56 protein-coding genes and 1 tRNA gene are annotated in these 57,671 nt (G+C 29.3%); 34 read left to right on the top strand and 23 right to left on the bottom strand.

Annotation, left to right across the window (positions count from 1 at the left end; genetic code table 11):
* Nucleotides 1-217 precede the first annotated feature (217 nt).
* The 3 genes from SY27_RS17100 (at nt 218) to SY27_RS18375 (ending at nt 3,756) form a co-directional block, all read left to right on the top strand.
* Nucleotides 218-793, top strand: a complete 576-nt coding sequence (locus SY27_RS17100) for a Crp/Fnr family transcriptional regulator (protein ID WP_045972651.1) — start codon at nt 218-220, stop codon at nt 791-793.
* A gap of 62 nt (nt 794-855) precedes the next feature.
* On the top strand, nt 856-1,869 hold the full coding sequence (locus SY27_RS17095) for an NAD-dependent epimerase/dehydratase family protein (RefSeq protein ID WP_045972649.1): 1,014 nt from the start codon (nt 856-858) through the stop codon (nt 1,867-1,869).
* 978 nt (nt 1,870-2,847) lie between these two features.
* The gene (locus tag SY27_RS18375; protein ID WP_052705413.1) at nt 2,848-3,756 is read left to right on the top strand and encodes a T9SS type A sorting domain-containing protein; all 909 of its coding nucleotides are present in this window, start codon (nt 2,848-2,850) and stop codon (nt 3,754-3,756) included.
* 434 nt (nt 3,757-4,190) lie between these two features.
* Here SY27_RS18375 and lptB read toward each other — a convergent pair whose 3' ends face one another.
* The 4 genes from lptB to SY27_RS17070 all read right to left on the bottom strand — a co-directional run bounded on the left by lptB (nt 4,191) and on the right by SY27_RS17070 (nt 7,287).
* Nucleotides 4,191-4,988: an LPS export ABC transporter ATP-binding protein gene (gene lptB / locus SY27_RS17085; RefSeq protein WP_045972647.1), complete on the bottom strand. Its 798-nt coding sequence runs from the start codon at nt 4,986-4,988 to the stop codon at nt 4,191-4,193.
* 152 nt (nt 4,989-5,140) lie between these two features.
* Nucleotides 5,141-5,491 (bottom strand): carboxymuconolactone decarboxylase family protein, encoded by a 351-nt coding sequence (locus SY27_RS17080; protein ID WP_045972645.1) that lies wholly within the window; start codon nt 5,489-5,491, stop codon nt 5,141-5,143.
* Between the two features lie 3 nt (nt 5,492-5,494).
* The gene (gene tatC, locus SY27_RS17075; RefSeq protein WP_045972643.1) at nt 5,495-6,322 is read right to left on the bottom strand and encodes a twin-arginine translocase subunit TatC; all 828 of its coding nucleotides are present in this window, start codon (nt 6,320-6,322) and stop codon (nt 5,495-5,497) included.
* Nucleotides 6,322-7,287 carry an SIS domain-containing protein gene (locus SY27_RS17070; protein ID WP_045972835.1) on the bottom strand — a complete coding sequence of 322 codons (966 nt, stop codon included), beginning with the start codon at nt 7,285-7,287 and terminating at the stop codon, nt 6,322-6,324. The genes tatC and SY27_RS17070 overlap by 1 nt, the downstream gene beginning before the upstream one ends.
* A gap of 86 nt (nt 7,288-7,373) precedes the next feature.
* Between SY27_RS17070 and recQ the strand changes: the two genes are divergently transcribed.
* Nucleotides 7,374-9,569, top strand: coding sequence for a DNA helicase RecQ (recQ, locus tag SY27_RS17065; RefSeq protein ID WP_045972641.1), 2,196 nt, complete (start codon nt 7,374-7,376; stop codon nt 9,567-9,569).
* A 58-nt stretch (nt 9,570-9,627) separates the two neighbouring features.
* On the opposite strand, the gene SY27_RS17060 is transcribed toward recQ, so the two are convergent.
* Nucleotides 9,628-9,990, bottom strand: a complete 363-nt coding sequence (locus SY27_RS17060; RefSeq protein WP_045972639.1) for a DUF983 domain-containing protein — start codon at nt 9,988-9,990, stop codon at nt 9,628-9,630.
* Nucleotides 9,991-10,080: 90 nt separating this feature from the next.
* Here SY27_RS17060 and SY27_RS17055 point away from each other — a divergent pair, with 90 nt between their 5' ends.
* On the top strand, nt 10,081-10,947 hold the full coding sequence (locus tag SY27_RS17055; protein ID WP_045972636.1) for an AraC family transcriptional regulator: 867 nt from the start codon (nt 10,081-10,083) through the stop codon (nt 10,945-10,947).
* On the opposite strand, the gene SY27_RS17050 is transcribed toward SY27_RS17055, so the two are convergent.
* Entirely contained in the window at nt 10,944-11,180 is a 237-nt protein-coding gene (locus SY27_RS17050) for a hypothetical protein (protein ID WP_045972833.1), read from the bottom strand. The two genes, SY27_RS17055 and SY27_RS17050, sit on opposite strands and share 4 nt — an antisense overlap.
* A gap of 84 nt (nt 11,181-11,264) precedes the next feature.
* Here SY27_RS17050 and SY27_RS17045 point away from each other — a divergent pair, with 84 nt between their 5' ends.
* Together SY27_RS17045 and SY27_RS17040 are read left to right on the top strand one after the other, a co-directional pair.
* Nucleotides 11,265-12,311 (top strand): DUF2891 domain-containing protein, encoded by a 1,047-nt coding sequence (locus tag SY27_RS17045; RefSeq protein ID WP_045972634.1) that lies wholly within the window; start codon nt 11,265-11,267, stop codon nt 12,309-12,311.
* Nucleotides 12,312-12,358: 47 nt separating this feature from the next.
* Nucleotides 12,359-13,915 (top strand): NAD(P)/FAD-dependent oxidoreductase, encoded by a 1,557-nt coding sequence (locus tag SY27_RS17040; protein ID WP_045972631.1) that lies wholly within the window; start codon nt 12,359-12,361, stop codon nt 13,913-13,915.
* Nucleotides 13,916-13,968: 53 nt separating this feature from the next.
* On the opposite strand, the gene SY27_RS17035 is transcribed toward SY27_RS17040, so the two are convergent.
* The gene (locus tag SY27_RS17035) at nt 13,969-14,415 is read right to left on the bottom strand and encodes a cold-shock protein (RefSeq protein ID WP_045972629.1); all 447 of its coding nucleotides are present in this window, start codon (nt 14,413-14,415) and stop codon (nt 13,969-13,971) included.
* 318 nt (nt 14,416-14,733) lie between these two features.
* Here SY27_RS17035 and idi point away from each other — a divergent pair, with 318 nt between their 5' ends.
* The 6 genes from idi to SY27_RS17005 all read left to right on the top strand — a co-directional run bounded on the left by idi (nt 14,734) and on the right by SY27_RS17005 (nt 17,627).
* Entirely contained in the window at nt 14,734-15,261 is a 528-nt protein-coding gene (gene idi, locus SY27_RS17030) for an isopentenyl-diphosphate Delta-isomerase (RefSeq protein ID WP_045972831.1), read from the top strand.
* A 24-nt stretch (nt 15,262-15,285) separates the two neighbouring features.
* Nucleotides 15,286-15,696 carry a 6-carboxytetrahydropterin synthase gene (locus tag SY27_RS17025; protein WP_045972627.1) on the top strand — a complete coding sequence of 137 codons (411 nt, stop codon included), beginning with the start codon at nt 15,286-15,288 and terminating at the stop codon, nt 15,694-15,696.
* Nucleotide 15,697: 1 nt separating this feature from the next.
* Nucleotides 15,698-16,150 carry a peroxiredoxin gene (locus SY27_RS17020; RefSeq protein WP_045972625.1) on the top strand — a complete coding sequence of 151 codons (453 nt, stop codon included), beginning with the start codon at nt 15,698-15,700 and terminating at the stop codon, nt 16,148-16,150.
* Between the two features lie 35 nt (nt 16,151-16,185).
* Nucleotides 16,186-17,151, top strand: a complete 966-nt coding sequence (locus tag SY27_RS17015; protein ID WP_045972623.1) for a type I phosphomannose isomerase catalytic subunit — start codon at nt 16,186-16,188, stop codon at nt 17,149-17,151.
* A 57-nt stretch (nt 17,152-17,208) separates the two neighbouring features.
* Nucleotides 17,209-17,478, top strand: coding sequence for a hypothetical protein (locus SY27_RS17010; RefSeq protein ID WP_045972621.1), 270 nt, complete (start codon nt 17,209-17,211; stop codon nt 17,476-17,478).
* Between the two features lie 75 nt (nt 17,479-17,553).
* Nucleotides 17,554-17,627: transfer RNA gene (locus tag SY27_RS17005), tRNA-Thr, on the top strand.
* A 284-nt stretch (nt 17,628-17,911) separates the two neighbouring features.
* On the opposite strand, the gene SY27_RS17000 is transcribed toward SY27_RS17005, so the two are convergent.
* The 8 genes from SY27_RS17000 to SY27_RS16965 all read right to left on the bottom strand — a co-directional run bounded on the left by SY27_RS17000 (nt 17,912) and on the right by SY27_RS16965 (nt 25,107).
* Nucleotides 17,912-18,628, bottom strand: coding sequence for a DUF4369 domain-containing protein (locus SY27_RS17000; protein ID WP_045972619.1), 717 nt, complete (start codon nt 18,626-18,628; stop codon nt 17,912-17,914).
* 23 nt (nt 18,629-18,651) lie between these two features.
* Nucleotides 18,652-19,953: a DUF819 domain-containing protein gene (locus tag SY27_RS16995; protein ID WP_045972617.1), complete on the bottom strand. Its 1,302-nt coding sequence runs from the start codon at nt 19,951-19,953 to the stop codon at nt 18,652-18,654.
* 87 nt (nt 19,954-20,040) lie between these two features.
* On the bottom strand, nt 20,041-21,897 hold the full coding sequence (locus tag SY27_RS16990; protein ID WP_045972615.1) for a peptidase M61: 1,857 nt from the start codon (nt 21,895-21,897) through the stop codon (nt 20,041-20,043).
* Nucleotides 21,898-21,993: 96 nt separating this feature from the next.
* Nucleotides 21,994-22,275, bottom strand: coding sequence for a DUF2805 domain-containing protein (locus tag SY27_RS16985; protein ID WP_045972613.1), 282 nt, complete (start codon nt 22,273-22,275; stop codon nt 21,994-21,996).
* A 140-nt stretch (nt 22,276-22,415) separates the two neighbouring features.
* Nucleotides 22,416-23,018 (bottom strand): alpha-ketoglutarate-dependent dioxygenase AlkB, encoded by a 603-nt coding sequence (locus SY27_RS16980; RefSeq protein WP_045972611.1) that lies wholly within the window; start codon nt 23,016-23,018, stop codon nt 22,416-22,418.
* A gap of 60 nt (nt 23,019-23,078) precedes the next feature.
* Nucleotides 23,079-23,780 (bottom strand): aquaporin Z, encoded by a 702-nt coding sequence (aqpZ, locus tag SY27_RS16975; protein ID WP_045972608.1) that lies wholly within the window; start codon nt 23,778-23,780, stop codon nt 23,079-23,081.
* Between the two features lie 25 nt (nt 23,781-23,805).
* Nucleotides 23,806-24,162 carry a DoxX family membrane protein gene (locus tag SY27_RS16970; protein ID WP_045972606.1) on the bottom strand — a complete coding sequence of 119 codons (357 nt, stop codon included), beginning with the start codon at nt 24,160-24,162 and terminating at the stop codon, nt 23,806-23,808.
* Between the two features lie 45 nt (nt 24,163-24,207).
* A complete protein-coding gene (locus SY27_RS16965) occupies nt 24,208-25,107 on the bottom strand; it encodes a DMT family transporter (protein WP_045972604.1) in 900 nt (299 codons plus the stop codon).
* A gap of 149 nt (nt 25,108-25,256) precedes the next feature.
* Here SY27_RS16965 and SY27_RS16960 point away from each other — a divergent pair, with 149 nt between their 5' ends.
* Nucleotides 25,257-25,853 carry a murein L,D-transpeptidase catalytic domain-containing protein gene (locus tag SY27_RS16960; RefSeq protein WP_045972602.1) on the top strand — a complete coding sequence of 199 codons (597 nt, stop codon included), beginning with the start codon at nt 25,257-25,259 and terminating at the stop codon, nt 25,851-25,853.
* 139 nt (nt 25,854-25,992) lie between these two features.
* A complete protein-coding gene (locus tag SY27_RS16955; RefSeq protein WP_045972600.1) occupies nt 25,993-28,215 on the top strand; it encodes an ATP-binding protein in 2,223 nt (740 codons plus the stop codon).
* A gap of 2 nt (nt 28,216-28,217) precedes the next feature.
* Here SY27_RS16955 and SY27_RS16950 read toward each other — a convergent pair whose 3' ends face one another.
* Genes SY27_RS16950 through SY27_RS16935 form a run of 4 tightly spaced genes read right to left on the bottom strand, consistent with a single transcriptional unit; the run spans nt 28,218 to nt 30,903 of the window.
* Nucleotides 28,218-28,610, bottom strand: a complete 393-nt coding sequence (locus SY27_RS16950; RefSeq protein ID WP_045972598.1) for a DUF2721 domain-containing protein — start codon at nt 28,608-28,610, stop codon at nt 28,218-28,220.
* A 42-nt stretch (nt 28,611-28,652) separates the two neighbouring features.
* Nucleotides 28,653-29,147, bottom strand: a complete 495-nt coding sequence (locus tag SY27_RS16945; protein WP_045972596.1) for a GNAT family N-acetyltransferase — start codon at nt 29,145-29,147, stop codon at nt 28,653-28,655.
* Nucleotides 29,148-30,080: a PD40 domain-containing protein gene (locus SY27_RS16940; RefSeq protein ID WP_045972594.1), complete on the bottom strand. Its 933-nt coding sequence runs from the start codon at nt 30,078-30,080 to the stop codon at nt 29,148-29,150.
* 10 nt (nt 30,081-30,090) lie between these two features.
* Nucleotides 30,091-30,903, bottom strand: a complete 813-nt coding sequence (locus SY27_RS16935; protein ID WP_045972592.1) for an alpha/beta hydrolase — start codon at nt 30,901-30,903, stop codon at nt 30,091-30,093.
* Nucleotides 30,904-30,986: 83 nt separating this feature from the next.
* Here SY27_RS16935 and SY27_RS16930 point away from each other — a divergent pair, with 83 nt between their 5' ends.
* Nucleotides 30,987-33,119, top strand: coding sequence for an outer membrane beta-barrel family protein (locus SY27_RS16930; protein ID WP_045972590.1), 2,133 nt, complete (start codon nt 30,987-30,989; stop codon nt 33,117-33,119).
* An 84-nt stretch (nt 33,120-33,203) separates the two neighbouring features.
* On the opposite strand, the gene SY27_RS18370 is transcribed toward SY27_RS16930, so the two are convergent.
* Nucleotides 33,204-34,058: a M12 family metallopeptidase gene (locus SY27_RS18370; RefSeq protein WP_161794171.1), complete on the bottom strand. Its 855-nt coding sequence runs from the start codon at nt 34,056-34,058 to the stop codon at nt 33,204-33,206.
* A gap of 262 nt (nt 34,059-34,320) precedes the next feature.
* Nucleotides 34,321-36,207 carry a molecular chaperone HtpG gene (htpG, locus tag SY27_RS16920; protein WP_045972588.1) on the bottom strand — a complete coding sequence of 629 codons (1,887 nt, stop codon included), beginning with the start codon at nt 36,205-36,207 and terminating at the stop codon, nt 34,321-34,323.
* Between the two features lie 180 nt (nt 36,208-36,387).
* Between htpG and SY27_RS16915 the strand changes: the two genes are divergently transcribed.
* The 3 genes from SY27_RS16915 to SY27_RS16905 all read left to right on the top strand — a co-directional run bounded on the left by SY27_RS16915 (nt 36,388) and on the right by SY27_RS16905 (nt 38,612).
* Nucleotides 36,388-36,867, top strand: coding sequence for a lipocalin family protein (locus SY27_RS16915; protein ID WP_045972586.1), 480 nt, complete (start codon nt 36,388-36,390; stop codon nt 36,865-36,867).
* An 11-nt stretch (nt 36,868-36,878) separates the two neighbouring features.
* Nucleotides 36,879-37,574, top strand: a complete 696-nt coding sequence (locus SY27_RS16910) for an OmpA family protein (RefSeq protein WP_045972584.1) — start codon at nt 36,879-36,881, stop codon at nt 37,572-37,574.
* Nucleotides 37,575-37,679: 105 nt separating this feature from the next.
* Nucleotides 37,680-38,612 (top strand): ABC transporter ATP-binding protein, encoded by a 933-nt coding sequence (locus SY27_RS16905; RefSeq protein ID WP_045972582.1) that lies wholly within the window; start codon nt 37,680-37,682, stop codon nt 38,610-38,612.
* A gap of 25 nt (nt 38,613-38,637) precedes the next feature.
* On the opposite strand, the gene SY27_RS16900 is transcribed toward SY27_RS16905, so the two are convergent.
* Nucleotides 38,638-41,049: a S9 family peptidase gene (locus SY27_RS16900; protein ID WP_045972581.1), complete on the bottom strand. Its 2,412-nt coding sequence runs from the start codon at nt 41,047-41,049 to the stop codon at nt 38,638-38,640.
* A gap of 185 nt (nt 41,050-41,234) precedes the next feature.
* On the opposite strand from SY27_RS16900, the gene SY27_RS16895 reads away from it, so the two are divergent.
* Together SY27_RS16895 and SY27_RS16890 are read left to right on the top strand one after the other, a co-directional pair.
* Nucleotides 41,235-42,242 (top strand): 3-oxoacyl-ACP synthase III family protein, encoded by a 1,008-nt coding sequence (locus SY27_RS16895; protein ID WP_045972579.1) that lies wholly within the window; start codon nt 41,235-41,237, stop codon nt 42,240-42,242.
* 93 nt (nt 42,243-42,335) lie between these two features.
* Nucleotides 42,336-42,770 carry a DUF4348 domain-containing protein gene (locus SY27_RS16890; RefSeq protein ID WP_161794170.1) on the top strand — a complete coding sequence of 145 codons (435 nt, stop codon included), beginning with the start codon at nt 42,336-42,338 and terminating at the stop codon, nt 42,768-42,770.
* Between the two features lie 41 nt (nt 42,771-42,811).
* Here the strand turns inward: SY27_RS16890 and SY27_RS16885 are convergent, their stop codons facing one another.
* Nucleotides 42,812-45,166 (bottom strand): outer membrane beta-barrel family protein, encoded by a 2,355-nt coding sequence (locus SY27_RS16885; RefSeq protein ID WP_045972575.1) that lies wholly within the window; start codon nt 45,164-45,166, stop codon nt 42,812-42,814.
* Nucleotides 45,167-45,350: 184 nt separating this feature from the next.
* Between SY27_RS16885 and argS the strand changes: the two genes are divergently transcribed.
* From argS to SY27_RS16825, 13 genes are all read left to right on the top strand, one after another.
* Nucleotides 45,351-47,135 (top strand): arginine--tRNA ligase, encoded by a 1,785-nt coding sequence (argS, locus tag SY27_RS16880; protein WP_045972573.1) that lies wholly within the window; start codon nt 45,351-45,353, stop codon nt 47,133-47,135.
* Between the two features lie 94 nt (nt 47,136-47,229).
* Nucleotides 47,230-48,627: a membrane protein gene (locus SY27_RS16875; RefSeq protein ID WP_045972571.1), complete on the top strand. Its 1,398-nt coding sequence runs from the start codon at nt 47,230-47,232 to the stop codon at nt 48,625-48,627.
* Complete coding sequence (locus SY27_RS16870; protein ID WP_045972569.1) at nt 48,617-50,047, top strand: GDSL-type esterase/lipase family protein; 1,431 nt, start codon at nt 48,617-48,619, stop codon at nt 50,045-50,047. Before SY27_RS16875 ends, SY27_RS16870 begins: the two co-directional genes overlap by 11 nt.
* 1 nt (nt 50,048) lies before the next feature.
* Nucleotides 50,049-51,563, top strand: a complete 1,515-nt coding sequence (locus SY27_RS16865; RefSeq protein ID WP_052705409.1) for an MBOAT family protein — start codon at nt 50,049-50,051, stop codon at nt 51,561-51,563.
* A gap of 719 nt (nt 51,564-52,282) precedes the next feature.
* Nucleotides 52,283-53,110, top strand: coding sequence for a hypothetical protein (locus SY27_RS16860; protein WP_052705408.1), 828 nt, complete (start codon nt 52,283-52,285; stop codon nt 53,108-53,110).
* Between the two features lie 195 nt (nt 53,111-53,305).
* A complete protein-coding gene (locus SY27_RS16855) occupies nt 53,306-53,848 on the top strand; it encodes a hypothetical protein (RefSeq protein ID WP_045972567.1) in 543 nt (180 codons plus the stop codon).
* A gap of 239 nt (nt 53,849-54,087) precedes the next feature.
* Nucleotides 54,088-54,228 (top strand): DUF6597 domain-containing transcriptional factor, encoded by a 141-nt coding sequence (locus SY27_RS19310; RefSeq protein WP_369793080.1) that lies wholly within the window; start codon nt 54,088-54,090, stop codon nt 54,226-54,228.
* Between the two features lie 388 nt (nt 54,229-54,616).
* Nucleotides 54,617-54,742 carry a hypothetical protein gene (locus SY27_RS19225; RefSeq protein WP_255350307.1) on the top strand — a complete coding sequence of 42 codons (126 nt, stop codon included), beginning with the start codon at nt 54,617-54,619 and terminating at the stop codon, nt 54,740-54,742.
* Between the two features lie 387 nt (nt 54,743-55,129).
* Nucleotides 55,130-55,585, top strand: coding sequence for a hypothetical protein (locus SY27_RS16845; RefSeq protein WP_235271024.1), 456 nt, complete (start codon nt 55,130-55,132; stop codon nt 55,583-55,585).
* A gap of 242 nt (nt 55,586-55,827) precedes the next feature.
* Complete coding sequence (locus SY27_RS16840; protein WP_045972563.1) at nt 55,828-56,151, top strand: helix-turn-helix transcriptional regulator; 324 nt, start codon at nt 55,828-55,830, stop codon at nt 56,149-56,151.
* Nucleotides 56,152-56,154: 3 nt separating this feature from the next.
* A complete protein-coding gene (locus tag SY27_RS16835) occupies nt 56,155-56,619 on the top strand; it encodes an SRPBCC domain-containing protein (RefSeq protein ID WP_045972561.1) in 465 nt (154 codons plus the stop codon).
* 7 nt (nt 56,620-56,626) lie between these two features.
* On the top strand, nt 56,627-57,016 hold the full coding sequence (locus SY27_RS16830) for a DoxX family protein (protein WP_045972559.1): 390 nt from the start codon (nt 56,627-56,629) through the stop codon (nt 57,014-57,016).
* A 2-nt stretch (nt 57,017-57,018) separates the two neighbouring features.
* On the top strand, nt 57,019-57,597 hold the full coding sequence (locus SY27_RS16825) for a YdeI family protein (RefSeq protein WP_045972557.1): 579 nt from the start codon (nt 57,019-57,021) through the stop codon (nt 57,595-57,597).
* Nucleotides 57,598-57,671: the final 74 nt, after the last annotated feature.

Below are 57,671 nucleotides of genomic sequence, written 5' to 3'. Positions count from 1 at the left end.
CGTTTTAGGAATTTTTTGTTTTTTAAGACATAAAATCTCTTTAAGAGATAAGTATATTTGATGATTTATAGCGAATTATAGTTATATTTGAAAATTAATAAATATGGTATTTGTTATACAACTATCTAAAAAAGGGTGGTTTTGTATGATTTTATGAGACATATAAACTAGTTAGTAGAACCCGATACTGACAGACAGATTTTTCAAACTTTTCAAAATGCACGGACAACTATTGAAACTCATATCTCAAAATGTAACACTTTCCGACAATGACTCGGACTGGTGCAGACAGTATTTTGAACCCGTGTTTTTACCAAAAAACAAAGTTATTGAGGAAGAAAAAAAAATCCCAAAATATCTCTACTTCATAGTTTTGGGTTTTGTGCGGTTGTTTCATTACAATGACAAAGGAGATGAAGTAACAACACACATAAATTGTCCGCCTGGATTTATTACTTCGTATTTCAACTTTATCAATCAAACAAAGGCAAACGAAAATTTAGAGTGCATTACGGATTGTGAATTGCTTAGAATTACCAAAGACAATTTGGATTTGCTAACACAGCAAAGCAAAGCGTTTAAAGATTTCAGCATTTTGGTTTTTCAACAATCGCTTGCATATAACGACAATCGTTCAAAAGAATTAGCATCACTAACGGCAGAACAACGTTATCGAAAACTCATTGACAACTATCCACACATTTTACACAACGTTCCGTTGCAATATATTGCTTCGTTTTTAGGAATGAACCCAAAAAGTTTGAGTAGAATACGAAAGGAAATTATTAAGTAACATTTGCGAAGTGTGTTTGAAAAATCAATTTCGAACTTTGTTCCATATTTAAACATCAAAACATGGCACAGAAAAATTTAGCATTGGTTACAGGTGCAAACGGACATCTTGGTAACAATTTAGTGAGATTGCTCATTGAAAAAGGCATTCCTGTTCGAGCTTCAGTTCGCAACATTAAAAACAAAGAACTCTTTTCGGGACTGAATTGCGAAGTAGTTCAAGCCGATATCACAGACAAACAATCTTTGATAAACGCTTTACGAGACGTTGATGTTTTCTATGCTGTTGGTGCAGCATTCAAACTTTGGGCAAAAGACCCGAAAAAGGAAATCTATGATGTAAATCTTGAAGGCACAAAACTGCAAATTGAAGCCGCAGCCGCAGCAGGCGTAAAACGAATTGTATATGTGAGTTCAATCGCAGCATTGGATTATTCCAAACTTCCCACAAAAGAAAATTACGGCTACAATTCCGACCGCAGAGATATGTATTATAATTCAAAAAATGACGGAGAAAAATTAGCATTTGAATTGGCAAAAAAACACAATATTGAATTGGTTGCCGTGTTGCCTTCAGCAATGATAGGTAGTGAAGCGTTTGCACCACTAAACGTTTCTTACAATATCATCTACTTGATTCTGAAAAAACAAATCCCTGTTGAAACCAACATCACACTAAATTGGATTGACGTGAAAGACGTTGCCGAAGGTTGCTATTTAGCGGCAACAAAAGGTATAAATGGCGAACGTTATATCTTAGCAAATGAAAAATGCACATCAATAAAAAATACGACAAAAATTGCACAGGAGTTATTTCCAGAATTGAAAATTAAGATGCCTATGGCAGTTCCAAAAGCAATTTTATTTACAATTGCGTGGTTTATGGAAATAGGAAGTAAAATAAGCGGCAAAGCACCATTGCTCACAACCAAAGATATTGCAATGTTTTCAGGACTTCAACAAGACTTTGACATTTCAAAAGCACGGATAGAATTAGGTTTCAAACCAAAGAGTTCTGAAAAAGCAGTTAAAGAAGCTATGAAATATTTGAGTGAGAATGAAAATCGTTTCAACTGAAGACAAAAAGGGTATGCTACTAACAACGCGTATATGCAATAGCGGTTTAAGTACAAACTTGAACCGTTTTTCATTTTATTAAAGTATATTGTAATCCGAAAAGTAGTCATATAAAATCCGCTTAAAAGATGGAAAATGTCAGATAATAGGCTTAATTACGAATAGAGTATGTTATTTATACGCTAAGAAATGGGATAAAAATCAGTTTGAAAAAATATCAAAAATCTCTAACCTAAAAAAAGGCCAAATAATTTCAATTTCTTGGCTCTGAAAAGTTTATAAAGGAGTTATTCCAATTAGATAAAATTAATTGGTATGAAATTAAAAATCGTTCATTCTACAAAATAGAAAACAAAATTTTACTGAATTTAAAAATGGAAATCAAATTCTAAAGACGCAAATTGATAATGTAATAGAAATAACTCACTTATACCAACAATACTATGGAATAAGTAATAAAGAATTTAACAAAAACAAAAGACAATGTTCTAAAATTAATTCAAACTGATAATATTTGGATTAAAAAACAGTCTAAATTACAGGATTTTGTATTTCAATGCATAAAGGAGCAGAAAAACCTATAATTTAGACTGTGTTTTTTTTATATTCAGAAAATTAATCAGCGTACCTAATACAGGTTCTACTGTTTTGCTTCTTACTCTGACCATTCGTTTTACATATTTAGGATTTTGAGTAATGATGTATCTTGTTATAATGCTCTTTTCACTATATTAAGTTAAATACTAATTCCTAAGATGATTTTTCGTTTTAGGGATTTTTTATTTTTTAAGACACAAAACCTTTTTAAAGGGGAAGTATATTTGATAATTTATTAACGAATTATAGTTATATTTGAAAATTAATAAATGTGGTATTTGTTATACAATTATCTAAAAAAGGCTGGTTTTGTATGATTTTATGAGACATATAAATAAGTTAGAAAACATTAAAGCCTAAATAACTTTTAATTTTTTATAAATGAAACAACTTTATTTTTTAATTGCTCTTTTGTCTTTTATACTTCCTATTCATTCTCAAACATTAATAGCGATTCAAGATTTTGAAATTACTCCAACAACACCTACTTGGACTTTTACAGGTACTCCAAATTATAATAGTGGTATTTCAGCCTCTTCGGCTGCACCAGAAAATAGTCCAATTGGGATTAATAATTCAAGAGCTTGGGAAACAACACAAATTTCTGCTGGTTTAACAGTAGAATTTAGTAACATAGCAATTCCTACGGTATATGATGAAATATTATTTGAATTTAAATTGGCTGCTATGAATTTAAATGGCTCTTCTGGTGGACCTGATAATCTAGATTATGTTTTGGTTGAATATAGTCTCGATAATGGAAGTACTTTTTATAATAGATTAAGAATTAGGGGTGCTTTAAATAATAATAGTTTTTGGGCTTATGATGCAACAGGAATTGCGATTGTTGATTATCAACCAACTGATGAAGTACTTTTTCAACCAACAAATTCTGGGTTGGCAACAGAAAATGGATACAGTACTGTTGGAATATTATTTCCAGGAACTATAAATCAATTAAAAATTAAAATAACAGCTAGGAGCAGTTCTAGTTCAGATACGTGGTTAATTGACAATGTAAGACTGTTAGGAGGCAGTGATTTATTAAATAATGATGAATTTACAATAAATCAAAATAAAATAAAATTATACCCTAATCCTAGTAGTGATTTTATTAAAATTTCAGGGTTAAACAAGAATGAAAATTTTAGTATTGATAATTTATTAGGCGAAAAAATTAAAGAAGGGGTTATTGGAACAGATGAAGCAATTGACATAAGTAATTTTTCAAATGGAGTGTATTTCTTGAAATTAGATAATGGAAATATAATTAAATTTCTAAAAGAATGAAAAGTAAAAAAATACTAAGATTGGTGTAGCTATTACACAACCTTCATTCTTTTAAAAATAATCTTATTAAATGACTTTTAAGAGAGGTTGTTTTTTTACTACAAAATGCATTATTATTCGGAGAATACTAATATAAATAGGTTGTTCAATAACGATTTTCCTCGCTCTTCAAATTTTCCTGACTTTGGTGTGTATTAAGGTTATGTTTTTATTAAACGCAAAGGCAGTAAATTTTAGAATGAGGATATATAAGTCTAAACATTGTTTGTTTAGTGTTTAAAAAGACTAGAGTTCTATTTTAACTTTAATTGTAACAAGTCATCGTGTAATGCGGAAATCGGGTGGAATTTTCTATTGAAAATTATTGCTCTCTGCTTTAAAAGGTGTATAAACAAAAAAGATTACCTCTCAGTAATCTTTTTTATAGTAATTTTTTATTCTTCATTTTTCAAAACTTCTCCTTTTCCATGTATAATTGTAGTTTTTGGAGCTTCAAAATCGATTTTCTTTTTTCTTAATTCGAAATTCTGACCTAGATAAACTCTCCTTACTACTTCATCTTCTGCTAATTCTTCTGGTTTTCCCGCTTTAAGAATTCCTCCTTCAAACATTAAATAGGTTTTATCAGTAATGGCCAATGTTTCTTGTACATTGTGATCGGTAATTAAAATACCAATATTTTTATTCTTTAATTGTGCTACAATTCGTTGAATATCTTCTACAGCAACTGGGTCAACACCAGCAAAAGGCTCATCAAGTAAAATGAATTTTGGATCAGTAGCTAATGCTCTTGCTATTTCAGTACGTCTTCTTTCACCTCCTGAAAGTAAATCACCTCTATTTGTACGAATGTGTTGTAATGCAAACTCATCAATTAAGGCTTCCATTTTTGCTTCTTGTTCTGCTTTTGAAAGAGAGGTTAATTGAAGAACACTTAAAATATTATCTTCAATACTTAATTTTCTAAAAACAGATGCTTCTTGAGCCAAATAACCAATTCCATGTTGTGCACGTTTGTACATTGGGAAATTAGTAATATTCATATCGTCAAGAAAAATATTTCCGCTGTTTGGTTTCACTAAACCTACAATCATGTAGAAAGAAGTTGTTTTTCCAGCTCCATTTGGTCCTAGTAAACCTACGATTTCACCTTGATTTACTTCAACAGAAATCCCTTTTACAACACTTCTTTTTTTGTAAGTTTTTATTAAATTTTCTGCTCTTAATTTCATGTTCAGATTGTTAGAATAAATAAATTCTAATATTATTAGACAAATAAACAAATAAACCATTAAACAAATAAATGAATTAACAATTATTTAGTTTAGGCTGAAAAGGATTTAATTCAAAAGAAGATATGAATCCCTTATATGTTTTTTAGCGATTAGTTATTTGTTTCTTCTAAAGCTTCCCAGAATTCATAGGCTCTTCTTAAATGTGGAATTACAATTGATCCACCTACAAGAGTAGCAATTCCCATAGCTTCCATCATTTCTTCTTTTGTAATGCCTTCCTTATATGATGTTTCTAAATGGTATTTAACACAATCATCACAACGTAGAACAGCAGAAGCAACTAAACCTAAAAGTTCCTTCGTTTTAACGTCTAATGCGCCTTCCATGTAAGCATTTGTGTCTACATTAAAGATTCTTTTAATCACTTTGTTATTATCAGCTAATAATTTTTCATTCATTTTAGCACGATAATCATTGAATTCTTTTACTAAATCAGACATGTTTTAATATTTTTTTAAATCGGTTGTTGTAATTTCTTTTTTCATAACAGCAGCACTTATTAAAATACTTATTTCATATAAAATCATTATTGGTATTGCAACAATAATTTGACTAATTACATCTGGAGGTGTAATAATTGCAGATAAAACAAGAACAATAACAAGAGTGTATTTTCTGTATTTTCTTAAAGAAGAAGGTGTAACTAATCCTAATTTTGTTAAGAAATAAATAATAATAGGTAATTCAAATAATAAACCACTAGCAACGGCTGACGTTTTCATCAAGCTAATGTATGATGTAATATCAATGGAATTATTAATTTCTGCACTTACAATGTAACTAGCAAAAAACTGAACAGATAATGGAGCAATAACATAATATCCAAACAATACGCCTATAAAAAATAGTAATGAAGAAACTATGATAAATGCTGAAGCGTATTTTTTTTCTGTTTCATATAAAGCAGGGCTAATAAATTTCCATATTTCCCACAATATAAAAGGAAACGAAAATATAAAACCAACGGTTATAGAAGTCCATAAATGTATTGAAAACTGGCCACCCATTTCTCTATTTTGAATCGGGAGATTAATTTCTGTAATACATAAACTTTTATCTAATCCAAAATCTTGTGATAAATCACAAAAGAAACGATAAGTAATAAAATCGGGACTTTTAGGTCCAAAAATGATTTCATCAAATATGAAATTACTAAAGAAAAAAGCAACAACAGCACAAACTAATATGGCAAGAGTACTTCTTATTAATAACCACCTTAGTTCTTCAAGATGGTCTAAAAATGACATTTCACTAATGTTTTTCTTACCCATTATACAATTCCTTCTTTTAAAATATCATGTAAATGTAATATACCTTTATAAATACCATCATCTGAGACAACTAATTGTGTAATAGCATTGTTTTCTAAAATATTTAAAGCCTCAGAGACTAAAATATTTGAATTGATATGTTTAGGATTTTTAGTCATAATGTCTTTAGCTACCAAATGAGTAAATGTATCATTGTTGTTTAACATTCTTCTAATATCACCATCAGTAATAATTCCAATTATAGCTTTATTTTCTAAAACAGCAGTTACTCCAAGACGTTTTTCAGAAATTTCCATAATTACTTTCTTGATACTTGCTTCTGGTGCAACTTGCGGAGTATGAGTAGTATCGAGCATATCCTTAACTTTAAGTAAAAGTTTTTTGCCTAAAGCGCCACCAGGATGATAAATTGCAAAATCTTCACTTTTAAAATGGCGTAATTCCATTAAGGCAACAGCTAATGCATCACCAAGTACTAATTGAGCCGTTGTACTATTTGTAGGAGCTAAATTATTAGGACAAGCTTCGTTTTCCACAAAAGCATGTAATATATAATGCGATTCTTTTCCTAAAAATGAATTAGTATCTGCGGTCATTCCTATTAAAGTATTTCCAAAGCGTTTTAAAAGTGGAACTAAAACTTTTATTTCTGGACTATTGCCACTTTTTGAAATGCAAATAATAACATCTTCGGGTAATACCATACCTAAATCGCCATGAACAGCTTCCGCAGCATGAAGAAACACAGAAGGAGTTCCTGTTGAATTTAGTGTTGCAACAATTTTTTGAGCTATAATAGCACTCTTACCAATGCCAGTTACAACCAATCTTCCTTTTGAATTAAAAATAATTTTTGTGGCTTCAGCAAAATCATCAGTTAAATAGTTTACAAGTTCAGATATGCTTTTGCTTTCTGCTAAAATAGTATTCTTTGCCGAGTTTAAAATAGTCGATGTTGTGTCCAAAGTAGAAAATATATTAATGTTTTGTATTTCTAAAGAAAATTGTATCTTTATAATTGCAAATTTAGGTAAAATCATATTAATAAAGAATGAAACCAAACGAAATTGATTTACACAAAGAATTAAAGAAATATTTCGGGTTTAACCAATTCAAAGGACTTCAAGAACAAGTCGTTAACAGTATCATTTACGGAAATAATACATTTGTAATTATGCCTACGGGCGGTGGAAAATCATTATGTTATCAGCTTCCTGCTCTAGTTTTAGAAGGGACAGCAATAGTAGTTTCTCCACTAATTGCACTTATGAAAAACCAAGTTGATGCTATTAGAGGACTAAGTTCAGAATCTGGAATTGCTCATGTGCTAAATTCTTCGCTAACTAAAACGGAGATAAACAAAGTTAAAAGTGATATTACTTCAGGATTAACCAAGTTATTATATGTAGCTCCTGAATCGCTAACAAAAGAAGAATATACTCAATTTTTAAAAGGAGTAAAACTATCTTTTGTTGCTATTGACGAAGCACATTGTATCTCTGAATGGGGGCATGATTTTAGACCTGAGTATAGAAACTTGAGGAATATTATTAAACAACTGGGTGACATTCCAATTATTGGCCTAACTGCAACTGCTACACCAAAAGTGCAAGAGGATATTCTAAAAAACTTAGATATGCCAAATGCAAACACATTCAAAGCCTCTTTTAATAGAGCCAACTTGTATTACGAAATTAAACCTAAAACGAAGAATATTGAGTCTGATATTATTCGTTTTATTAAACAACACAAAGGAAAATCGGGTGTTATTTATTGTTTAAGTCGAAAAAAAGTTGAAGAAATTGCACAATTATTACAAGTAAATGGTATTAGTGCTGTTCCTTATCACGCTGGTTTAGATGCTAAAACAAGAGCGAGACATCAAGACATGTTTTTGATGGAAGATGTAGATGTAGTAGTGGCAACAATAGCCTTTGGAATGGGAATAGATAAACCTGATGTACGTTTTGTAATACATCACGATATCCCTAAGTCGTTAGAAAGTTATTATCAAGAAACAGGAAGAGCCGGAAGAGATGGAGGAGAAGGACATTGTTTAGCTTATTACTCTTATAAAGACATTGAGAAGCTAGAAAAATTTATGTCTGGAAAACCCGTTGCCGAACAAGAAATAGGTTTTGCCTTATTACAAGAAGTAGTGGCTTATGCAGAAACTTCTATGTCAAGAAGAAAGTACTTATTACATTATTTCGGTGAAGAATTTGATTCAGAAACAGGAGAAGGTGCTGATATGGACGATAACGTTCGTAATCCTAAGAAAAAAGTAGAGGCACAAGAACAAGTAGAACTATTATTAAAAGTAATAAGGGATACAAAAGAACAGTTTAAAGCAAAGGAAATTATTTTAGCATTGAATGGTAAAGTTAATGCCATAATAAAAGCGCATAAAATAGATCTCCAACCATTATTTGGCAAAGGGAAAGCTTTTGATGATCGTTTTTGGATGGCGTTAATTAGACAAGTTTTAGTTTCAGGATACATTAAAAAGGATATTGAAACATACGGAATAATTAAGCTGACAGACAAAGGACATGGTTTTATTGAAAAGCCAGAAAGTTTTATGATGTCTGAAGATCATGAATATAGTGAAGCAGAAGACGAAAACATTGTTGCAGCAGCAAAATCATCTGCAACAACTGATGAAGCTTTAATGGCTATGCTAAAAGATCTTAGAAAAAAAGTAGCTAAGAAATTAGGTGTTCCTCCTTTTGTAGTTTTTCAAGATCCATCACTAGAAGATATGGCGTTGAAATATCCCATATCTATTGACGAATTAGGAAATATTCACGGTGTTGGTGAAGGAAAAGCGAAAAAATACGGAAAAGATTTTGTTGAATTAATCGCAAGATATGTTGAGGACAATGATATTATTCGTCCTGACGATTTAGTAGTAAAATCAACCGGAGCAAATTCAGGATTAAAGCTTTATATTATTCAAAATGTAGATAGAAAATTAGCTTTAGATGATATTGCAAAAGCAAAAGGTTTAGATATGGATGGTTTGTTGAAAGAAATGGAACAAATTGTTTATTCAGGAACTAAATTAAATATAAGCTATTGGCTTGATGATATCCTAGATGAAGATCAACAAGAAGAAATTCATGATTATTATATGGATTCAGAATCAGATAATATAAAAGATGCCTTAAAAGAATTTGATGGTGAATATGATATTGAAGAACTACGTTTAATGCGTATTAAATTTATATCTGAAGTTGCTAATTAAATAAGGAAAGATTACATATTAGAAAATTCCCCAATTAAATAATAATTGGGGAATTTTTTTATTTAGAATAATTTTTAAAAATATAGATCCAAATTAATCGCGATAGTTTTATGTTTGTAATAGATAAACAAAGAATTACAATCCCAATTATTGGAAAAATTCGCAAATCAAATGTTTTATCAAAAAAAGGAGCTGCAATAAAATAAGTAATTAAAGCTTCTGCACAACCTACAGCATAGTTTACAAACATTGCTCCAAAAAAGAAACCGGGCTCTTTTTCAAATTTTAAATTACAATTCGGACAATTTTCATTCATCTTAGGAAATCCAAAACCAAAATTGATAAGACCATTCTTAAAAACTTTCCCTTTATTACAATTTGGACATTTATTGCTAAAAAGGTTCATTATAAGATTTTTCATAGTATATAAATTTATGCAAAAGTAAATCAATATTCATTTTACTAAGTTTTGTATATTCGCTAAAAAGTGTACAAAAAAGACATTTGTTATATGAAACAATATCCTGTTTATGAAATAGAGAATTTTGAACAAAACATTTTTTACAATAATTTATATGTAAACTCTTTTACAGAGCATTTAAAAAAACATCACTTTATTGAAAAATTGCATCGTCACAATTTCTATCTTTTAGTTCTTTTTACTAATGGAACAGGAAAGCATACAATTGATTTTGATACGTTTGATATTACTAAAGGAAGCTTGTTTTTAATGCAACCAGGGCAAATTCATTCATGGAAGCTTTCTCCTGATATTGATGGATATATTGTTTTCTATTCGAAAGAAATTTTTAATCTTCATTTTAAAGAAAAAAGAATAGAACATTATCCTTTTTTTCAATCTTTCAAAAATAATCCTGAAATTCTTTTATCTGATTCTGAAATAGGACATTTACAACCTTATTTTGATTTAATGATTGATGAAAGTAAAAATAATAAGCAATATAAAAGAGATAAGTTGTTAAACCTTTTAGATGTTATTCATATTGAAATAACTAGAATATATTCTTCAGAAACAAATCAGGAAAAACCAATTTATAATTATAAATTAAAACAGTTTGATGAACTTTTAGAAAAGTATTTTAAAACTGAAAAATCACCTTCTTTTTATGCTGATAAAATGGCAATTACTCTAAAGCATCTTAATAGAATTGTAAAAGCAACAGTAAATAAAACAGTTACAGAGTTAATAACACAACGTGTAATCCTTGAAAGTAAGCGATTAATGGTAGAACGAAAACTTACAATTAATCAAATTGCAGATGAATTAGGGTTTTCAAGTCCAAATTATTTCACAAAACTATTTAAGAAACATGAAGGTATAAATCCAAAAGAGTTTATTAAGCAAATGTCAAATTAGGAAGTATAAACTTCACCACGATGAGGTTTTAAAGCATCTCTAACTTCAATCATATTTTGTTCTTCAACTACCATAAATGCAACAGCATGCATTTCATTAATAATATCAAAACCAGTGATATTTAAAGGAAGTTTTTCAATTTCAATGTACTCTTTTAAATGAATTTCATGATGCTCGGCTGTTTTAGCAGCAGCTTGACCTCTAAAATCCCAAATTAATTTTATTTTACGCATTTGTGTTAATTTTATTGAATCGTTTTTCAAAAAAACCGATATTCAAAGGTAGCTTTTTATTAAATTTGAGAAAAACTTTATCAAATGAAATACTCAATCTTCTTTGTTTTTATAGTTGGTCAATTATTTTCCCAAGAACTAACCTTAGAACAAGCTAATCATTTAGCAACATTACCTATAAAATGTTTACAACAAGAATATCCGAATAAATTGAATCAATTATTAATTAATGATTCAGAGTTACAGTCTCCAAAAGAGCTTCATCCTGCTTTTTATGGTTGTTTCGATTGGCATTCTTCTGTTCATGGCCATTGGAGTTTGGTCTATTTGATTAATAATTTTAAGAGTCTAGATAATAAAAAAGAAATAATTCAAAAACTAGAAGTGAATTTATCAGAAGAGAATATCGTAAAAGAAATGGAGTATTTTAATAAAGCTCATGAAAAGTCTTTCGAGCGTACTTATGGTTGGAATTGGTTATTAAAACTTCAATTAGAATTAGAACAAAGTGAAGAAAGTTTTGCAAAACCATTAGCCGAAAATTTAAAACCGTTAACTAATTTATTAATTGAGAGATATTCAGAATTTTTACCTAAATTATTATATCCAATTAGAGTAGGAACACATTCAAATACTGCTTTCGGATTAACAAATGCATGGGATTATGCTGTGTATTCAAATAATCTAAACTTTCAAAAAATAATTAAAGAGAATGCGTTAAGAATGTATTTGAAAGATGAAAATTGTCCGTTTACATGGGAACCAAGTGGAACTGATTTTTTATCGCCATGTATGGAAGAAATAGGTTTGATGCAACGCATTTTGACTGAAAAAGAATTTTTATCATGGTTAAATAAATTTGCACCAAGTTTGTTTAAAAAGAAATTTCAATGGGAAACGGCAAAAGTTTCAGATAGGACAGATGGTCATTTAGTACATCTTGATGGGTTAAACTTTAGTAGAGCCTGGAATTTATATACATTAAGTAATCAATATCCTAAAATATTCTCTCATTTAAGAAAAATAGCCGACGAACATTTGCAATTTTCACTACCTTCTGTTGTAGATGGAAATTATGAAGGGGAACATTGGTTGGCCTCTTTTGCATTGAGAGCTTTTGAGTCAAAATAATAAAATCAATTGATTACTTTTGCAAAAATAATAAATCAAAAAAAGAGATGCCTCGCGAATTTCAATTTCAAGTATCACCAGAAGTAGCAGCTAACGAAGTTTTGTTAGCCAATCATGTTGCTAAATTATTTCAGGTTTCTCCAAAAGAAATTCAAAAAGTAGTTATAGTTAAACGTTCTATTGATGCAAGGCAAAAAGCCATTAAAATAAATATTAAAGCAAATGTTTTTCTAGTTGGAGAACCTTTTGTTGAATCAAAAATTGAATTACCAGATTATCCTATTGTAACCAATGCTAAAGAAGTTTTAGTTGTAGGAGCTGGTCCAGCAGGTTTATTTGCTGCATTACAATTAATAGAATTAGGTTTAAAACCAATAGTATTAGAAAGAGGAAAAGATGTAAGAGGTAGACGTCGCGATTTAAAAGCAATAAATGTAGATCATATAGTTAATGAGGATTCGAATTATTGTTTTGGAGAAGGTGGCGCAGGAACTTATTCTGATGGGAAATTGTATACAAGATCAAAGAAAAGAGGTGATGTAGATAGAATATTACAATTATTAGTTGGTTTTGGAGCTTCGAATGAAATTTTAATTGAAGCACATCCACATATTGGAACTAACAAACTGCCACAAATTATACAAGATATTAGAGAAAAGATTATAGCTTGTGGAGGTCAAGTTTTATTTGATACAAAAGTAGTAGATATCCTAATTAAAAATCAGGAAGTTGATGGTGTTGTTTTACAAGATGGAAGTGTTATACATGCAAATAAGTTAATTTTAGCAACAGGACATTCTGCTCGCGATATTTTTGAATTATTAGATAAAAAGAAAATACATATAGAGGCAAAACTTTTTGCATTAGGTGTTCGTGCAGAACATCCACAGGAACTGATTGATAAAATTCAATATTCATGTGACTTTAGAGGTGAATTTTTACCGCCAGCACCATATTCTATTGTAAAACAAGTGTCTGGAAGAGGAATGTACTCTTTTTGTATGTGTCCTGGTGGAGTTATAGCTCCTTGTGCTACAAGTCCTGGAGAAGTGGTTACAAATGGGTGGTCTCCTTCAAAAAGAGATCAAGTAACAGCAAATTCTGGAATTGTTGTAGAGTTGAAATTAGAAGATTTTAAACCTTTTGCAAAATTTGGATCTTTAGCAGGAATGGAATTTCAAAAAGCAATAGAACAAAAGGCTTGGCAATTAGCGGGTTCAACTCAAAAAGTACCTGCGCAAAAAATGGTCGATTTTACTCAGAAAAAAGTATCATCAAATATTCCTAAAACATCTTATGTTCCAGGGACAACTGCTGTTGAGTTAGGAGAAGTATTTCCTAGTTTTTTAACTCAAACAATGCGTGAGGGTTTTGTACAATTTGGAAAATCTATGAATGGGTATTTTACAAATGATGCAATATTGCATGCTCCAGAAAGTAGAACGTCATCACCAGTTAGGATTCCTAGAGATTCTGTAACATTAGAACACCTTCAAATTAAAGGATTGTATCCTTGTGGAGAAGGAGCTGGTTATGCGGGTGGAATTATTTCTGCTGCAATTGATGGAGAAAAATGTGCTTTGAAAATAAAGGATACATTATAAAACAAAAAGGATAGCATTGCTATCCTTTTTGTTTTATAATGTATATATCTAAGTTAGATTTTTTTAACTCTTACAGCATTCATCCCTTTCATTCCTTTTTCAAGTTCATAAGTAACTTTGTTACCTTCTTTTACTTCATCAATTAAACCTTTAACGTGGAAGAAAAACTTATTATCAGAATCAATTTCTTTTATAAAACCAAAACCTTTTGAAGTGTCATAAAAATCAACAATACCTTTTCTTTCAGTATCTATTTCTTCTGATTCTTCTCTTTTTGGTATACCAATTTCGATGCTTTCAACATCAACAACTATTTTCTTAGAAGGATCTGGTGGAGTATCTGTTAAATGTCCATTTTCATCAACATAAACATATAAATCTTCACCAGCTAATTTTGGATTAGCTTTTCTTGCTTCTTTTTTTTGTTGTTTTTCTTGCTTCTTTTTTAAGCGAAGTTTTTCTTTTTCTTTTTTGTTAAACGTTTCTTGAGGTCTTGCCATTAACTGAATTTAATTTTAAGTGATTAATATAAAAAATTTAAAAAGGCTAGTTATTGCTCTGTTGAGATAGTACTTCGAGAAGTAATTAAGAGTAAATAAGGAAGGATTTATTAAATTTCTGTTTAGCAAAGATACAATAATAATTTTAGCTTATATAACTTATTTAAGAAATTGATTTTCAATATTTTGTTTGAAAGGAAAAAAAGATGTCATGAAAATGGAATAACCGATATTTATTTTAAAGAAACGGGATACAAAAAAGGAAAGACAATTAGAAGCCAAACTTTTTTTGTACTTTTGAGAGATTATAATAAGATTATGAAAGAAGAAAAAGTAATTTTAGTAGATATAAACGATGAACCTATTGGGTTAATGGAAAAAATTGAGGCTCATGAACATGCATTGTTACATAGAGCTTTTTCGGTTTTTGTTTTAAACGATAATAACGAAATAATGCTTCAACAAAGAGCAGCTCATAAATACCATTCTCCTTTGTTGTGGACTAATACTTGTTGTAGCCATCAACGTCCAAGTGAAACTAATATTCAGGCAGGAAAGAGGCGATTAATGGAAGAAATGGGTTTTGTTACTGACTTAAAAGAACTTTTTCATTTTATTTATAAAGCGCCTTTTGATAATGGTCTAACGGAGCATGAATTAGATCATGTAATGATTGGACATTATAATGAAGAACCTAACATAAACAAAGAAGAAGTAGAAAGCTGGAAATGGATGAAAATTGAAGATGTAAAAGAAGATATGCTTGTAAATCCAGATGTTTACACCGTTTGGTTTAAAATTATATTCGATGAGTTTTATCATTTTTTAGAAAATCATAAAGTTTAATTTTTAAAATATTAGTAATAAAAAATGCGAGTAACTGTTTCAAGGAAAGCACATTTTAATTCTGCTCATAGATTATATAGAAAAGATTGGTCTGAAGAGAAAAACAATGCCATTTTCGGTAAATGTAATAATCCAAATTTTCATGGGCATAATTATGAACTAATAGTAAGTGTTACAGGTGAAGTAGATCAAGAAACAGGATTTGTAATTGATGTTAAAATTTTATCTGATTTAATCAAAGAACATATAGAACATACTTTTGATCATAAAAATTTAAATTTAGATGTTATAGAATTTCAAGATTTAAATCCAACTGCTGAAAATATAGCCATTGTAATTTGGAATAAATTAAGACCTTTTATTGATGAAAATAAAGATTTGGAAATTGTTTTATATGAAACGCCAAGAAACTTTGTAACCTATAAAGGAAATTAAAATGGCATTAAAAATTGGAGATAAAATACCTTGTTTTTTTAATGAGGATAATAATGCAGTCTTTAATTGGGATAAGTATAAAGGAAAGCCATTAGTGATTTATTTCTACCCTAAAGATGATACACCAGGTTGTACTACTCAGGCATGTGGTTTTAGAGATGAATATGAAACGTTTAAAGAATTAGGAGCAGAAGTTATTGGAATAAGTGGAGATTCTAATGAATCTCATGAAAAATTTGCTCAAAAATATAAATTACCTTTTCTATTATTATCGGATAATAATAAAAAAATCAGAAAGCTTTTTGGAGTGCCTTCAAATCTCTTCGGATTAATTCCAGGTAGAGTTACTTATGTAATGGATAAAAATGGAATTATTCAGTTTATCTTTAATAGCATGTCAGCTAAAAATCATGTTCAAAAAGCAAAAGAGATTATTCAAAAAATGACAGAATAGTTGTAGAAAACCCAATTTTAAATAATTTTCGCAGTATGAGTACAAAATTATATCCTCTTACATTTAATCCTATTTTAAAAGAAAGAATATGGGGAGGAACAAAACTTCAAACATATTTAAATAAATTAATTAATTCGGATATAACAGGTGAAAGTTGGGAAATATCAACAGTTCCTAATGATGTGAGTGTGGTGAATAGTGGTTTTTTAGAAGGGAAAAATATAAATGATATTATAGCATTATACCCTGAAGACTTTTTAGGAAAATCTGTTTTAGATCGATTTGGAAATCAATTTCCTTTACTTTTTAAGTTTATTGATGCGCAACAAGATTTATCTATTCAATTGCATCCAAATGACGAATTGGCTAAAAAAAGACATAATTCTTTTGGAAAAACAGAAATGTGGTACGTGATGCAAGCTGATGATAATGCCCGTTTGGTTGTTGGTTTTAAAGAAAATTCAAATAAAGAAGAATATTTAGCTCATTTAGAAAATAAAACACTTGTTTCTATTTTAAACGAAATGCCTGTTAAAAAAGGGGATGTGTTTTTTTTAGAAACAGGAACTATCCATGCAATAGGAGCTGGAATTGTTATAGCAGAGATTCAACAAACGAGCGATATAACATATAGAATATACGATTGGGATAGAGTAGATGCAAATGGGAATGAAAGAGAATTGCATACCGAATTAGCTTTAGATGCTATAAATTATAATACAACTCAAGCTAAGGTCAATTATGAATTAAATAATAATCAATTAAATAACGTTGTAGATTGTGATTATTTTAAGACCAATATTCTTTCGTTAAAAGGGGAAGTTACATGGAATAAAAAAAGAGATGCCTTTACAGTTTTAATGTGTACAGAAGGCCATTTTACTCTTTCTTATGAAGAAGAAAACTATAATTTTAAAAACGGAGATACTGTTTTATTACCAGCAAGTATTCAAGGTGTTGATATGAGTGGAGAAGCTACTATTTTAGAAATTTCTATTTAATTCATTATCATTAGAATATATTGCTTAATTTTGCATCAAATTTTAAATAAATACAAAATGGCAAGCGTTAAAAACTTGAAAAAAGAAATCAACTACGTTTTAGGAGATTTAGTAAACATCGTTTATGTATGGGAAATGACTCATGGAGGAAAACCAACAGAAGCTACAGATGCTATTGTTGATGAAATCTATGATAATTATGATGCATTGGTAACAAGAATAAGCCAAAGAGATGTTGAAAATAAAAAATCTCATTTTTCTCAAATTCGTAAAGATTACGAAGCTACTGCTAATCAAATAGTTGAAAAAATCAACGGATTAAACTAGAAAAAATAGATAAAAAATTGCGATTTTTTTTTGCAAATATAAAAAACTGGATTATATTTGCACCGCAATAGAGTTGCCGGTGTAGCTCAGCTGGCTAGAGCAGCTGATTTGTAATCAGCAGGTCGTGGGTTCGAGTCCCTCCATCGGCTCTATTTTTAAGACCATCAGAAATGATGGTCTTTTTATTTATAGCCCTTTTTAAAATAAGAAACGTTGTTTTTATAAAGTAATATCAATTAGAATTTACTTTAGACTTTTTAAAGTGTCTTGTAGTTTTTATAAAGACGCCTTTTTAAAATTATAAAAAATAGAAGATCATATTTCTTGTAATATTAATGTATCATTTGTAGTACATATAGCTTACAGATATAGTTAAAACAACAAAGAGCAAATGTTTAATTTGCTCTTTGTTGTTTTGTTAAATAAAATAAATCTATTTTTCGTTTTGTTTTCTGTCTTTAATATGTTTTGTTAAGAGTTTTCCATATTTTGAATTGGTAATTTTAGGAGTTAAATGTTTTGCAATGGTATCTAAATAAGCAATATTTATATCTCCTATTTCTGTTAAAGCTAAATATGGAGCAATTTCAAAATCACCATGAGTAGCAGCAAAATTTGCAGTATATCGATATTTTCTAGTTAAAATTTTTTGGTATGCATCGTTAATACTATCGGCTGTTTTTTCACTTAAATTAAACCCTTCTTTGATTTTCTTTTCTACCAATTTTAAACTTTGCTCATTAAATTTTGTTCTGTAACTATTGAATTCTGTTAATAATTCATGATTTTTAGAACCTGTGACTTTTGCTGAAGCATAAAATTCTTTAAGGTTAGCATCAATATTCATTTCACCAGGTTCAGCAAAAAAAGGAAGACTATTGTCTATAGAGTTTGTTTGCCCTCTATCTAAAAATAAATATAAAACTTCAGGACTTTTTAATTTAACTGTACTTTCAAAGTTTGAATTACCTTTAATAATGATACTGTCTAATGTAACGAAAGTAGTGTCTTCTATTTTTTTAAGGTATAATTTTCCTTGACTTAATCCTTTAATGTTTCCTGTTAAATGTAGGCTTCCTTTTGGAGTTTCTTTTTTCTCACATGCTACTAAAGCAAACAATCCTACTCCTAAAAGTAATAATTTTTTCATTTTCTATTTTGTTAATTAGTTTATTATGGTGATACTTTTTCCATTAAAAAAGTACACATTATGGCTCCGTATGTTCCTGCTATATATCCGAAAATTGCCAAAAGAACTCCTACACTAGCTAATGATGGATGAAACGCTGAGGCTACAACAGGTGCAGATGCAGCTCCACCTACATTTGCTTGACTTCCAACTGCAATGAAGAAGTAAGGTGCTTTTATTAATTTTGCAACAGCAAATATGATGATAAAATGGATTATCATCCAAATTATTCCTACTAGAATTAATCCTGGATTATCTAATACTGATCTTAGATCCATTTTCATTCCTATAGATGCAACAAGTATATAAATAAAAATACTACCTATTTTACTAGCTCCAGCTCCTTCATACGTTTTTAGTTTAGTATTGGATAAGATAATTCCTAAAGCTGTTGCAATGGTAATCATCCAGAAGAAAGTTCCTCCAAATGTTGATGCAAAACTTTTAGGATCATTTACTGATTCAAAAGTGTTTTTAAAGAAGTCAGCAGCTACTTGTGAACCCCAATGTGATAACCCTACAGAAGTAAAGGCAATTGCTAAAATAACCATGTAATCAGATAATGTAGGATTTCTTTTTACACTTTCTTGATAATTTGAAACTTTATCTTGAAGTTCTTGTATAGAAGAATTATCTGCTTTTAACCACTTATTAATGGTTTCTTTTTTACCAATTCCATATAGAAGTGCAGCCATACCAATATTAGCAACTACAATATCAACTAATACCATAGCTCCATATTTTTCTTGATTGTATTTAAAAATTTCTAGCATAGCTGCCTGATTTGCTCCACCCCCGATCCAACTTCCTGCAATTGTAGATAAGCCTCTCCAAACAGCGTCAAAATCATTTCCTCCAACTGTTTCTGGAGAAAAAATGGAAACAATTAGAATAGCAATTGGTCCACCTAATATAATTCCGATGGTTCCTGCTATAAACACAATTAGTGCTTTTGGACCTAAATTTAATAATGCTTTTAAATCAATACTTAATGTCATTAAAACTAAAGCAGCAGGTAAAAGATATCGACTTGATACAAAATAAACTTGTGATTTTTTTTCTATAACTTCTCCTGTTTTGTTTAACTCCGTCCATTCAGGAGATATAATATGTAGAGAACTGAATATAGCAGGTAATAGATAGCACATTAAAAGTGCTGGAATTACAGTGTAGAAATTTTTCCAAAAACCAGTTTCTTTTGATGAAGTATAAAAAACAATACCTATAAGTAGCATTAATAAGCCAAAAACAATAGTGTCATCTGTAAAAAAGGGTGGATTGTGCATAGTTTATTATTTATCTGCAAAATAATAAAAAAAAACCTCAAAATACATAGTACTTTGAGGTTTATATTTTTAAGGGTATACTTTATATTATCCTTTTAACCAAGCTTCTTTAACTGCTTTTTTACTGTTATCAGTAGATTGGTATCCGTCACGTTTTTCTTTTGGCATTTTTATAGTGCCTTTTATTTCTTGTTCTTTTCCATCTCTTTTTATTTTTACCGTTATTGGTTCGTCATCTTTCCAGTTCATACTACCAACAACTAAGTCATAAATATTATCAAGATTGTAATTAACTCCGTTTACAGCTAAAATTCTATCATTTCCTTTTAGACCTAGTGAGTTCATGAAATCATTTAGTTCTATACTAGGAATAATAATAATTTCTTTAGTAGATTGATCTATTGTTATATATGGCATTTGACCTTTTAAGAATGGATTTCCAGCTACTTCAATTGTTGTTTCAGTAACACCCATTTTGTTAAAGAATTCGTTGTAAGGAATAGGAGTTTCACCAGCTACATATTTAGTAAGGAATTCTCCAACCGCTGGATATGTTAATGCTGTTATTTTTCCAAATAATTCTTCATCTTTGAAAGGTTTTTTACTACCATATTCATGTGATAAATCTTGCATTAAGTTTAAAATTCCTTTTTGTCCATTACTATTTTCTCTAATAAGGATATCCATACACATAGCAATTAATGCTCCTTTTTGATACACATTAATGTATTGATCTTTATATGGTGCTTTTAAAACGTTTTTACTCATTTTAGTAAAACTCATTTTATCATCCATACGTTTCGCTTGGTCTATTTTTTGAGACATTCTTTCGTAGAATTCATTCTCGGTTATTAGGCCTTGGTTAACTTGGAATAAGTTTGCAAAATACTCTGTTACACCTTCATACATCCATAAATGCTCTGACATTTTAGGATTAATAAAATCAAAATAATGAATTTCATTAGAGTGAACACTTAAAGGTGTTACAATATGAAAAAATTCATGAGAAACCACGTCTTTTAATTGTTCTTGTAATGCTTCTAATTCCATCATTTCAGGCATTACTACAGTTGTTGATGTGGTGTGTTCTAAAGCTCCAAAACCTTTAGCATCATTTGATTGTACATCAGAAAGATATAAAAGTATTGCGTATTTCTTTGTAGAGTTTATAGGGCCAAGAAAACGTTTTTGAGCTTTCATCATGGTTTCCATATTTGGAGTAATGTCAGCAGCAGTATATTTACCAGTTGGCGAATAAACACTAATAATAATTTCCATGTCATCTACCATAAAAGTAGTGATGTCTGGTTTAGAATACATTAAAGGCATATCTACCAAATCTGCATATCTTTTTGAGATAAAAATATCTTTTTCAGGACTGTCATCTGTGTCAACCATAGCTGAAACACCTTGTAAGTTTGCAGGATGTGTAATTGTAAGTTTGTAAGGGATTGATTCTTTTCCTTCAAAATAACCTACAAAGCCATGAGTGTTTAGCATGAAATTCTCTCCTGCTTTAATATTTGTTCCTGCTGGAGAAAATACATCTTCACTTTCTCCAAAACCACCACCTTTCTCAGTATCATAAGTGTCATTAACTAAATATGTTATTTTGGAAAGCTTGTTTGCTTCGTCAATTTTATAGCTATTTTCAGTGATTTTTGTAATTCTTAAACCATTTCCACTTGCATCAAAAGCTCTTACATTTTCTATATATCTACCATAATCGTCTTCAGAATAAGTTCCTGGAACTGTTTTTGGGATATTAAAAGTTGTAGTTTCAGTTGTAAAAGTAGGTGTTGAAATGGTAACAGTTACTTTGTCATCTTGTACATTTACCAAATCAATTAGCACATCAACTTCTTCTTTTTTTGAAGTAGAAGGAGATGTCTTACAACTCCAAATAAAACTTGCTATTGCAAGTGATAAAATTATTTTTTTCATTTTAATCTTTTATTGATATTTTATATGTCTTGTTTAAGTTTTATTTGTTACATATTTTATATAAAAAAAACCTCACTAGTGAGGTTTTTGTAGATTTTAGTCAAATTTATTTTTGAAGTAATATTTACTGTCTAAATCATCATCTTCTAAAGGGTCGAATTTTAATGGTTTAGGTTTAGGTTTACTTGCAATTGCTTTTTTCTTCCAAATTTCAAAATTATCTTTCGATAATTTTGTTTTCATCAATTCGGTAACATCTTTTTCTGAAATTCCAAATTCTTCTTTTAGCACTTCAAAAGGTTTTTTTTCTTCTTGCGCCATACTGACAATTCTTTCTATGGTTTGATTGTCAAATTCTGAAATCTTGCTTTTTTTCATTAGATGAAAAATTAATCTTATAATTTTGTTAATGTTATACACTTCAATATTACTAAAAAAAAATTAGAAATTAAAAAATCTGTCTTTTTTTTGTGATATTTTATTTTTAATGAGTATTTGGTCTTTTTTTTGAGATATAGTTAAAAAATGGTCCTAAAAGTTAAATTTATTCTATTGTTTTTGGAGGAAGTTGTTTTGGGTAATTGATGTTTATAAAAGATTTGACTACCTTCTTTCATTAATAATAAGCTACCATGATTTAAATTGAGGTTTATTTTTATATCTTTTTTCTCAATATGTTTTAGTTGAAAGATTCTATTTTCTCCTAAACTAATAGAAGCAATTATTGGGTTTTTACCTAATTCTTTTTCGTTGTCGGAATGCCAACCATTACTATCTTTTTCGTTTCTATATAAATTTAACAGAACAGTTGTAAAGTTTGTATTTGTTGCGTTCTCAATTTTATCCTTTATGTATATTAATGTAGAGTTCCAAGTATGAGGATGCATTATAATATTGGAATATGAATATGGTTTTCCTTCATTTCCATATAGAGCAGTTAATCTTGGCTGTAAATGTGTTTTTCCAAAAACGGTTATATTGTCTTGTTTCCAAGGAGTATTTTGAAGTAGCTTTTGAAATAACATATCGGCTTCTTCTTTTGAAAAAAAAGTTGGGTAGTATTCAAAAGTTGCATCAGGTAAATCTAATTTGATTTTTTCATCTGGAAATAAATCTAGCATACGGAGATAATATTTGAAGAGTAATCTAACTAAATTACTCTTCAAATTTAGAATGTTTTTTTATTTATTTTTTTGTAAAAGATTTTTGTAAATAGCGGCTCCAACAATTGCTCCTAGTATGGGTGCAACCCAAAATAACCAAACCTGACTAAGTGGTGTTCCTCCAACAAAAAGAGCTTGCGATAATGAGCGAGCAGGGTTTACAGATGTATTAGTAATAGGAATACTAATTAAGTGAATTAGTGTTAACGCAAGACCAATTGCAAGGCCTGCAAATTTTCCATTTGCTAACTTATCCGTTGCTCCCAAAATTACTAATAAGAAGAATAATGTTAATACAAATTCTGCAATAAAAGCAGAGAACATTGAATAACCTTGAGGTGAGAATGAGTCAAATCCATTTGAAGCGAACGCACCTGCCTGATTAGAATCTATAGCAAAATTTTCATTCCCGGATAGTATTAAATATAAGGTTCCGGCTGCTAGGATTGCGCCTATACATTGAGAAACAATATAGGGTAATAATTCTTTGCCAGAAAATCGTCCGCCAACCCAAAGTCCTATTGATACTGCAGGATTGAAATGACCTCCTGAAATGTGTCCAACAGCATATGCCATAGTTAAAACAGTTAAACCAAAGGCGAGTGCAACACCCGCGAAACCAATCCCTAAATCAGGAATTCCGGCAGCAAATAATGCACTACCACAACCTCCAAAAACCAACCAATAAGTTCCAAAAAATTCTGCTAAAAGTTTTTTCATAATTATATAGTATTTGTTAATAATTCTAATTTATGTAATAATAGGACCAGTAAATTAGCAGTATTTGGAGAGGCAATCTTGCTAAACGCAACCATTTTGGTAGACCTAAAGCAGCTTTTTCATTATGAAACATATATAGATTTGCTGGAAAAACAGCAAGTAATAGTAGAATAATTCCTATGGCAGAATATTTTGAAATTAAAGGAATACAAATACCAATTCCTAAAACAATTTCTGCTAAACCACTTATTTGGTTTAATAATTTTGGATTTGTGAAGTATGGAGGGATTATTTTAATATATAATTTAGGCTGTCTAAAGTGGTTTAAACCAGCTAAAATATATAATAATCCCATTAAATATTGATGCCAAGGTAAATCCATTATATTATGATTTATAACGAATTTAATCAAAATAAATAAAAAGAACTATTTTTTGTTAAAATTTATGTTCATGATTACTATTGCAAGAATAATTAGTAGTATTCCAATCCATTGAGAGAAAATAACTGTTTCATTCAATAAAAAGTAAGCCATTAATACTGAAACAGGTAATTCTAAAGAGGAAACAATACTCCCTAATCCTAGTCCCGTTTTTGGAAAACCAGCGGTCATTAATATTGGAGGAATTATAGTACCAAATAAGGCTAAGAAAATACCATATTTTCCAAAAATCGCAAAATTAAATGGTTCTGTTTGAGTGTAGATGCTAAAGAAAAACACAATAATACCACCACCTAGTAGCATAAAGAGACTACGTTGAGCTGATGAAATTCCTAAAGCAACTTTATTTGCTGTAAACATTGTAGTTGTAAATGACATAGCAGCTAGCATACCCCAAAAAATACCAATCCAGTTTAGTTCTACTTCACTGAAAAGTAAGTTAGTAGCTAATAATGTTCCAATTAAAACAATTATTACAGCTATCGTTTTTTGTTTTGAAGGTGCTTTTTTGTCTAAAAACCATTCTATTAAAACTCCCATCCATACAGTTTGCATTAATAATACAATTGCTATAGATACATCAATATATTTTACTGATAAATAATAAAAAACACTAGTCATTCCTAAGGAAGTTCCTGCTAGCATTAAGTTAAATATGTTTTTTTTACTTGCTTTTACGACTGTTCCTTTATTTTTTATTTTTTGATATAAATTTATAAGTAACATACCTGTTATACCATATATAAATTGTGAAGTAGTTACTTCTGCTGTTGTGAATTTTTCAACATCTAAATAGGCAAGTTTTACAAAAGTAGCAAGCATTCCATAACTAGTTGCTCCTAAACCTACTAAAAATACTCCTTTAATTATTTCATTCTTTGACATGTACTTCATTTTTAAGGGGCGCAAAGATAAGCGAAAATGAATTGTTTTTTTGTGGTTTATTTTAAAATCATTCTTTATTTAAAGTTTATTTAACACAAATAGATTAAATTTTGTTTTAATATTATGGCTTATAAATTTAGAGTTTTCAGATGAGAAATATTATTTGCCTATTGTTTATTGGTTTTTTATGTTGTAATAATAAAGATGTAGAAAGAGAAGTTTTTAGAGATTATACAAAGTATCATCAAGAAGCTCTTGCTTATTCTATAAAAAATAAATTTAATCAAGATTATTATTATTTAGTGGATTTAAGTGTTCATTCAGGGAAAAATCGCTTTTTTATTTATGACTTTAAAACTAATAAAATCGTAGACAAAAATATAGTTACTCATGGAAGTTGTGATCAATTTCAAGAAAATCCTGATAAATGGGAAAAAGTTGTATTTAGTGATAAAGAAAATAGCCATTGTTCATCAAAAGGAAAATATAAGATAGGAAAGAGAGATTATAGTAGTTGGGGAATTAATGTTAAGTATTGGCTACATGGTTTAGAACCATCAAACAAAAGTGCAGAAAAAAGAGTAGTAGTTTTACACTCTTGGGATGCGGTTAAAAATGAAGAAATATATCCTAAATATAGTCCTTTAAGTTGGGGTTGTCCAGCAGTATCTAATGAATTTATGAAAAAATTAGATGTCCAATTACAAAAAAGTAATGAACCTGTTTTACTTTGGATTATTGAATAATTAGTTTTGGAGATATGTGATATAAAGTTTGTAATATTTGATTTATTATTGCTTTTATTTGTAAGATAAATGAAAATAATGCATGAAAAATATATTTTTATTATTTTTCTCTTATATTTATGCTCCCAAATTCACTTGAATGTTAAACCTGATAAAAGGAAGCAAAAAAGAAAGTAAAATACTTTTATTGCTTGAGAAAGCACATACTCTTCGGATAAATAATCTTTCGCAAAGTATCATATTAGCACAGGATGCATTAGATAATAGTATTCTTGTAAATAATAAATCTTTGCAAGCAAAAAGTTATAGCCAGTTAGCATTATATAATATGGTTATAGGCGAAATGGAAAAAGCTACTTTTTTTTCTAATGAAGCCATAAGAATTTTTACCGATTTAAATGATAAAAAAGGGATAGCAGATGCTAAATATAGTTTGGCAGGTGTTTATTATAAAACAAATTTATATCACTTAGGCTTCATTACTTTTATAGATGCTTTGAAAATTTATAAAAGAAATGATGATTACTATAATCAATCTAGGACAGAAAAATCATTAGGTACTATTTACGATTATATTGGTGATTACATTAGTGCATTACGATTGTATAATAGTGCAGTAAAAAATGCCAAAAAAGTATGCGATTTTAATTTAGAATCTAACGCGTATAATGCCATTTCTGGAATTCTAGTAAAAAAGGGGAAATTAAAATTTGCTATGGCATTTATTAATAAATCTATCCAATTGAAAGAGAAAACTAATGATGTAAGAGGAATGGCATATGCTTTATATGGAAAAGGAAAAGTTTATTTTTGGTTAAATGAGTATGAGAATGCAGAGTCTTTTTATTTTAAAGCGCTAAGTATTCATAATGAGATGGGAGAAAAAACAGGATTAGCCATGACTTATACTAAGTTAGGAGAACTATATTACAAAATGGGAAAGTTGGCATTAGCATTGGAAAATGCTTTTGTAGGTTTGAAAATTGCCAATGAACTTAATTTAGTAATGTGTAGTATAAAACTAAACAAGCTCGTCTCTCTAATTTATAAATCAAAAAAAGAATATTCTTTGTCTTTAGAATTTTTAGAGCGTTATCAAAAAGAGAAAGACTTGGTGATGAATGCTCAAACATTTAAAGTTATTGAGAATTATGGAATGATGTCTAGAATTGAAGTTTTAAAAAATGAAGTAAAACTTCAAAAAGAAAAAGAAGAAATATTAGAGCAAAAGAATAATATTGAAATTCAAGAAGTTAAAATGCGTCAAGAATTTCTATCTATTATGAGTCATGAAATAAGAACACCTTTAAATGCTATAACATCTATAATTACATTATTGAAAGATGAAATGAGTGAAGAAGGTGAAGTGTTACTCCAAAGTTTACAATTTGCTTCATCAAATTTAATTAAAATTGTAAATGATGTATTAGACTTTACAAAATTAGACTCACAAAGATCAAAACTAGAAAAAACACCTGTTAACCTATTTGATTTAGCACAAAAAGTAGTAGGCGTTTATGAAAAACAAGCTCAAGATAAAGGCTTGCAATTAATACTCCATTTCGATATTAAAGAAAGGGGATTATATTATTTAGACGAAACAAAAATTGTTCAAATATTAAATAATTTAATTAGTAATGCAATTAAGTTTACAAATGAAGGTGTAATCGAACTTTCAATAAAACTACTTAAGATTAAGAAAAAACATGATAAAATAATTTTTGAAGTTAAAGACACAGGAGAAGGAATTTCTAAAAATAATTTGAAAGATATTTTTGAAAGTTTTTCCCAAGTTAAATCTGTTTTAAATAGAAATAATAGTGGGACAGGCTTAGGGCTTGCAATTGTAAAGAAAATAATAGAACTTCATGGAAGTAAGATAAAAGTAAAGAGTACTTTGGGTAAAGGCTCAACTTTTTATTTTAAATTAAGAGCAGATACAGTTGCGTTTGCAAATGAAGTTTCCGAAATGAGTCCTAAAAATTTGATAGATTTAAAAGGGAAAAAAGTGTTAATTGTAGAGGATACATTAATTAATGCAGCTCTATTAATTAAAATTCTTTCAAAATGGGAAATGGAATCAGATCATGTTGAAAATGGTTTGAAAGCACTAAAGAAAGTCAAGAAGAAAAAATTCGATTTTATCTTAATGGATATTCATTTACCAGAAATGAATGGCTTTGAAGTAACAAGATTAATTAAAACAACAATTAATTTAAATAATAATACTCCTATTTTAGCTCTCACAGCCGATACAATGTTAACCGCTCAAAATTATGAAGTCAATTATTTTAATGGTTTTTTATGGAAACCATTTGAAATTGATAGATTAAGAGAAACATTAGGAAATATTTCGTTATAATTTTACTTTACATTTAAATCACTTAAATGCAAACGAAGCGCCCTTACTGAAATACTTATTTCCCAAAAAGACAAACCAAGAGAAACTAATAAGCAAAAAAGTGATAATCCAAAAAGATAAATGCCAGTTAATGAATGACCTAAAAAAAGAAGAAGCATTGCAAAAACAGATAGAAACAAGCATAATACACCAGACAATTGCATATAACGAATTAAAGTTAATCGAAGATTTAGGTTTTTAATTTCAAGCAATGTTGTTTTGTTTTCTTCCTCATCGTATGTTTTCTTTAAACTTCTAATAATTTGTGCAATTGTTAAAAAACGATTTGTATAAGCTAATAAAATTAAAGAAGTAGCAGAAAAAAGAAGAGCAGGAGTTTCAATAGATAAATTCATCTTATAGTTTTTGAATGGTACAAAGTTATAAACTTTTAAGCCTTATTTAATCTTTTTTAATTCATATAACCAGTTTGTTTCATTATTCGGTTCTTCAACTTTTATTGCGCCTAACTTTAAAACAGCTTTTTGAGACCTAAAATTTGTTGCACCTACATGAAAATAAATACTATTTACAAATTGAAAAGCATAATCAATCATCAATTTTTTTAGATTACTATTATAATTTGTTCCCCAATAATCCCTTGAAATAAAAGTAAACCCAATAGAGATGTTATTATATTTTGAATCTAAATCGTAATAACGAGATGAACCAATTATTCTTTCTGTAGCAGTATCAATTACAGCAAAAGCACTATTAGATGCCAATGCTTTTTCAAAAAAAACTTTAAAGACATCTTCTTTGTATCGATCATTATTCGGGTGTTGTTCCCAAATAAGTTTGTCTGAAGCTATACTAAAAAGAGCATTAAAATCGCTCTCTTTTAAAGGCCTGATTGTAATTAATTCGTTAGAAAGAACTGGTTGTAAATTCATTTATAATTGAATATTATATTTGTAGATTCTACTATTTCCATTTTCTGTTTTGGTAATCTCTTCTTCAAATTCTTCAATTGTATTAAATAGCACATTAGATGATTTAATGTTTTTCTTACTAGTAAAATAGAGCATTTTGTTTTGAGAATCATAAAACGGACAATAATCTAATGCTGGAGAATTAATTTCATTACCTAGATTTTTTGCTTTTTCCCAATTTCCTGATTCATTTCTATAACTAATATATAAATCACCACTACCAAAACCATCATCTCTTTTATAACAAGAATAGATTAAGAAATCTTCATTAGGAGAAATAAAAGCATTAAATTCATATCCATCACTATTTACGTTAGTGCCTAAGTTTTCTGGTTCAGAATAAGTATTATCTTGCCATTTACTAACAAAAATATCTTCTTTTCCAATAGTTTTTGAGTTTTCAACAGTAAAATATACGTTTTTATTTATCGATACAGAAGGATAAAATTCGTCTTTTTCAGAATTAATAGGAGCTCCAATGTTAATAGCTTTTGACCAATTATCTTTTATGCTTTTTCGTTCAACATACCAAATATCATAATCCTTACTTTTCGAAATAGAGTCATGTAAAGGCCTGTTTGACGAAAAATATAAACGCAAGCCATCGCCAGACAAAAAAGGTTCAATATCTCTATGAGCACTAGAAAATGAAACTAATTTTGGTTTGCTCCATTTTTTATTCTTCTTCGTTACAAATGCAATTTTCGAAACTTGTTCATCATTACTTTGAATAGTAAAATAAACCTCATTGTGATTTTTAGAAATAGAAATATCTCTTACATTTTGATATTTTGATAAAAAATCAAAAGCATTAGTAGGTTTTACTTCATTTTGAGAAGAAACAAATAAACTATTTAGCGTTATAATACTGATGAATAATAATTGTTTATACATTATTTGTATTTTAGTTTTTATATGGAAATTCTAATAAAAATGCAGCGTATAAGCTATTATGTAATATAGTTGCATGATTTTCTTTTGGAAAAAACTGAAAGTCAATGCTGATGCTTTTTGGAAATTTCTTTAATTCTTCAGCTAATGCTTTAGCATCTTTAATCATTATTTTATGTTCTTCACCAACAGCCACATAAACATAAACTTTTTCTTTTATGTTTTTCAAATATGTAGACGCTTCTTTTAATAAGGATTGATCATCCCACCATAAACTCGGACTTGTGATGATGTAGTTCGTAAATAATTCTGGTTTTTTAAACAAAATTTCAGTAGCTAATAGTCCTCCAAGGGATTGACCAATAAGATATTTTTTAGTTGAAACCTTATAGTTCGTATCAATATAGGGTTGCACTTCTTTCTCAATAAAAGCGATAAATTTTTCTGAACCACCAGTTGTAGGAAAATCTTTTTTTAAGTCTTTAATTTCTGTAGGAAATGTAAAATCATGTTTTCTATCAATATTTGAAATACCTACAACAATTGTTTTGGGCATGTGCATTTGTAAATTGAAAAACTGAACTAACCCACAAACATGAATAAAATCTTCGTGAGAAGAACCATCTAAAAGATAAATAACAGGATATGGTATTGAATCATTTTTTTCATATCCTTCGGGTAAAAAAACATTTAATATTCTGTCTTGAGAAAGTATTTTTGAATTAAGAGAAATGCGTTCTCCTATTGAAAAGGATTCTTTTGTTTGACTAAATAATGATATTGTAAATAGAAAAAGTGATGTAATAAAAATTGTCTTTCTTTTCATTTTAAACTTCATAATGTTCATTTCAAATATAATAAATTATTTGAGTAGGAAATGTAACGATTTGTAAGAATTTCATACTAATTATGAAAAGATTAACAATTGTGAGAAACGTAATTTTATTATTTGTTCTTTTACTTCATGGTGTAACTATCATGTTCGCTCAACAAAAAGAAGAGATAAAAGAAAAAGAGGTTGATTTAAAAGAAGTCATCCTCGTAAAAAAGAAAAAAGCCATTGAGCAAAAACCAGACAGAACAATTTTTGATTTCGAATCGCAAGCTCATTTAAACTCGGGTTCTGTGTTAGAAGGATTAAAAAAGTTACCAGGATTAATCGTTTCAGATGTAGCAGGAATGATGTATCAAGGAAAACAATTAGACGTTTTTTTAGATGGGAGACCTTTAAATATTTCTTCTAACGATTTAAATGCTTTTTTAGAAGGAATGCCTGCAAATAGTATTGAAAAAGTAGAAGTAATAACTCAACCTGGAGCCGAATTTCCTGCAACTTCTGGAGGCGCAATTATAAATATTGTTACAAGTAGAAAAGCTAAAAGTTATTTGAGTGCAACTTATTCTTCTGGAGCTAATTTTACAAATTATAACAAGTTTAGAACCCGATTTAACAATAGTTTACTGTTGAGTTCAAAAAACAAATACTTTGGATGGCAATTAAACGTAGGACAAAATTATAGAGAAAGTGCACTTTGGTCTACTATTACGAATAGAACAAATAATGAAAATATTATATTGTCTGATACAGAAGCAGATAGAATAGGAAGAAGTACTTTTGCTAAATCGGCAATGACTATCGATTTTAAAATGGACAGATTATTACTTAACTACGATGTAAATTATAATAATAATGATTCTTATGTATTAGGCTCTGGTTTAGGTTTTCAAACAAATGATTTTAGTAAGAATAAAAATATTCGTCAAGATGCAGTAGCTACTTATCAAAAAAGATTTGATGCCATTGATAAAAAACTAGATTTTAAATTTAATTTTATAAGAAATGAAAATGATTTTAATCTAGATTCAAGATTGATGAATACAAATGTGTTGGGAAATTCATCATTGCAAGATTATTTTAATTTTAAAGCTGATTATTCAGAAGAAATTAAATTATTAGATGAAGGGAAAATAAGCATTGGTACTTTGTATGATAATTTATTGTTTGAAACAAAGCAAGCAGGAATAACCAATTTAAATTATACAAGAAGAACAGCGGCCACCTATTTAGAACTACAATCATCCTATAAAAATTTCGACTTTATTCTTGGTGGAAGAGCAGAAGATTATGCAATAAAAGGGAAAACAGATACAAATGATTTGACACCTTTTAATCAATTTCGCTTCTTTCCAAATGCAAGCGTTCAGTATAACTTTGCACCGCAAATTTATTTTAATTTAAACTATAATAAAAAAATAAGATTACCCAGTACTTCTTCTTTAAATCCAAATAATACTAATTATCAAAACCCAAACATTAATTATTCAGGAAATCCACAATTACAACCTACAATTTTTGATAATTATGAAGTAAAAATTAGCGCATTCGATTACGCTTTTATTGGTTACAGCATTAGTAGAGCAAAAAATCAGGTAATAAATAGAGTTTTAGAAAATGGAAATGTAGTTTCAAATACTTCTATAAATGTTCCAGAATTAAAAATACATAATATAAATATAGGTTTACCAATCCCTTATATGTTGTTTACGAAAGGACTAAAAGAAACGATGAAGTTTGATTTTAATCCAGATAAAATTAATTTTTTATATGCGTATGCAGGGTATCAAATGCACCAAATACCAAATTTGAATACAAAAGGCTTTTGGATTATTAATTTGATGTCCCAAATAGTCTTACCAAAAGACGTAAAGTTTATTACAAATTACAATTATAGTACAACAGGAGGAAATTACTATTATTTTGTAGCAGAAGAATCTTTTAGTCATAGTTTAGATATTACATTTTCTAAGAAATTCTTAAATGATAAGTTGTCAGTTTCGTTGAATTTTGATGATATATTGAATACAAATAAACAAGGATTTGGTTCTTCAGGCACAGATTTATTACTCCAGAGTAAATCAGATACAAGAAGATTTGGATTTACACTGAATTATAAAATTCCAACTAAGAATAAACTAGCAAAAGAAGATCCAAATCTGTTGAATAAAAACAAGAAAGAAGATAGTGATACTATTCTAAATTAAGATAAAAAAAGAATCGTTTAGAATTTCTTCTAAACGACTCTTCTCATGTTTGTTTATTTGTGTGTTGTTTGTATTTACTATTTGTTAGTATTTAGCATTAATTGCTGCTTTATCACCTGTAGATAAATAAGAACGTTGTGAAGTCCAAGTTGAACCATCTTTCTTCGTCATTGCAGGAATACTAGTGTTGTATACTACCGAACTACTTGCTCTTGCCCCATATAACATAATGGAATTAAAATCAAACGTACCATTAGATGTACAACCTGAACATTTATCATATTGTGAACGCCAATTAGGTCTAATATTTGAATAATTTACAGTGATATAAGTGTCTCTATCAGGTCTTTTTTGCTCATGAATTAAACCAACAGCATGACCTATTTCGTGAATAACACTTCCTGTACTAAAAGAAGCAGGGTCTACACTAATGATTTGTTGTCCGCCTCTTCTTCCAATACTTGTACTATAAGCAGATCCACTGTTGTTTTGTTGTACTAAGATATAATCTCCAGAAGTTCCTGTAATTTCAACAAAAGTAAATCCTAATTCGTTTGTCCACGTGTTTTTCGCAGAAACCCATTTGCTTTTTAAACTTGAAGAAACACCACTAGCATATTTCCATCTTACAGTTCTGTTTGGCCATGTTCCACCACCATATACTCCTTTTTCAGTAGCTGTTTCATTTGGTAATAAAAAATCACTTCTTTCTAATACAACATCACCATCATAAAGATATTTATCATCTTCAATTTCTAGTAATTGAACCAGATTTCCTCTATAAACAGCATCAATCACATTCCCAGTGGATTTTGCATTATAGATTTCATCTGTAAAATCATTGTTATCATTTAATGAGTCATTATTAACTTCATTTTTTTCACACGCTGTGAAACCTAAAGCGAAAATTACAAGTAGTGCTAATTTTCTTAAATTCATTTTTTTCATAATAAATAGTTATTTGTTTGATGCTGTAAAAATATAATTTAAAAACAATACTCATTTACAGAAAAACCTCATTTTATGTTAAATTATCTAAAATAGTGTAATTAAATAATGTTTTATAGTATATTTTTTTATTTAATTTATTTTTTTAGATTATTTTTCTATTATGAATATATATGATTTTATAACGTTGTTTTATAAAAAAACCTGCAAATTTTCACTTGCAGGTTTTCTCTATTTTCTTTGTACTATCTTCTTATTTCAAGGTTTCGAAATTACGTTTTACAAATGATGTTAATTCTTCACCTTTTAATAAACCTTGTGAAAGCTTAGCAAGATCTAAAGCTTGTTTTATTAAACTTGCTTTTGCATCTTCGGCTTCAGTATTTAAAATTGAAGTAGCTAATTCAGAGTTTGTGTTTACAACTAAGTTGTACATTTCAGGTAAGTTACCCATTCCAAACATTCCACCACCACCAGATTGGCTCATTTCTTTCATTCGTCTCATGAATTCTGGTTGCGTAATCATAAATGGAGCTGATTTGCTATCCATTGCCTCTAATTGTACAGTGTATGTTTCTTTAGGAACAATCGTTTCTAAAACACCTTTAAGTTTTTCTTTTTCCTCATCAGAAAGTTTTGAAATTTGTGTTTCTTCTTTCGATATTAATTTGTCTATATGATCTGCATCTACACGAGCAAAAGTTAAATTCTCATTATCCGATTCTAATTTTTGAATTAAATGAGAAACAATAGGAGAGTCTAACAATAATACTTCATATCCTTTTTCTTTTGCAATATCAATGTAACTATGTTGTGCATCTTTGTTTGAAGCATAAAGGACAACTAATTTTCCATCTTTATCTGTTTGATTTGTAGCTAACGCTTCTTTTAATTCAGCTAAAGTGTAATATTTACCTTCCGTAGTTGGGTATAATACAAAATCTCCAGCTTTTTCATAAAACTTAGCTTCAGAAAGCATTCCATATTCTAATACAATCTTAATATCATTCCATTTTTTTTCAAAATCTTCACGACTTTCATTAAATAATGATTTTAATTTATCAGAAACCTTACGTGTAATGTAGTTAGAAATTTTCTTTACATTTCCATCAGCTTGTAAGTAAGAACGAGATACATTTAAAGGAATATCTGGAGAATCAATAACACCTTTTAACATGGTTAAAAATTCAGGAACAATACCTTCTACATTATCTGTTACAAAAACTTGATTTTGATAAAGTTGTATTTTGTCTTTTTGAATTTGTAAATCAGAAGCTAATTTTGGGAAATATAAAATACCTGTTAAGTTAAATGGGTAATCTACATTTAAATGAATATTAAATAAAGGCTCTTCAAATTGCATTGGATACAATTCACGATAGAAACTTTTGTAATCCTCTTCTTTTAAATCTGCTGGTTGCTTTGTCCAAGCTGGATTTGGATTATTAATAATATTGTCTACTTCTTTATATTCGGTTTTGTAGTCATCACCTGCATCTTCTGGCTTTGGTAGCGCTTCTTGTTTTGTTCCAAACTTAATTGGAATTGGCATAAACTTATTATACTTAGATAATAAACCATTTATTTTACTTTCTTCAAGGAAATCTAAAGAATCCTCAGCAATATGTAAAACAATTTCCGTACCTCTTTCTGTTTTATCATGAGGAACTAAAGTAAACTCAGGACTTCCATCACATGTCCAATGAGCAGATGGTTCATCTTTGAAAGATTTAGTAATAATTTCAACTTTTGAAGCTACCATAAAAGCAGAATAAAAGCCTAAACCAAAATGACCAATTACTCCAGAATCTTTTGCAGAATCTTTATATTTTTCTAAAAACTCTTCCGCTCCAGAAAAAGCAATTTGATTAATATATTTTTCTACTTCATCACTAGTCATTCCTAATCCTTGATCAATGATATGAAGTTTTTTACCTTCTTTATCAATCTTTATTTCAATTTTAGGATTACCATATTCTACTGATGCTTCACCTATGCTTGTTAAATGTTTTAGTTTTAAGGTAGCATCTGTTGCGTTTGAGATTAACTCACGAAGGAAAATTTCGTGATCGCTGTATAAAAACTTTTTAATTAAAGGAAAGATGTTTTCTACTGATACATTAATTTTTCCACTTGACATATTTTAAAACTATTTTTTTGGTTATACATTTTTTTACTTAATGTCAAAACAAGTACCAATGTTTCAAAACTGACAAATTGACGTTTTTTATTCACCTTTAAATTATATAAAAGATTCACAATATTATGAAATAAAGTAATTGCAAAATCCAGTAACTTTGTAAAATAAAATTAAAACGATATGAAAAAAAGTATAATCTTATTATTTCTAAGCTTCGTAATTTTTGGTTGTAAATCAAAATCAGTTCCAGTCACGGGAACAAAACTAGACATGAAAAAAGAAGTAGCATTAAAAGGAAATTGGGTAATAACATCTGTTACATATCCAAGCTCAGAATATATTAAAGTAACTTCGTTTAATATTGAAGATTCTCAGTGTTTTGTTGGAAGCGAATGGAATTTTATTTCTAATAATAATAAAGGAGAAATGAAATTGACAAAAAATGGATGTAGTGGATATAGTAGTCCAATTACATGGTATATAAATAAAGAAGGAAAACTTGTCATGAAATTTTTAGAAGGCGCAAAAGCTAAAAATGTGAACCAAGGATATGTGTTAACAGTAAACAATATAACAGAAACATCTTTCGAATTGGTAGATTATGTTAATGTTGGAGGAAATAGCACAAAAGTAGTGTATCAATTTGTAAGAAATAATTAAGACTTAATAATATGAAAAAGATAATTTCAGGTTTAATGGTTATGTCCTTTTTTCTAATGATAACCTTAAGTAGTTGTAAAGCAGTAAAAAATACTAATAAAACACAAAGAGGAGCAGCTATCGGAGCTGTTGGAGGAGCATTAATTGGAGGAATTTTAGGAAATAATATAGGCAAAGGTGGTAATGGAGCATTAGGAGCAGTTATCGGTGGAGTTGTTGGTGGAGTTGCTGGTGGAGCCATTGGAAATAAAATGGATAAACAAGCAAGGCAGATTGAAGAAGCATTGCCAGGTGCTGAAGTAGAAAGAGTAGGAGAAGGAATTCACTTAGTTTTAGGTGAAAACTCAGTTAATTTTGAGTTTAGTAAAGCAACTTTAACAGCTAAAGCTAAACAAAATTTAGATAAGCTAGTTCCAGTATTTAACGATTATCCAGATACAGATATTAAAATATATGGATATACTGATAGCAAAGGAGCAGATGAGTTTAATTTAAATTTATCAAATCAAAGAGCAGCAGCAGTAAAATCATATTTAGTAGGAAAAGGGCTTGTATCAGGTCGCTTTGTTACAGTTGGAATGGGAGAAGCAGATCCAATAGCTGATAATGAAACAGATGCAGGAAGAAGTAAAAACAGACGCGTTGAATTTGCAATTGTAGCAAATGAAAAAATGATTGAAGACGCTCAAAAAGAAGCAGGAAAATAAAAATATATTTTCTGTATAGAAAAAGGCTGTATAGTATACAGTCTTTTTTTTAACGTTTAATAACCAAATAGTATCTATTTGGTTTAATTTTTTTAATCTAGAATAATGCTTATAGTTTCTAATATAAATTTCTCATACGATAAAACAATTACGGTAAAAGAAATAAATTTCACTTTGAATAAAGGTGAAAATTTAGCGTTAATAGGAGAGAGTGGTTGTGGAAAAAGTACACTTTTAAAGCTAATATATGGATTGTATGATTTAGATAAAGGAGAAATTCAATGGAATAATAATCAAGTTTTAGGACCAAAACACCATCTTGTTCCAGGAATGCCGTATATGAAATACTTGGCACAAGATTTTGATTTAATGCCTTATATAACGGTTGCTGAAAATGTAGGGAAATATTTGTCTAACTTTTTTCCAGAAGAAAAAAAACAGAGAATACAAGAACTATTGGAAGTTGTTGAAATGACAGAATTTGCAAATGTGAAAGCTAATTTTCTAAGTGGTGGACAAATGCAACGTGTAGCAATAGCAAAAGTTTTAGCAAAAGAACCAGAACTTTTATTGCTAGATGAACCCTTTAGTCATATAGACAATTTTAGAAAAAATAGTTTAAGAAGAAGAATGTTTAGGTATTTAAAGGCAAAAAATATTACATGTATCGTTGCAACACATGATGTTCAGGATGTATTATCATTTAGTGATGAGGTAATAGTAATGAAAAATGGTCAAATTCTAGAAAAAGGAAAAACAAATTCAATATACAATAATCCAAATTCTTTTTATGTTGCTTCTTTATTTGGAGAAGTCAATCAGATTCAAATAGAAAATAAAGTACATTTTTTGTATCCTTATCAATTAGAAGTTGTCTTTGATAACGAAGATTTTAAAGTTGAAGTTAGACAGTCTTATTTTAGAGGAAGTCACTATTTAATAGAAGCCAGCTTTAATAATCAAATTATCTTTTTTGAAAGTAAGCATGCTATACAATCACGAAATAAGGTTGGTATAAAAATAAAGAAAGACCTGTAATAACAGGTCTTTCTTATATAAAAAATTAGTTCTTTAAATGTTTTTCCAAGAATTGATCTTGTTCCCATAATAGATGAAGAATGTTTTCTTCTGCTACATAACCATGACTTTCTTTTGGTAAAAGTACCATTCTTACAGGAGCACCTAATCCTTTTAAAGCTTGGAAATAGCGTTCTGTTTGTAATGTAAATGTACCAGGGTTATTATCAGCTTCTCCATGAACTAATAATAATGGCGTTTTCATTTTTGAAGCATTCATAAATGGAGACATTGTATTATAAATTTCAGGAACATCCCAATAATTTCTTTGTTCACTTTGGAATCCAAAAGGAGTTAAAGTTCTATTGTAAGCACCACTTCTTGCAATTCCACAAGCAAATAAATTAGAATGTGTTAGTAAATTAGCAGTCATAAACGCTCCATAAGAGTGACCACCTACACCAACTTTACTTCTATTAATATAGCCTAAATTATCAACAGCATCAATTGCTGCTTTAGCATTATCAACTAATTGAGGAATAAAAGTATCATTTGGTTCCGTAGTACCTTCACCAATAATAGGGAATGAAGCATCATCTAAAACAGCATAACCTCTTGTAACCCAATAAACGAATGAACCATAATAAGGGAAAGTAAATTCATTTGGGTTTTGAGTAGTTTGGCCAGCACTATTTTTGTCTTTGAATTCTCTAGGATATGCCCAAATTAATAAAGGTAATTTTTTATCTTTTTTCACTCTATCATAACCAGCTGGTAAATATAAAGTTCCAGACAAAGTAACACCATCACTTCTTTTATAGGTAATTACTTCTTTGTAAACATTGTTTAAATTTTCAAATGGATTTTCAAATGAAGTTATTGCAGTTAATTTTTTAGTTTTTAAATTTCTAAAATAATAGTTAGGATATTCATTTTTAGATTGAATCATAACTAAAACCTCTCCTTTTTTCAAGTCTTCGATAGACAATAAATCTTCTTTTTTATTTTCTAATTTAGACTCATATAAACGTTTTGTTTTTAAAGTTTTAATGTCTAATTCATCAATGAAAGGAAATTGACCTTCTTTTGTAAAACCATCACCTAATAAGTACATTTTACCCTTTTCAATAGCTAAAACATAACTTCCTAAGTCGTTTTTCTTCATTTCAAAATTCCCTGGATCATTATATTGATCTTGATAGTTTCTATCCCAAATTATTTTAGGATTAGCGCCTTCTACTGATGGATTTATTAGATACGTTTTCATGTTTCGAGTATCATACCATCTGTCCATTAAAATAGCAGTTGTTGCATTTCCCCAACGAATACCAGCAAAACGTTGTTTTGTTTTTACTAATGATTTTGGTGATGAATTAAAAGGTGCTTCCCATAAAAAAACTTCATCTCTAAACGGAACTTCATTTGCTTGATCTCCACCATCTAACGCTTCTACAAAATATAATGTAGCAGGTGCATCATTTCTCCAAGACATATTTCTTTTACCAGTTCTTGTAGACATAAACCCTTTTGGCATTATCTCGTTTAATGGAACCTCATTGACTTTTTTAACCTCTTTTCCAGTAGCATCATATATAATAGTTGATTGTGGAAAACGATTTAATGGCACAATATATGAAAACGGTTTTTCAAGAGTTGTAATCATAACATAATTACCATCTGGAGAAAAAGTTTCGCCTGCATATATAGCAGCTTCTTTGAATATTTTTTTACTTCCGCTTAGGGTAACAGTATAAAGCTCTGACGTTACTAAAGATTCAAAATTAGCTTCATCAGTTTTGTTTTTTAATAGATCTTGATAGGTTCTATTTTGAGAAACTTTTCCTTCGCTTTCAGAAACAGTTGGTCCAGTAGGAATGTCTTTTTTATCATCAATTAATGCAGCTCTTTTGCTAGGTAATGTTTTAATCAATAATGACTGACTATCTTTAAACCAGCTAACAGGATTACCTAAATTTGCATTTAAGTTATCATCAGTTAATTTAGTAGCTTTTGCAGTTGCTAACTCTAAATACCATAACTCAACACCAGATTTTGTAGTATTTGTAAATGAAATATACTGTTCATTTGGAGACCATGAAATATTACTTATTTTAGGGTTTTTGGGTAATCCAGCAACTTGAATCTCATTTTTAGCGTTAATTTTTCTAACCTTTAAGTTATTTAAATACGTTACAGTACTAGAAATATTAGTGATAGGATTAATACGTAAACCACCTAAACGCATTTCTTCCTGATTTAAATCATCAAGGTTTTTGTAAGTATTTCTATAGCTTAAGAGCATGTATTCCTTTTTGGTATCCATAGAAACACTAGGAGCTCTTTCATAATCAGCTAAATCTAAAATTTCTTTAGGAGGTTTTTGGTAATCTAAATTTTCCTGAGCATGTAAACCAATACTCAAAAAAAATAATGCCAGACAAGTAAAAATTTTTTTCATTTTTGGACGTAATAAATTATTTGGTTACCAAAAATATAGAATTAATAAATTTAAATTCTGTAAATTTTGTTAAAATGTAATCTAAAAATGTTTAATTTTGAGAGTAATGAAAATAAAAGACATTGTAGAGGAACAAAATTGATAAATTATTAAATTTGCCTCCCTTAAAATATAAATAAGAAAAAATGTATCATTCAAAAATAAAAGGATTAGGATATTATGTTCCAGAGAATGTAGTTACAAATGAAGACTTGTCTAAAGTAATGGAAACTAATGATGAATGGATTCAGGAACGAACAGGAATTCAAGAAAGAAGACACGTTATTCGTGGAGAAGATACCACAACTTCAATGGGTGTTAAAGCCGCAAAAGTTGCAATTGAACGTGCAGGAATAGCAAAAGAAGATATTGATTTCGTTATTTTTGCTACTTTGAGTCCAGATTATTATTTCCCAGGACCAGGGGTTTTAGTACAACGCGATTTAGGATTAAAAACTGTAGGAGCACTAGATGTTCGAAATCAATGCTCAGGATTTGTTTATGCTATTTCAATTGCAGATCAATATATTAAAACAGGAATGTATAAAAATGTTTTAGTTATTGGATCTGAATTACATTCTACAGGATTAGATATGACAACTCGTGGAAGAGGGGTTTCTGTAATTTTTGGAGACGGAGCAGGAGCCGCTATTTTAAGTAGAGAAGAAGATTTATCAAAAGGAATCTTGTCAACACATTTACATTCTGAAGGGCAACACGCAGAAGAACTATCATTAATTGCACCAGGAATGGGGAAACGTTGGGTTACTGATATTATTGCAGATAATGATCCAAATGACGAAAGCTATTACCCTTATATGAATGGACAATTTGTATTTAAAAACGCAGTAGTTCGTTTTAGTGAGATTATAAATGAAGGTTTACAAGCTAATAATTTAGAGATTTCAGATATTAATATGCTAGTTCCTCATCAGGCTAATTTAAGAATCTCTCAGTTTATTCAACAAAAGTTTAAATTGAATGACGATCAAGTATATAATAATATTCAAAAATATGGAAACACAACTGCTGCTTCCATTCCTATTGCTTTAACTGAAGCTTGGGAAAAAGGAAAAATAAAAGAAGGAGATTTAGTAGTTTTAGCTGCTTTTGGTAGTGGATTTACTTGGGGAAGTGTTATTATTCGTTGGTAATATATGATAAATAAAAATAAAAACGGAACTGTTTTGTCAAATGCGATAAAGCAGTTTCTTTTTGGAGTAAGTTGTTGTCTTTGTTTTTTTTCAATGAGCTGCAAGAACGAGAATCAAAAAGAAGAAATAGAGGTAATTGAAGTAGAGAAAGATACTATTGAAGTAGTAAATACTAAACAAGTTGAAGAAGTTGAAAAAGTAGAAGAAGATTTTTTACACTTCTTAGAAAAATTTAGTAAGAATCATTTGTTTCAAGAAGAAAGAGTCAATTTTCCAATAACAATTCAATATTTAGATACAAATGGAGATTTTGAATTAGTTGAATTAGAAATTAAAAAAGAAGATTATTCTTATTTGAATTTCATGAAACCTGCTGAATATTTAGATTATAAACAGAATTTCGTAATTAATGATAATGAAGCAATCGTTGAAAATAGAGGAATTGGAAACGGAATAATGATTGATTATATCTTTAAAAAGGAAAATGGAATATGGAAACTAAAAACATGGATAGATCAATCAACATAAAACAAAAGAGCGATTCAATATTTTGAATCGCTCTTTTGTTATTATAAAATTCCACCATTTTTTTGAGTTTCATTATTATCACGTGCTTTGCGTTGTAGTGCTTTGTTTTTTCCACCTCCAAAACGATAGTTGAAACCTAAATAAACCGTTTGACTTTCCCAATGAAAAGCACCAACTTGTTTATATGGTAAATCACCATCAAAACTAAACTTCATAGCCTTAAACATATCACTAAAACGAGCGCTAAACGTTCCTTTACCTTTTAATACAGTATAACTCGCTCCTACATCGGTTCTCCACATTGGTTTTCTTACAAATTGTAAGTTGATATCTTTTCCTCTATACATTCCAAAAAGTTGAAAACGCAAATCTTTTGTTGCTTTAAAACTATTATTCACTCTAGCATTAAAAATAGTAGTATTAGCCTCTACAAAATCAGTAGCAACAACTCCTCTTATTTTCTTAAAATATGCATCAACTCCAAAATTAGCACTCCACCATTTTGTGAAATTTAAATTTCCTGAAACCTCTAAACCATAAGCATCATTATCCTTGAAATTATCATACGTTAATATGTTTTTGTTTGGATCAGTAGGATGCTCATAAATATACCTGTTAATTTCATCATATATTTTTCTGTAAAAAACCCCAGAAGTAATTGAGCCAATTTTTGTTCTCTTTGTATAGTTCAATTCAAAAGAATTTGTAAACTGTGGATCTAAATCAGGATTCCCTTTTGAATCTATTGTAGGAGTTGTCCACTCTCTAATTGGACTTATTTGTTGAATACTTGCTCTGTCAACTCTTCTAGATACACTAAAATTAAATGAGTTTTTATCATTTGGATTATAACTCACAAACCCTGATGGATAAATAGTAGTAAAACTATCTGAAAATTTTGAATTATTTCCATTTGCTTGTTTAAAATCGGCTTCAGCTTCAAATTTCTCTAATCTAACGCCAGCTTGTGCACTCCATTTTTCCCATTGTTTTCCATAAGTAGTATAAGCAGAATAAATACGTCTTTCATAATTAAAACTAGAATCATAATTATGATCAATTGCTAACAAATTATCAGTTCCTTCTAATCTTGTCTCTAATCCTACTTCAAGTTTTGTAGATTCGCTTAAAGGATTCACATAATCTATATTGATAATAAGATTGTCGTTTGTATTATCAACAGTGTTTAAAGAATAATCAGGAATTAAAGGATAATCATAAGAGGTTTTTTCTGGACTCTTGTTTTTATTATAATTTACTTCAAGTTCTATATTTTCTCCTTCTTTTTTAAAGTTGTGTTTATAATCAAAATTGTAAGCTTGTGAATTGCTTTCATTGTTAGAATTGAAAAGTTGTAAAATATCAGCCGTAGTCATATTATCATAATCTACAGCCGTTTTTCCTGTTCCATTTCCATCAAAAAGATTCTGTGTAGTATAAAATGATATTGTATTGCTGTCATTGATAAAATAATCCATTCCTACTTTGAACAAGTGCGAAGTATTTTTGTTCTTGAATTGAAAATTTTGATTATTCTCATTATTAGTTTCAAAGCTATTAATGTATCCATCATTTGCATTTTTTCCATGATTAAAACCATAATTACCATAGAAATTTACTTTTCCTGTCTTATAATTTAAATCTAAAGAAGAATTTACTTTTGGTGTTTTTCCAAAGGTAACTCCAGAGTTTACAGAACCATTAAAACCATCATTTGCATTTTTGTGCAATACAATATTGATAATTCCGCTCATTCCTTCAGGATTGTACTTTGCAGAAGGATTAGTAATCAATTCAATTTGTTTGATCGATGCAGAAGGAATTTGTTTTAATAATTGCTCAGGAGAAATGTTTGTAGGTTTTCCATCAATTAAAATTCTAACATTAGAATTTCCTCTCAAACTAATCTGATTGGTTTGTGGATCTACAGACACAGAAGGAATATTGTTCATGATTTCTCCAGCAGAAGCACCGGCACTTATCAAATCTTTACCTACATTGATTACCTTTCTGTCAATTTTTTGTTCCATTATAGAACGTTCTTTAACTAATTCCACACCTTCAAGTTGAGCTACATCTTCTACAATAGAAATAATACCAATATTTATTTTTTTATCATTAGTTAAGTCAATATCTTTAACGATAGTTTTGTAACCAATAAATTGAATTTCAACAATATATTTTTTTGGTATAAGCTTCTCAATATTAAATTCTCCCGATTCAGAAGTAATGCCTCCTGTAATAATGTTTTCGTTTTCTTTAACAACAATAGTTACATAAGGAAGTGGTTCATTCGTTTTTTTGTCGACTACTTTTCCAGATATTGATCCAGAGTTTTGAGCAAATAAACTAATAACATTGCTCAAAAGAAGTACAAATACTAATTTTAATTTCATTTTAAAAACTGTTTAACGTTGATTGATTGATGATTTATTACAAGACATTTAATTTGTGTTTTTGTTACAAGGGTTTACTTTTTTGTGTTTTTTTTAACATTTTGACACCCTTTAAATTCTGAAATCTAAATTCTATTTCTAAATTCTAAATTATTACCTTTGCACCTTTAAAAATCAAAGAAAAATGACATTACAAGAAACACTAACAACACACATCCAGAAAGCCGTTCAATCCATATTCGATTTAACCATTGATAAAGTTGAATTTCAGTCTACTAGGAAAGATTTTGAAGGTGACATAACAATGGTTGTTTTTCCTTTGGTAAAAGCTTTAAAAGGTAACCCTGTTGAGATAGGAAATCAAATAGGAAATTACTTAGTTGAGAATGTAGAAGAAGTTGAAAAATTTAATGTAGTTGCAGGTTTTTTAAACATTGTAATTTCAGATGCTTTTTATGTAAACTTCTTCAATTCAATTAAAAATAATGATACGTTTGGTTTTGTAACACCAAAAGAAAGTGAAAAATCGGTAATGGTAGAATATTCTTCACCAAACACCAATAAACCTTTGCATTTAGGTCATATTCGTAATAATTTATTAGGATATTCAGTAGCCGAAATCATCAAAGCTTCAGGTAAAAAAGTATATAAAACCCAAATTATCAATGATAGAGGAATCCATATTTGTAAGTCAATGTTGGCTTGGCAAAAATATGGAGAAGGAAAAACTCCAGAATCTACGGGATTAAAAGGAGATAAATTTGTAGGGAATTTTTATGTTGAATTTGATAAGCAATATAAAACTGAAATAAAAGAATTAATAACTCAAGGAAAAACAGAAGAAGAAGCAAAAAAAGTAGCACCTTCAATTTTAGAAGCACAAGAAATGCTTCGTAAATGGGAAGCTGGTGATGAAGAAACAGTAATGCTTTGGAAAACAATGAACCAATGGGTATATGATGGTTTTGAACAAACTTATAAAAACTTAGGAGTTAGTTTTGATATTCCAAATTACTATGAAAGCAATACGTATCTTTTAGGAAAAGAAGTAGTACAACTAGGATTAGAAAAAGGAATTTTCGAAAAAGATCCAGATGGTTCTGTTTGGATTGATTTAACCGAAGACGGTTTAGACAGAAAGATTGTATTGCGTGCTGATGGAACTTCTGTGTATATGACACAAGATATTGGAACAGCTATACAACGTGTAAAAGATTATCCAGATGTAGGCGGAATGGTTTACACAGTTGGTAACGAACAAGATTATCACTTTAAAGTACTATTCTTAATCTTAAAAAAATTAGGATTTGATTGGGCTCAAAATTTATATCATTTAAGTTACGGAATGGTAGAACTACCTTCTGGAAAAATGAAATCACGTGAAGGAACAGTTGTAGATGCCGATGATTTAATGGAAGAAATGACAATAACGGCAAAAAAGATTTCAGAAGAATTGGGGAAATTAGACGGTTATACTAATGAAGAAAAAGCTTCTTTATATGAAATTATAGGTCTAGGCGCTTTAAAATACTATATGTTGAAAGTAGATCCTAAAAAGCAAATGCTATTTAATCCTGAAGAATCGGTAGATTTTAATGGAAATACAGGACCATTTATTCAATACACGTATGCTCGTATTCAGTCAATCTTAAGAAAATCTAATTTTGAATATGAACAAACAGTTCCAAGTACAATTGAGATACATGAAAAGGAAAAAGAATTAATAAAATTAGTGCAATTATTTCCAGATATTATTCAAAATGCAGCAGACAATCACAGTCCAGCACTAATAGCAAATTATACTTATGATTTGGTAAAAGAATTTAACTCGTTTTATCAAAACGTGCCTATTTTACCAGAACAAGATATGAATAAGAAAGTTTTTAGAGTACAATTATCTAAAACAGTAGGAAATACAATAAAGAACGCACTTCAATTACTGGGAATTCAAGTTCCAGAAAGAATGTAATTTTATACTAAACAAATTGAAATCAACGTCTTATTTTTTCAGGACATTTTTTGCTTTAATACTTGCTACGGCAGCCTTTCTTTTTTTTAAAGAAATGTTGTCAAAGAAGCTATTTCCAGAAAATAAAACAATTACAAAAAATGTTGTAGTTGATAGCTTACTATTAGATGCTATTTCTGAAGCTAATGATACAATAGCAAATACTAAAATCAAAGAAAATAAAAAAATACAACAGAAAAAGAAAGTTATTCTAAAAAAGAAAAATGGAGTTGCTTTCCCAACAGAAAAATATAATGATTTTAAAGGCAATCAATATTTAATCTCGTTTTATGAAAAATTATTTCAGTTAGAAAGCGAAAAGAAAGGAAATGTACGTATTGCTTATTACGGAGATTCTATGACCGATGGCGATATGATTGTTAAAGATTTTAGAACCTATCTTCAAGAAAAATTTGGTGGAAATGGAGTAGGTTTCGTTAGTATCACATCAGAATCAGCAAGTTCAAGAAGCTCATTAGTACATGAATTTTCATCTAATTGGAAATATCAATCCTATTTAAAAGGCAAAAAACCATCATATCCTTTTGGAGTAAACGGACATGTTTTTTATGCAAATGATACATTAAACGCACCTTGGGTTCGCTATAAAGCAAATAAAACACGTTTTGCAATGGAATTAAACAAACCAACCTTGTTTTATGGACAATCTGAAAACAAAGATGGAGAAGTGTTTTATATTTCAAACGGAGATACAATTACTAAAAAGTTATTACCCTCAAAAAGGTTAAATACAATGAAGTTGTCTGAAGGAAATATTTCATCTTTAAAAGTGTTTTTTAAAGACGCAGATAGCATTCCTATTTACGGATTTAATTTTGATGATGGAAAAGGAATTCATGTTGATAATTTTTCAAGTAGAGGAAACTCGGGATTACCATTGTCAATTTTTTCAAAAAACATGATGAATCAATTTCAAGAGCAATTAGGCTATGATTTGATTATTCTACATTATGGAACAAATGTTTTAAACTACGGTTCGTTAAATTATTCTTGGTATGAAAGAAAAATGGAACGAGTTGTTGCACATTTGAAAGAATGTTTTCCAGATGTAACAATACTAGTTGTATCAACAGCAGATAAATCCACAAAATATGGATTAGAAATGAAAACAGACTCAGCAGTAGTACCATTATCAACAGCGCAAAAACGCTATGCAATTGCTTCAGAATCAGGATTCGTTAATCTATATACTTTAATGGGTGGCGATGGAAGTATGGTGAAATGGGTTGAAGAAGAACCAGCAAAAGCAAATAAAGACTATACTCATTTTAATTTTAGAGGAGCAAATGAAGTAGCAAAATTGTTGTATAAACAAATTAATGAAGGATATACAACCTATAAAACATTGCGATTAAAAGGAAAAGTAATGCCAAAAGTAAAGATTAAGAAAGATAGTATTCATAAAATAAAAGACAGTTTAAATGCTCAATAAAGTTTCGTTATTTCTCCTTTTATTAGGGCAAACACTTTTTGCCCAAGTAATAGATTCAACCGATTTTGAAATAGATGAAGTTGTTATTGATACAATGGCTGTCGATTCTACAAATATTTCATTTTATAGAAACGAGATTGTAAATGCTGGTGTCATTAAAAACTTTTATGAAAAATTATTACAACTAGAACAAAAAAAGGATTGCAAACTAAGAATTGTACACATTGGAGATTCACACATTCAAGCTGATTTATTTTCAGGAAAAATGCGTAGCTTATTGCAAGAAAAATATGGAAATGGAGGATTAGGTTTCTCATTTCCTCATAATTTAGCCAAAACAAATGGGAGCTATGCTATTAAATACTCAGCAAATACTTCTTTTGAAAGCTATCGAAATATTTATCCCGACACAACACAACCTGTTGGATTAAGTGGAATAGCATTATATACTAAAAGTAATGATTTTGTTGTTCAAGTTTCGGTAAGAAATAAAGCATACAAATTCAATTCAGTAAAATTAGTAACACCAAACAATGAAAGAAGTTTCAATTTAGCAACAGCATCAAAAGATATTACTATTGAATCATCTACCCCAAAAACAATAACACATAAAATTAGATCAGGAGAAGCGCTTTCCATTATTGCAGATAAATACAAAGTTAGTGTTGCGGCAATAAAAAAAGCAAATGGATTACGTTCTAATACTATTCAGGCAGGAAAAACATTAAGAATTCCAACAAATGATATGCAATTTAAGAATACCATTAAAACAGAATTCATTCCATTAACATTATTTGAAGATATTGCTTCCCAAAACTATTATAGTCAAGAACCTTTAGAAACTATTTTTCTGGTTCCAAACGAAAAGGCCTCATCACCTTTTGCATTAAACGGATTAGTTTTAGAAAATAATGATCCAGGAATAGTTTATAGTGCTATTGGTGTTAACGGAGCAAAAGCATCTGATTATAATAAATTCCCTATGTTTTATAATCAACTGAAAGCATTAGAAAGCGATTTAGTTGTTATTTCATTAGGAACCAATGAAAGTTTTGATAAAAAAGAAACCGCAATTTATTTTGAGGAATTACAAGTAATGATTCAAAATATTAAAGCAAAAAATCCAGGAGTTGAAATTTTGTTAACGACTTCACCACCTTCTTATTTTAAACGAAAATATCCTAATACAATTGTAGCAGATTATGCCAAAAAAGTGCTAGAAACAGCAGTTGAAAATAATGTTGCAGTTTGGGATATGTTTCAAGCCTTAGGAGGATTATTTAGTGTAGATGAAAATTATAAAAAAGGACTAATGTCAAAAGACAAAGTACATTATTCAAAAGCAGGATATGAATTACAAGGAAAGCTATTTTTTGAAGCTTTAATGATGAATTACGAACAATTTAAAGCTGTAAAATAAAGTGAAAGCCTTATTTTTTATACAAACGTGGTTACAAAATATTATAGCAAATCTGAATGCAGAAACAATTCAGAGCTGGTTTATTTTTAATCCTAAAGAACCATTGTTATTTAATAGTGGATTGTTTTTAGGATTCTTTTCAGTATTCTATTTTATTTATATATTAAGTAGAAAAACACATTATTTTAGAATTACTTATGTGGTTCTATTTTCATTATTTTTCTATTATAAATCTAGTGGAATATACTTTTGGTTGCTAATTTTCTCCTCAGTAGTAGACTATAGCTTATCACGATTAATTTATACAGAAACAGTTAAATTCTACAGGAAGTTTTATTTAATTTTAAGTTTGTTTATTAACCTAGGAATGTTAGTATATTTTAAATATACTCATTTTTTGGTAGCCAATTTTAATATGCTTTTTGAAGGCAATGTTACCTTTTCAGATATTATTTTACCAGTAGGAATATCATTTTATACTTTTCAAACCCTTAGTTATACAATAGACGTTTATCGAAAAGATTTAGAACCAACGAAAAGCTTTATGGATTTCTTGTTTTTCGTTTCTTTCTTTCCACAATTAGTAGCAGGACCAATTGTAAGAGCAAGCGATTTTATTCCTCAAATTTATCAAAAGTTAAACCTTACAAAAGAAGATTTTAATAAAGCCTTATACCTAATTATAGGTGGTTTGATAAAAAAAGCAGTAATTTCAGATTATATTTCATCAAACTTTGTTGATCGTGTTTTCGACGCTCCAAATTCTTATACAGCATTTGAAAACTTAATGGCTTCTTATGGCTATGCAATTCAAATTTATTGCGATTTTTCAGGATATTCCGATATGGCAATTGGTTTAGCTCTGTTAATGGGATTCACATTGCCACCAAACTTTAGAACCCCTTATAAATCCGCTTCAATTACAGAATTTTGGAGAAGATGGCATATATCATTATCGTCATGGTTACGTGATTATTTATATATTTCAATGGGAGGAAACCGTAAAGGTAAAATCCGAACCTATTTTAATTTATTTATGACTATGTTGCTAGGTGGATTGTGGCATGGTGCAAATTGGAAGTTCGTTTTTTGGGGAGTTCTTCACGGATTAGCATTGGCATTTGAAAGATTCTTTGATTCAAGAATAAAATTACCTAAAAATGGAATTGTAAAAACAATTAAAATTTTGCTAACTTTTCATTTCGTAGTTTTTTGTTGGTTATTCTTTAGAGCAAAAGATTTTGAAACAGCTTTTCAAATAACCGAAAACATAGGAAAATTAACCTTTAATATTGAGCAATGGCAAACTATTATTTTAGGTTATAGTAATGTTTTTATTGTGTTAGCCTTTGGTTTTATATGGCATTTTTTACCAGAAAGAATTACAACGTTCAATGAAAAACTTTTTGGAAAATTGCCATTTTGGATACAAGCCATTATATTAGGTTTTGTCTTTTGGATTGTTTTTGCAACAGCATCAGAAGGAGCACAACCTTTTATTTATTTTCAGTTTTAATACAACTTATTTGTAGCTTTTACTACAAAATAATAACTATGTATGTTATAATTTACGACACACTTAAGTAACCCTGTTAAACGACAAACATAACGATTAGAAAACAAAAATAAGATTAAGAAATTACACCCGATTTTTACCAAATTATAATATTCGGGCAATTATCAGAATCGTTTGATGAAGTGAAAACTGATAAAAATGATTTTCCTTGCTTTATTTTAGATCAAGAAAAAACATCATTTTCTTTTACAGTAAAATGAAATTACAATAGGCATTCGTGCGTTTTTATTTGATTTTAGTTTCGTTCGAGTTTTGTTAGGGTTTTGTTCGGGTTTTGTTCGGGGTTGTGGTACCCCTTTTTCGAAGCATGTTTGAACAAAACCATATTGAGACTAGAAGAACAGCAGAGAAAACAGTTTCGTTTTTAATAATGAGGAAAAAATACTGATAGGTGATGGTTTTAGATTTTCTGTGTTTCTCTTGTAAAATATCCATTATTGTAGTAATCTACTATGCAACGAAAAATAGTGTACAGTGTAGTATGACGCCTCCTAAAATCTACAGCAAATTAAAAACCTTTTAATTATTAGTAGGGATTATTTTATATATTTGAGAATATAAAAACAGGATACTTATCATATCTATACAACCATTTTAGTACGTATATGTATGACAGCGTTATATATATGAACTAGTTACCAGTAATTTTATAAAAACCTATGCAGATATTCAACTCTCCAAGATTACGTGAAAGAAAAGAAGGTTTCGACATGCTAAACGAATTACTAAAGGATAAAGTGAAATGCTATATTATACATTATTCTTGCGAATCTTTTATCACAAATCATGGAAGAACTCCACGCGTTACGTCTATTTGCATGCGTAATTTAAAGACGGCTCAAACAAAATCATTTTCAATTCATTTACAAGCTCAACTAAATGGATTAGATTTTAATAATCTCACTGATACTGAATATGATTCTCTTGAAAAAGTTATGTTAAATGAATTTTCTGCGTTTGTTAGATCATATCCTGCACATAGATGGATTCATTGGAACATGAGGGATTCAAATTATGGTTTTGAAGCAATAAATAATCGAATACGAATATTAAATGGGCAAACTTTTGAAATTGCAGATGATTTTAAATACGATTTTCCAATAATTCTTGGACATATTTATACTTATGGTTATGAAAAAAACCAACCGAAAGGAAGATTTTTAAATCTTGCCGAAAGAAATTTTATCACTACTCAAAATGCAATGACAGGTGCTGATGAGGCTGCTGCTTTTGATAATAAGGAATATTTAAAATTGCACATGTCAACCTTGAAAAAAGTTGACATCCTTGCAAGTATAATTCACAGAGTTGAAAATGATGAACTTAAAGTAAATATAAAACGTAAATATATTTATGGATTAACTTTACCTGGCTGTATTGCATTAATAAAAGAAACTCCTTGGTTATTAATATTAGCTGGGATTATTGGTTATTTAATTGGTGCTGCACTGGAACCAGTTGTTCAAAATATCTGTGGAACAGCATAAACAAATTAAAAACGAGTGCTAACAGCCGTTTGTGGCAATTGCTTGGTCGGGAATTTGTTACATCAGTTTGCACAAAGTGCTCGAGTCTCTGAAAATTCCATGAAGAGTTTTGTACTTGTAATCTTTTGTCATAAATTTATGCAACTGTAACAAGCGGCAACACGTTAGCATTCATTCAAAAAATAATCATAAAATATGACAATTGATTTTGAATACATAATAGATAATATAAAATATCAAGAATTTCCTGAGCTTATAAACTCTGAAATAGAATTAATATTGGATAATTCAGACGAGATTAATAAAGCCATGCAGAAATTTGTTTATGATAACCTAAAACTTGATTTATCATTTAATATTAGTATGGGGCAAATTGCTAAACTTGGACTGATAGATTTAACAATTAACTTAGAATCAAAATATGATTTTCCTACTTCAAATGGAATAGAAACCTTGAAAACCAACAAACTCATAGATGATGAAAATGATAATTTAGATTTTGAAGAAATACTTAAAGAACAAGTTCAAAATGATAAGACTTTTTTAAAATTATTTTTATCTGTGAAAGGCTTTACCAAAATAAATTGGTTTAGAGAAAACAAAAATGAATTCTATGAATATATCAAAACCGGAATTTATAAACCTAAACAAGAAAATCAAACCGCAATATTTGAATTAAAAGATATATGTTTGACTAATTGTGAAAGTATTTGGTTTGGAAAATATTTCTATGTTTAAAAAACAAAATGTTAACAAAAGCTATAAACAATAAAGGTTTAGTGTTTAACTTAAAGTTTAGTTTATATTTACTAAGTTCGTCAAAATATTTTGATTTGACTTTTGAACAAAAAAAGATAAAAGCAAGCAAAATGTTTTGCCTCGTGCTAAATTAAAAGTATCTGATTTTCTATTCCCGGACTGTTAATAGCGAAAGCGTTATATGGCAATCTAAATAAGCACAATCCGACAAATGAGCTATCATATTCCAACCAAATAGTGACTTAAATTCACTGATTATGTGTTATTCGATATTGGAAGTTCCTGTCGAATACAGCTCAGAAAAACAAAGGGTTGTTCATGACGGTTGTATGAAATTGATATTCATATTGGGCTTCTGAAAACAAATTTATCATTTAGCCCAGATCAATAGTTGTGAGACAAATTACAGAGCCGTTTACTATTCAGCCTGTCGATTATGTCCACTGTTTTGCAACTCGTTTTTATCCTTATGGGTTGGAGTTGCGAATTTCATAAAAACACCGCTTAAAAATTTAGAAAACAAAGAAACACTAATCGCTGAACTTTCGGATAAACCACAGCCAATGAGTTGGAGCAAAAAATCATTCACGCAACCGACACGCTTGGAAAGGTAAAGTAACAAATGGAGGAACTGCATATTTTGGAAATATTGTTGAATGCGAAAATGCATTAATAATTATTTTAAGCGATAATCAAATTATAACAATCCCTGGGCCAATTACTCGTTGGAGAGTATATCCAAGGTCAATGAATTATGAAAATCATTTACACGTTATTTTTGATGAATCAATTGATATTTATTCATTTAACCAAGATTACTTTTTAGACCAAGACGATAAATCTATTGGAATTCAATTTCGGAATGAAAAATAAAAAAGAACACTAAGAGGAAGTTATTTTGAAGATACGGACGAAAGTTTATATGACGGAACTGATGATTTACCATTCTAAAAAAACAGGTGGTAATAATGGTAGCTGTTGTATAACCTTTCTAAAAAACTAACTTTTTAAAATAATTTATAAAAAATCACCTCGTTTAAAGTGATTTAAAAGAGTTTTTTTGAGTTAAATGTAATTTTATAAAAATAAGATAGTTTTAAAAAGGCTGTTTTTAACTCATAGTAATTGCGTTTTTTGAAAAGACAAAACATTACAAAAAAGTTTTTTTGTGTGGCTTAAATCAGCTATTTTTACTTTAATCATTTAAAATAATATTTAATATATACGAAGGTTTTTAGATAAACTGACGTTGCTCACAATATGAAAAAATTGCTTCAAATAGTACTTATCGGATTTTTATTATTGAGTTGTAACAACAAAAATAGAACTAAAACAAAAATTTTTGAGGAAACGGAAATGGAATTAAAAGATTACAGTGAAGAAGAACGAAAAAAAGAATTTGAATACCTGAAAGATAACGTGTTTAACGGACTTCAAAACCTAAATGACGGATTTGACTCAAAATCGATTTACTATTTCTCTGAATCTGACTTTGAAATCGTACTTGATCGAGTAGAAAAAAACGGAATCGCTATCTTCGGAATTGAACCTTGGCTAAATGGAGATTTTTATGATGTTTCGAATTTCGAAGATTATAAAACTCGTGCGAATGACCCAAAATGGTATAGAAAAGCGTTTTCGGAATTTAAAAATCGTGAAAAGAATTTAATGTATTCGGCTAGTTATCAAGTGCCTAAAAAATTGTTTACGGAATAAAAAACGGTGTACAAGCTATGTATAGTTAATTGCTTGTTCTAGACTACTTACAAAAATCCTCACGGATTTTCTATTCGGTTTGTATTTACTAAATTAGGTGCTTAAATACGGAACAAAATTATAGCCGAATCGTTGGTAGGAATATAAGAGAAACCGAAAACCAAACAAATTCTAAAAATTTGAAATGAAAAATTTGTGCAGTTAAATAATTGCGCATATATTTGCAGTCAAATAACTGCATAATGAAATTAAGACGAGATGTTTTCCAAGCCATTGCCGATCCAACTCGAAGAACAATCATTTCTTTGGTTGCACTACAAGCAATGACACCAACAGCAATTGCCGAAAATTTTGACTATTCAAGGCAAACGATTTCAAAGCACATTCAAATCCTTACCGAATGTGAAATTTTGGAGCAAAAACAAAAAGGACGAGAAATTTACTATAATCTAAACCCAAACGGAATGAAAGAAATAGCGGAATTTATCGAGCCTTTCAGAAAACTATGGGATGATCGATTTAACAAATTGGAATCGGTAATGAAAAACTATCAATCAAAGAAATAAAATATGGAACAAAAAACGAACGTCATAGCTGAAAACGGCAAACAGGAAATACTCATAACACGAACCTTTGATTTGCCAGTAGAACTTTTGTTTAAAGCATACACCGAACCAGAATTAATCGAGCAATGGATGGGAACAAAGGTGTTAAAATTTAACTTCCAAAAACACGGAAGCTACCAGTTTTCAACTACCGACCAAAAAGGCAACGAAATCGGTTTTAATGGCACAATACACGACTTTAAAACAAATCAAAGAATTATACGGACTTTTGAAATGGAAAGTATGCCTTTTGGTGTTCAACTAGAAATATATGAATTCGAGAAATTAACCGAAACCACAAGCAACCTAAAACAGCAAGTAATCTATCAATCCGTAAACCATAGAGACCAAAATCTAAAACTTCCATTCAAGCAAGGTATCAATTGGGCTCATAACAGATTGGAAGAAATATTCACCAAATCAAAATAATTACAAAATGACAAAAACAAATAAAATAATCTATTGGGCTTCAACAATTTTCCTTTCATTTGGAATGTTGGCAGGCGGAATACAGCAAATGTTTCAAATTGGTGGATACAATGAAATAGTTACCCAACTTGGTTATCCACTCTATTTGCTTTCAATTCTTGGAACTTGGAAAGTTTTAGGAGTATTTGCCATTTTAATTTCTAAAAGACCTTTGTTAAAAGAATGGGCTTACGCAGGTTTTTTCTTTGCAATGTCCGGAGCAACCATTTCACATATAGCAGTTGGGCAGCCAATAATAGAAGCCTTACCTTCCATTATATTGCTTTTGGTAACGGTTATTTCTTGGTATTTCAGGCCAAACAACCGAAAAATCATTGAACTACAAAAACAAAACTAAATATGGAAAAGGTTGACAGATATATAGATAAAATAACGAGTTGGAAAGATGAAACCATTTTATTGAGAGCAATCTGCTTGGAATGTGGACTTGATGAAGATTTTAAATGGATGCACCCTTGCTATACTTTTCAAGGAAAAAACACAGTCCTCATTCATGGTTTTAAGGAATATTGTGCTTTACTTTTTCATAAAGGAGCATTACTAAAAGATACCGAAAACATTTTGGTTCAACAGACAGAGAATGTACAATCGGCTCGTCAAATACGGTTTACCGATAAAGGACAAATCAATGACCTAAAAACAGTTATCAAAGCCTATATTTTTGAAGCAATAGAAGTGGAAAAGACAGGTTTGGAAGTGAAAATGAAAAAGACTTCGGAATATGAAATATCCAGAGAACTTGAACAAGAATTTGAGAACGACTCTGATTTTAAAACTGCATTTTACAACCTGACACCAGGGAGACAAAGAGGTTATTTACTTCACTTTTCAGATGCAAAACAGTCCAAAACAAGAGTTTCTAGAATTGAAAAAGCGAGACCAAAAATTTTTGACGGAAAAGGACATAACGAACGATAAAAATACTACCGCCAACAGCCGTAACTGTTGTACAACCTAGGATTTTTAAATACAATTTAAAAACGTATAAAAAA

Origin of the sequence: Flavobacterium sp. 316 (assembly GCF_000967805.1) — a bacterium.
GTDB lineage: Bacteria > Bacteroidota > Bacteroidia > Flavobacteriales > Flavobacteriaceae > Flavobacterium > Flavobacterium sediminilitoris.
The sequence above is the reverse complement of the archived record's forward strand: the minus strand, read 5'-3'. Positions and strand labels throughout refer to the sequence as shown.

What these genes read in the sequence shown, in the direction of transcription:
- SY27_RS16905 (WP_045972582.1), top strand. Translation starts at nt 37,680, where the DNA reads ATGCTTATAGTTTCTAATATAAATTTCTCATACGATAAAACAATTACG.
- SY27_RS17035 (WP_045972629.1), bottom strand. Translation starts at nt 14,415, where the DNA reads ATGGCAAGACCTCAAGAAACGTTTAACAAAAAAGAAAAAGAAAAACTT.
- SY27_RS16995 (WP_045972617.1), bottom strand. Translation starts at nt 19,953, where the DNA reads ATGCACAATCCACCCTTTTTTACAGATGACACTATTGTTTTTGGCTTA.
- SY27_RS16950 (WP_045972598.1), bottom strand. Translation starts at nt 28,610, where the DNA reads ATGAATTTATCTATTGAAACTCCTGCTCTTCTTTTTTCTGCTACTTCT.
- SY27_RS16965 (WP_045972604.1), bottom strand. Translation starts at nt 25,107, where the DNA reads ATGTCAAAGAATGAAATAATTAAAGGAGTATTTTTAGTAGGTTTAGGA.
- SY27_RS16970 (WP_045972606.1), bottom strand. Translation starts at nt 24,162, where the DNA reads ATGGATTTACCTTGGCATCAATATTTAATGGGATTATTATATATTTTA.
- SY27_RS16875 (WP_045972571.1), top strand. Translation starts at nt 47,230, where the DNA reads ATGTTGTCAAAGAAGCTATTTCCAGAAAATAAAACAATTACAAAAAAT.
- SY27_RS16870 (WP_045972569.1), top strand. Translation starts at nt 48,617, where the DNA reads ATGCTCAATAAAGTTTCGTTATTTCTCCTTTTATTAGGGCAAACACTT.
- SY27_RS16860 (WP_052705408.1), top strand. Translation starts at nt 52,283, where the DNA reads ATGCAGATATTCAACTCTCCAAGATTACGTGAAAGAAAAGAAGGTTTC.
- aqpZ (WP_045972608.1), bottom strand. Translation starts at nt 23,780, where the DNA reads ATGAAAAAACTTTTAGCAGAATTTTTTGGAACTTATTGGTTGGTTTTT.
- htpG (WP_045972588.1), bottom strand. Translation starts at nt 36,207, where the DNA reads ATGTCAAGTGGAAAAATTAATGTATCAGTAGAAAACATCTTTCCTTTA.
- SY27_RS17010 (WP_045972621.1), top strand. Translation starts at nt 17,209, where the DNA reads ATGGCAAGCGTTAAAAACTTGAAAAAAGAAATCAACTACGTTTTAGGA.
- SY27_RS17025 (WP_045972627.1), top strand. Translation starts at nt 15,286, where the DNA reads ATGCGAGTAACTGTTTCAAGGAAAGCACATTTTAATTCTGCTCATAGA.
- SY27_RS18375 (WP_052705413.1), top strand. Translation starts at nt 2,848, where the DNA reads ATGAAACAACTTTATTTTTTAATTGCTCTTTTGTCTTTTATACTTCCT.
- SY27_RS16845 (WP_235271024.1), top strand. Translation starts at nt 55,130, where the DNA reads ATGAAAAAATTGCTTCAAATAGTACTTATCGGATTTTTATTATTGAGT.
- SY27_RS17060 (WP_045972639.1), bottom strand. Translation starts at nt 9,990, where the DNA reads ATGAAAAATCTTATAATGAACCTTTTTAGCAATAAATGTCCAAATTGT.
- SY27_RS16825 (WP_045972557.1), top strand. Translation starts at nt 57,019, where the DNA reads ATGGAAAAGGTTGACAGATATATAGATAAAATAACGAGTTGGAAAGAT.
- SY27_RS18370 (WP_161794171.1), bottom strand. Translation starts at nt 34,058, where the DNA reads ATGAATTTAAGAAAATTAGCACTACTTGTAATTTTCGCTTTAGGTTTC.
- SY27_RS17015 (WP_045972623.1), top strand. Translation starts at nt 16,186, where the DNA reads ATGAGTACAAAATTATATCCTCTTACATTTAATCCTATTTTAAAAGAA.
- SY27_RS17080 (WP_045972645.1), bottom strand. Translation starts at nt 5,491, where the DNA reads ATGTCTGATTTAGTAAAAGAATTCAATGATTATCGTGCTAAAATGAAT.
- SY27_RS19225 (WP_255350307.1), top strand. Translation starts at nt 54,617, where the DNA reads ATGAATTATGAAAATCATTTACACGTTATTTTTGATGAATCAATTGAT.
- idi (WP_045972831.1), top strand. Translation starts at nt 14,734, where the DNA reads ATGAAAGAAGAAAAAGTAATTTTAGTAGATATAAACGATGAACCTATT.
- SY27_RS17040 (WP_045972631.1), top strand. Translation starts at nt 12,359, where the DNA reads ATGCCTCGCGAATTTCAATTTCAAGTATCACCAGAAGTAGCAGCTAAC.
- SY27_RS16885 (WP_045972575.1), bottom strand. Translation starts at nt 45,166, where the DNA reads ATGAAATTAAAATTAGTATTTGTACTTCTTTTGAGCAATGTTATTAGT.
- SY27_RS17000 (WP_045972619.1), bottom strand. Translation starts at nt 18,628, where the DNA reads ATGAAAAAATTATTACTTTTAGGAGTAGGATTGTTTGCTTTAGTAGCA.
- SY27_RS16960 (WP_045972602.1), top strand. Translation starts at nt 25,257, where the DNA reads ATGAGAAATATTATTTGCCTATTGTTTATTGGTTTTTTATGTTGTAAT.
- SY27_RS16985 (WP_045972613.1), bottom strand. Translation starts at nt 22,275, where the DNA reads ATGAAAAAAAGCAAGATTTCAGAATTTGACAATCAAACCATAGAAAGA.
- SY27_RS16890 (WP_161794170.1), top strand. Translation starts at nt 42,336, where the DNA reads ATGAGCTGCAAGAACGAGAATCAAAAAGAAGAAATAGAGGTAATTGAA.
- SY27_RS16935 (WP_045972592.1), bottom strand. Translation starts at nt 30,903, where the DNA reads ATGAAAAGAAAGACAATTTTTATTACATCACTTTTTCTATTTACAATA.
- SY27_RS16840 (WP_045972563.1), top strand. Translation starts at nt 55,828, where the DNA reads ATGAAATTAAGACGAGATGTTTTCCAAGCCATTGCCGATCCAACTCGA.
- tatC (WP_045972643.1), bottom strand. Translation starts at nt 6,322, where the DNA reads ATGGGTAAGAAAAACATTAGTGAAATGTCATTTTTAGACCATCTTGAA.
- argS (WP_045972573.1), top strand. Translation starts at nt 45,351, where the DNA reads ATGACATTACAAGAAACACTAACAACACACATCCAGAAAGCCGTTCAA.
- SY27_RS17055 (WP_045972636.1), top strand. Translation starts at nt 10,081, where the DNA reads ATGAAACAATATCCTGTTTATGAAATAGAGAATTTTGAACAAAACATT.
- SY27_RS16900 (WP_045972581.1), bottom strand. Translation starts at nt 41,049, where the DNA reads ATGAAAAAAATTTTTACTTGTCTGGCATTATTTTTTTTGAGTATTGGT.
- lptB (WP_045972647.1), bottom strand. Translation starts at nt 4,988, where the DNA reads ATGAAATTAAGAGCAGAAAATTTAATAAAAACTTACAAAAAAAGAAGT.
- SY27_RS16945 (WP_045972596.1), bottom strand. Translation starts at nt 29,147, where the DNA reads ATGAATTTACAACCAGTTCTTTCTAACGAATTAATTACAATCAGGCCT.
- SY27_RS17095 (WP_045972649.1), top strand. Translation starts at nt 856, where the DNA reads ATGGCACAGAAAAATTTAGCATTGGTTACAGGTGCAAACGGACATCTT.
- SY27_RS17050 (WP_045972833.1), bottom strand. Translation starts at nt 11,180, where the DNA reads ATGCGTAAAATAAAATTAATTTGGGATTTTAGAGGTCAAGCTGCTGCT.
- SY27_RS16855 (WP_045972567.1), top strand. Translation starts at nt 53,306, where the DNA reads ATGACAATTGATTTTGAATACATAATAGATAATATAAAATATCAAGAA.
- SY27_RS16955 (WP_045972600.1), top strand. Translation starts at nt 25,993, where the DNA reads ATGTTAAACCTGATAAAAGGAAGCAAAAAAGAAAGTAAAATACTTTTA.
- SY27_RS16910 (WP_045972584.1), top strand. Translation starts at nt 36,879, where the DNA reads ATGAAAAAGATAATTTCAGGTTTAATGGTTATGTCCTTTTTTCTAATG.
- SY27_RS16940 (WP_045972594.1), bottom strand. Translation starts at nt 30,080, where the DNA reads ATGTATAAACAATTATTATTCATCAGTATTATAACGCTAAATAGTTTA.
- SY27_RS16980 (WP_045972611.1), bottom strand. Translation starts at nt 23,018, where the DNA reads ATGCTAGATTTATTTCCAGATGAAAAAATCAAATTAGATTTACCTGAT.
- SY27_RS16915 (WP_045972586.1), top strand. Translation starts at nt 36,388, where the DNA reads ATGAAAAAAAGTATAATCTTATTATTTCTAAGCTTCGTAATTTTTGGT.
- SY27_RS17045 (WP_045972634.1), top strand. Translation starts at nt 11,265, where the DNA reads ATGAAATACTCAATCTTCTTTGTTTTTATAGTTGGTCAATTATTTTCC.
- SY27_RS16835 (WP_045972561.1), top strand. Translation starts at nt 56,155, where the DNA reads ATGGAACAAAAAACGAACGTCATAGCTGAAAACGGCAAACAGGAAATA.
- SY27_RS17100 (WP_045972651.1), top strand. Translation starts at nt 218, where the DNA reads ATGCACGGACAACTATTGAAACTCATATCTCAAAATGTAACACTTTCC.
- recQ (WP_045972641.1), top strand. Translation starts at nt 7,374, where the DNA reads ATGAAACCAAACGAAATTGATTTACACAAAGAATTAAAGAAATATTTC.
- SY27_RS16990 (WP_045972615.1), bottom strand. Translation starts at nt 21,897, where the DNA reads ATGAAAAAAATAATTTTATCACTTGCAATAGCAAGTTTTATTTGGAGT.
- SY27_RS17020 (WP_045972625.1), top strand. Translation starts at nt 15,698, where the DNA reads ATGGCATTAAAAATTGGAGATAAAATACCTTGTTTTTTTAATGAGGAT.
- SY27_RS16895 (WP_045972579.1), top strand. Translation starts at nt 41,235, where the DNA reads ATGTATCATTCAAAAATAAAAGGATTAGGATATTATGTTCCAGAGAAT.
- SY27_RS16930 (WP_045972590.1), top strand. Translation starts at nt 30,987, where the DNA reads ATGAAAAGATTAACAATTGTGAGAAACGTAATTTTATTATTTGTTCTT.
- SY27_RS16830 (WP_045972559.1), top strand. Translation starts at nt 56,627, where the DNA reads ATGACAAAAACAAATAAAATAATCTATTGGGCTTCAACAATTTTCCTT.